We start from the raw sequence: 57671 nt of genomic DNA on the forward strand, positions 1-57671 counted from the left end.
TTAGGTAATTTTTTGCAGTTTCTAATCTGAAAATAGGAATAATACTATCTATAAATGATATATAAAAATTTTGTTTTGTATTTATCTAGTATTTAGCTTTGGGAGAGAAAAAAAGGGAAAATGAGAGAAATTTGGTTGATTTAACATGACTTTTTATGTTGTTTATAGGCGGATTTTAGCGCAAGGAAGTAGTTTAATATTTTTTTAAAATAATTCATTTACCTTTATAATGGGTTTTTTTCATATAAAATGGGGTGTGTTTTTTAATTAAAAATAGATTTTTGTTTTTGCGGGTTCTTCTTTTCGACAGAAATCAACAAAGTCAGCTATATTTTGTATAAAAATGATTTCATGTCAAAATATATCGCTTTTTCAATCAGTTTATCCAATTATTTCTAAAAAAATCATATAAAAAAACACTCTAGGATGAACGCTGTCTCGTTTTCAGCGTTTACCTAGAATGTTTACTTGTTGTTTTATAACTTAAATTGGTGAATCTGATTTTGCAACTCTAATGATTTCTCGCTTAATTCTGTGGCAACGAAGTTTACTTGTTGAATTGTAGCTGCTTGTTCTTTCATTGCTTCGGCAATAATCTTTGTATTATCCGCACTTGCTGAAGCGCCGTAAGCAATTTCAGCAACTGATGCGGCTACTTGTTCAGCGCTGGCAGATATTTCTTCTGATGTTGCTGAAATATCTTCAATTTGATCGGACATCGTCGTAATTGCTTGAACAATGGATTCGAAAGCAATGCCTGCTTCTCCAATCATTTTAACACCATCATTTACAGAGTGAAGACCGTCGACTACTGCTTTTTCTACATTTTTTGTATCTTGCTGAATATCTTGTGTTAAAACGACAATTTTATTAGCGGATTGTTTTGATTCTTCGGCTAGCTTGCGCACCTCATCTGCTACAACAGCAAAGCCTTTCCCGTGTTCACCTGCGCGTGCTGCTTCGATAGCGGCATTTAGAGCGAGCAGGTTGGTTTGATCTGTAATTGCTGTAATAACTTCCGTAATATTGCTGATTTCTACTGATTGTTTACTTAGTTTTTGAACGAGTGTGTTAATAAGTTGAGTAGAATCATTGATTACATTCATTTGCTGTTGGGCTTCTTCTATTATATTGTTGCCTGTATTGGCCGTTTCTGATGTGGCGATGGCGCTATGGTGAAGCTGTTGTGTTGCTTCTGCAATACGTTGTACACCTGTAGCTGTTTCATCCATGGCGGCAGCACTTTCCTTTGCAGCAATTGTTGCGGTTTCGGCCGCGGCGGCGGTTTCATTAATGCGTGAAGATACTTCTTCTGTTGTAGCAGAAACTTCTTCAGTAGAGGCCGTTAACTCCTCGGCTGCGCCTGTTAAATGTTCTGAGTTATTTTGAATATGTGTCATTAAACTACTTAAGTTACTTTTCATCGTATTAAAGGCTATCGCTAGTTGTCCAATTTCATCTTTGGAGTGATTGGTAATATCTTGATGATATAATTCACCGTTTGCAATGTTGTTGGCAGCGGCTACAACAGATTTTAAAGGGCTAGTAACTTTGCGATGTACATAAAGCATTAGGAATATGCCAAGTGCTACACCAATAATAATCGCTATAATCGAAATGATTTGTGAATTTTTTACTGCTTCTTTAGATTCTGCTGTAATATTCTCTAGCTGTGTTTTTTGGTAATCGACAACTTTATTTGATACTTCTAGTAGTCCTCGATTTGCTTGTTGTGCATCACTATTGACTATTTTTAATGCCTCATCTAATTTTCCCTCATCATGTAAAGCTAAAGCACGATCAGCTGCTTTGTTAAAAGCATCGTTATATGTAATAAGCTCTTTGGCATATTCAACCATTTCGGGCGAATCTGCTTTTTTTGCAATTTCGGCAACGTGCTCATCTAACAATCCAGCGTGTTTAATTAAACTATCCTTATTACTTGCTGTATCTTCTATAAACATTGCGCGAATAAAAAGACCTTGCATTGCCATTTCAAATTGAATACTATCTGACAGTTCTACTTGGGAAACGCGGTCTTCTAATGCAGCTTCAACTTTCTTCTCAATATTGGAAAATTGGTTGAACAAAATAAGCAAAGACATAAATAAGATCAAAATAATTGAGAAAAAACCGAAGCTTAATTTTTTGCCAACAGACATAGTAATACGCCCTTTCTAAATTGCTTTAAAATTTTTTATAGTTAAATTAAGACATCGTAGAAGCGAGAAGTCAATAACCGGAGATAGAAACAGTTCAGAATATTCATGCTAAAAATCTTTTTATTTTAGGATAGGGCACATTGCCTGTGAAAATTGAAATGGACACAAATTTTTATCGTTATATAGTACGGATTGCTGAGAATACTTTTGAATATGAAAGATGCTATGTGATGATGATAAGGGTAAATTTGACGAAAATAGAAAAAACATATATAAGGTGATTATATTTTAAATTAAAACTATTTTTCTCATTTTCCCGTAACAGATATGATACGGAAAAAATTATGCGTTGTACTAATCCCTAAAGAAAAAATCCCTGCTGTTTTAGAAAAATTTATGTTTGCCATGAAAGAACAGAAAGACAACAAATTATTTGTTCACTCTGAGTTATATATATATTATTTTCGGGCAAATTTTACTAAAAAATGTCGAATATACAGGTTTAAACTATATGCAACCAACGTATACATTTGGAAAGGGGATACACTCAAACAAGCTGTTTTCCTTAAAGAATTTGAACAGACGAAAAAACTAATCAATGGCAAATTGTTCGCATTTTATTTGAAGATGAGTAGATGTTCAGTGAATACCAAGACATTGGTAATACTTGGTTTCCAAAAAATCAACAAAAAATCATCCCACATATGGTTGAGATCAAAGTGTAAATTGGATTGACATTAGATTACGAAACAGGCGATGTATTTGGTTTGTAATAAGAACAATATACAGCGGTCGAATTTCTGAGGTTCTTAGAAAAAGTCGTTGCTAGTTATCCAAATAAGCTTTTCGTTATTGTATTTGATAATGCCCATATCCATCATGCAAAACTAATCCAACCATTTTTAGAAAAGATCAAGAACAGTTTGAATTTCTGTCCCTTCCGCCGTATAGCGCCAATTCAATTTAATTAAAGGACTATGGAAATACAGCATTTTTTTACTGACCAACTAACCGCACTAATTATTTTAATATTCAAAATAAACAAATATTTACTTTTTGTTATTTTCGTGTTATATTTAAATAGCACAAAAAATAACTTAGGAGGTATATTATACCATGTTCAAAAAAATTACTTTAAGTGTAGCAACACTAGTATTATCAGCAGGATTATTTAGCACTTCGGCAGGTGCTGAAGAGGTAGTACAACCTTCTTCACCAATTCAAAATCCAAACCAAGTGGAGTCATCTGTTACTGTTGAGCCATTTGCTGCACAAGTTTATGTTACAAGATATGCTTACTATATCAAATCTGAATACCCACTAGCTTCTGGTACTCCTAAATATTTATCTGTAACAGAAATGATAAACAACAGTCCTTATGGGGGAAATCTTAGTAAAGTTAATGTAGAACCATATGGTTTGGATTGGTGGAAAGTTGAATATTCTGGCTATCTAACTAAATTTGAAATGTAGATGAGATTAGTGAAAAACTTGTTTTCTATAACAGATTTGTTTTTCGATTAAAAATAGGTACATTCTATTCTTTGAATAGAAAGTGCCTTATTTTTTTGCTTAACTTTGTAAATCCATATAAATCTAGGTCTTTAAGACTTTTTAGAAATAAATGGAAATAATAGCTTTATTAAATTGGTTACTTTCAACGAATGGTAGATACGTACGGAATGACCTAAAGGATGTCACGTAAAGGGAACTGCTTAGATAATACGCTCATGGAGATCTTCTTTGGGCATTCTAAATAAATGTATTTATCAAACATTTTTTCAATCTGTTTAAGAATCAGAAAAAACCATCTAAGATTACAACGTTACTATAATAAAAAATGAATAAAAGAAAAACTGGACGGTTTAAGTCCAGTTGAGTACAGAAAAAATTCGTAAAACAGTACAACTTTATGAGGGAACTGACCCCAGCGGTATAGACAAATAAAAAAAGCATCTTCGATTGAAATTCGGGTATAGATACTTAAATTTCATTTGGAGGTGTTTTTTCTATGGGAACAAGAGTTATCCCTATGAAGTGAAAATGAAAGTCATTGAGAGGCGATTAGCGGGTGTACCTATCAAACAGATTCTATTGGAATTAAATATACGCCATAAAACACAGGTGGAAACTTGGATGCGAAATGGCGAAGTCAATCGTTTGAAACAACCTGTAGGCGAATAATATAGCTTTAGTAAAGGTCCTGAACAGGACAATGAACAATCGAAATTAGCATTTGGAAAATCGGTATTTAAAGCAACAAATTGAGGTGCTAAAAAGTACGCAGAGTTGGAGAGGAAGTGGTTGGAGAAGTAGCTGTACAGTTAGTTGTTACACTGTGAGACAGATGTCAATCAAGGTCAAAGACTATATAAATTATTAAAGCTTAACCGATACTAAACAACCAGTCGCCGGTTCAATACCGTCAACTGGTTGGATGATCTTTTTAGGAGCAATCCCATAATCAATCTTACACTTCTTCTCTAATGCTATTTTTAAGACTGTTTCTTTAATTGTAAAATAACCGTTTCATCTGGGTCTATAAACAATGTTTTTTGTTCGAAGTAAATAACGAATCCAGGTTTAGCACCATTAGGCTTTTTGACTTGTCGTATTTCTGTATAATCTACCGGAACAGAGGATGAGTCACGAGCTTTTGAGAAATATGCGGCAAGGGTTGCGGCTTCTCGCAATGTCGTATCATCTGGATTAGCATCGTGAATGACTACATGAGAGCCTGGTATATCTTTTGTATGAAGCCAAATATCTGTACGCTTTGCTATTTTAAATGTCAGCATATCATTTTGCTTGTTGTTTTTCCCTACAGAAATGGGCATTCCTGTAGATGATAGATAATGTTCGGGTTCAGGTTTAAGCTGTTTTTTCTTTTTCTTGGCGTGACGAAGTTTTAAATAGCCTTGTTCTGCTAATTCTTCACGAATCTCCTCGATATCACCAGGTGATGCTTGTTGCACTTGTTGTGCTAACATTTCGAAATAAGTAATTTCTTCTCTTGTTTTTTCGAGTTGCTCTTGCACCATAATAAGGGCATTTTTAGCCTTCGTATATTTCGTGTAATAACTTTGTGCATTTTCAATCGGTGTTTTGCGCTCGCTTACCGGAATCGTTACTTGTTCAGCAGATTCACTGTAATAGTTTGTGACGGTCACTTCCTTCACACCTTTTTCAAAAGCGTAAATATTGGCCATCAATAGTTCCCCATACAATTGGAACTGATCTAGTTTGGAGGCGCGTTCAAAGTCTTTCGTCAGTTTTTTGATTTTTAATGATAGTTTGTCGATTTCGTTTTGTAACCAGCGTTCTAAATCTCCTGCTTGTTGCTTCACACGATCTCGTTCCGCGCGAGCAAAGAATACACGGTCAAGAAGCTCATGGACATTTGGATAGACCGTTTTCTCTCCTTGTAAATGTGTTAAAGCAATTGGGGAGAAGTATGTTTTATTATGTGCGGATACATACATTGGTTCTTTGCCACCATCATTAAAATCTGCCATAAAGTCTTTGAAACATCCAACTTTGTTTGACGCAACTGTTAAACGAAATAGCAACTCCTCTGCATGTAAAGGAGAAAAGCCAATAAATTGCGACACAACTTCTTTAGCGGTTTTTGGCTCTGCGAAAAATGCAGCTACTTGCTCATCAGTGACCGTAAGAGGTTGCCATTTATTTTGTGCAGGTGGGGCGATATAAGGCTGTCCAGGTAATATTGTTCGGAAACTATTCATCGAAGGTGATAAATGTTTTAAACTGTCGATAATTTTATTTTGTTCTGTATCTATTAATAACAGGTTACTATGGCGACCCATAATTTCTGCATGTAATTCCCGTACAATGGGATCACCGATTTCATTTTTACTTTGGATTTCTACTATAATAATACGATCTAACTCATGCTGTTTAATAGAAGAAATAAAACCACCCTCTAGATGCTTACGTAAAAGCATACAAAACATAGGGGGTTCAGCAGGATTTTCGATTGTTTGCTCTGTAAGATGTACACGTGCATAGGAAGGGTGGATAGAAAATAATAATTTATGGTTCCCTCCATTTGCACGGATTTGTAAAACAACTTCCTGCGCGTTAGGTTGATGTATTTTCGTAATACGACCTGTTACTAATTTTTGTAGGTCTGTTGTCATTGAATAAGTAAATAAACCATCAAATGCCATTTTAATTCCTCTTTCCAACGATATATTGCATCATTGTGTTTTTCGTATTTGCGCTGAAAAGGTCTGCTGAAACGAACTACAATGGTGCAATTCATGATTTTATAAAGTGTTCCCAAAACAGCCATTTCAAGCACGAATGCTTTTTTAGTATGTTTATCATAGCATTTTTTAGGTGAATATTAAAATATAGCTACAGATGTGGTAGAATTAATTTTTGCTCTAGCGATTTTTTTGTGGAGAGACGTCATAAATGACAGAGCTTATGTTATAATTATCCCAGTATGCAAAGAAAGGTGTGACGAACCTTGGTGCGTAGTATGACTGGTTTTGGCAGAGGTGTCACAACAACAAGAGACTTTCAGTTAACCGTAGAAATACGCTCGGTCAACCATCGTTTTTTAGAAATTCATGCAAAATTTCCGAAAGAATGGCTTGAAGCAGAAGTTTTTGCTAAGAAATTAATTTCACAAGCTTTATCCCGAGGGAAAATTGATGTGATGGTATATGTAAAAGATTTAGAAAATGTCGAGCAATCTATTGAAATTAATTGGTCATTAATTGAAGCGTATCGTAAGGCAAAAGAACAATTAGCAAGTAAAGTACCGCTAGAAGAAAAATGGACGATGCAGGAGCTACTAGCGCTTGAGAAAGCATTAGTGCAAGAAAAGCCGCAACTAACGCCAGAAGATTTATTAGGTGCTGTGGAACATGCGGTAACAGAAGCCATTGGACAGTTGATTCAAATGCGTGAGCGTGAAGGGCAAGAATTGCAAGAGGTTGTTGTACAATATAAAGAACAGCTAAAGGAACAAGTGAATCAAATACGTTCATGTTCTTCACTTGCTGTTGAAAAATATCGTACACGTTTAGTAGAACGGATTGCTGAAATTGCAGAAGTAGCGCTTTTAGAAGATCGTTTACTCGCAGAAGTAGCGATATTTGCAGAACGAGTGGACATAACGGAAGAATTGGATCGATTAGATAGTCATTTTAACCAACTGGAAGAAACGTTACTAGAAACCGTTTCAATCGGGCGTAAATTAGACTTTTTAATGCAGGAAATCCATCGCGAAATCAATACGATAGGTTCTAAAAATCAATCGACAGAAGCAGCCGTTGCAGTAGTTCAGGCAAAAACAATTTTAGAAAAGATGCGTGAGCAAGTTCAAAATATCGAATAACATGCGTGCATCTGTTATAAATTAAGGGAGATATAGAGAATAAATGATAAAAGAACGTGGATTATTAATTGTTCTGTCTGGCCCGTCTGGTGTAGGAAAAGGGACAGTGCGAAAAGAATTATTTTCTCAACCGAATACGAATTATGAGTATTCCATCTCAATGACAACACGAAATCCTCGCGAAGGTGAAGTAGATGGTGTAGACTATTTTTTCAAGACACGTGAAGAGTTTGAAACGTTAATTGACCAAGGTGGCTTATTAGAACACGCTGAATTTGTAGGAAATTACTATGGCACGCCGTTAGCCTATGTAAATGAAACACTTGATGCTGGTCGTGATGTATTTTTGGAGATTGAAGTACAAGGAGCAGCGCAAATTCGTAAAAAAGCACCGGATGCCTTATTTATTTTCTTAGCCCCTCCAAGTTTAACGGAATTAAAAGATCGTTTAGTTGGCCGTGGGACAGAAACAGCGGATGTTATTGCAAAGCGCATTGCAACTGCAAGTGAAGAGCTTGAAATGATGAGCTTATACGATTATGTAGTTGAAAATGATGAAGTGACAAATGCCTGTGATCGTATAAATGCGATTATTAAAGCCGAGCATTGTCGAAGAGAACGTGTTGAAAAAAGATATTTGTCAATGTTGAGAGGAGAATAAACCAATGTTATACCCATCAGTAGATGCCTTAAAGAAAGAAATTGATTCAAAATATTCTTTAGTAAGTTTAGCATCAAAGCGCGCTCGTCAAATGCAAGAAGTAGAAGGTACTGAGCGCCTACACAAATATGTTTCCTATAAATATGTAGGAAAAGCACTTGAAGAGGTAGCAGCAGGTGTACTTACGAAAGTATCACAGGATGAGTCCGCTGTGTACGAAGACGAAATCTAACATTGATGGTATAAAGCTTTTGCCAGTTAATGTTAAAATCTGCAGTGATTTTTTGATTATACAAAAATGTCGAGAGCTCCCGAGGAATTGTCCTTTGGGAGCTTATCGTTTGAAAGGACGACATTGTAGATGAATAAAAATATTTTACTTTGTGTTTCAGGTGGTATTGCGGTTTATAAAGCTGTAGCGCTAGTGAGTAAGCTATCACAGGCGGGTGCTCGTGTAAAGGTCATCATGACAGCATCAGCTCGACAGTTTGTCAATCCATTAAGCTTTCAAGTCATGTCAAAAAATGATGTCTACTTCGATACATTTGATGAAAAAGATTCCAATGTCATTGCCCATATAGATTTAGCTGACTGGGCAGATTTAATATTAGTCGCACCTGCAACTGCCAATGTGATTGGCAAACTTGCAAACGGTATTGCAGATGATATGGTGACAACGACATTACTTGCCACTACTGTACCCGTTTGGATTGCACCTGCGATGAATGTCCATATGTATGATCATCCAGCGGTAAAGCGCAATTTGGCACAACTAGCAACAGATGGTTATCAATTTATCGAACCGTCAGAAGGCTTTTTAGCATGTGGCTATGTTGGGAAAGGTCGTTTAGAAGAGCCAGAGAAAATTACGGCACTTGTGCAACAGTATTTTTTTGCTCCAAAGCCATTAGTAGGACGAACGGTGCTTGTGACAGCAGGAGCAAGTTATATCCCTATGGATAATCAGCATGTGATTAGCACAAAGGCCAATGGTAAGATTGGGCAAGCGTTAGCGAGAGAAGCGCAAGCACTAGGGGCACATGTCATTCTGTTAGGTGAAGAAGCAACAAATGTGTATGACCTTATAACGCAAGTAGAGAACGTTAAAAAGCAAAACGCACAGCTTTTATTTATCCACGCAGCCAACATACCAACAATTGAAAGTGCCCCTATTCTATCCATTGAAGGTACAGAGGCAGTGACATTTGGACAAAAAGTACTAGGGAATCCGATGTTACAAGTAATAGCCGATGAATGGATTGATGATAGTCAAACAGCAACAATAAACGGACAAATTGTCAATATTTCAGATACGACACAATTTGCAAAGGTTTTATGGCAGCATATATTACAAGGTGAGTTGCAATGAGCGTTTTATATGCAGAAATCATAGTGGATGTTTCAACATACCATGTAGATCGCTCTTTTGACTATTCGGTTCCTGCAGAATGGGTAGCTGTTATAGAGAAAGGCTGTCGTGTAAAAGTACCATTTGGGCCGAGAAATGTACTAGGATTTGTTGTAGGTTTAAAACATGAAACAGAAGTTCCGACAAATAAACTAAAGCCGATTGCTCAAATTTTAGATATAGAGCCTGTTTTTACTGAAGAAATGTTGTTGATGGCAAAGTGGCTTAAAAATGAAACAATTTGCTATGAAATTGATGCATTGCAAGTAATGCTACCATCCGCATTAAGAGCTAAGTATGAAAAAATCGTCAAATTACTCAATCATCAAACGATTTTGCCAATGGCAGTTCAACAAATTTTCGGGAAGCGACAACAGGCAAACTTTAAGGAATTTGAACGGGCTGGATTATTGCCGCTCTTAAAAACGTTAATTGCCGATAAAATTGTAAAAATAGAAAATGTCGTAAAGCAACAAGGCAATGTAAAAGCAGTTCGTATGGTAAAGATTTCTGAAGACGAACAAGCATTAAGCAATGCTATGCAAGAGGCATCAAGAGCTGTGAAGCAACGTTCTTTAATTGAGTGGATGGCTTCGCATTTAGGTGAAGTTTTTACACCACAGCAAATTTATGAAGCAACTGCTGTCTCTGCTGCTGTATTGCAAGGGGTTATTGAAAAAGGCGCAGCAAGTTTTATACAGGAAGAAGTGTATCGCGATCCTTTTACAAAGGATGTTGCACGTACACAGTCCTTACAATTAACGGACGAACAAGCAGTTGCATTAAAGGCAATTACGCATGCTATTGATACACAATCTGCTTCCACCTTTTTATTGCAAGGTGTTACAGGTAGTGGCAAAACGGAAGTTTACTTGCAAGCAATCCAAAAGGTTTTAAATGAAGGCAAGGAAGCCATTATGCTAGTGCCTGAAATTTCGTTAACGCCCCAAATGACGGAGCGTTTTCGTAGTCGTTTTGGTGAGATGGTTGCCGTAATGCATAGTGGGTTATCTGTTGGAGAGAAGTATGATGAGTGGCGCAAAATTCAACAAGGGAAAGTAAGCGTCGTCGTAGGTGCTCGTTCAGCCATTTTCGCCCCCTTTACTAATTTAGGGTTAATTATCTTAGATGAAGAACATGAATCGACTTACAAGCAGGAAGATTCACCCCGTTACCATGCGAGAGATGTAGCCATTTGGCGAAGCCAATACTTCCGTTGTCCTGTTATTTTAGGGAGTGCGACACCCGCTCTTGAGTCATATGCTCGTGCAAAAAAAGGGGTCTATACATTATTAACGTTAAAACAGCGTGCGCTGCATCAAGCAATGCCAACTGTATATGTCGCAGATATGCGAGAGGAACTCCAAAAAGGAAATCGCTCAATGTTTTCTGAACTACTGATTGAAGGGATACGGACGCGACTTGAACGACAAGAACAGATGGTGTTGTTTTTAAATCGAAGAGGTTATTCGTCCTTTGTGCTATGTCGTGATTGTGGAACGGTTGTACAATGTCCGAACTGTGATATTTCATTAACCTATCATCGTACAACTGAAAAACTTAAATGTCATTACTGTGGTTATGAAGAACAGGTGCCACAAATTTGCCCGCAATGTCAAAGTGAGCATATTCGATATTTTGGTACAGGGACACAAAAGGTAGAAGAAGAAATCTATAAATTATTTCCAGAAGCAAGAGTACTACGAATGGATGTTGATACAACAAAGCACAAGGGGGCACATGAAGAGATTTTGCAAGCATTTGGTGAGGGGCAAGCTGATATTTTACTCGGTACGCAAATGATTGCAAAGGGACTTGATTTTCCTAATATTACACTTGTTGGTGTGCTTAGTGCCGATACATCCTTACATTTACCAGACTACCGTGCGGCGGAGCGAACTTTCCAATTACTTACACAGGTAAGTGGTAGAGCAGGCCGTCATGATAAAGCGGGCGAAGTCGTAATCCAAACCTATACGCCTGAGCATTATGCAATTGAATTAGCTAAAGTACAAGATTACGAGCCATTTTATGAACGAGAAATGTTTTTACGCCGTCGTTCTGGCTACCCACCTTATTATTTCGTAGCACTTATACAAGTATCCCATGAAGATGTCATGATGGCAGCAGAGTATGCGGGGCGCGCAGCAGATTGGCTTCGAGGGAATTTATCCAATCAAGTGTCCATTATTGGCCCAACGGTGGCGAGTATTAGCCGTCTCCAAAATAGATATCGCTATCAATGTTTGATAAAATATAAAATTGAACCAAATCTGATACCTGTCTTGCAACGTTTACTTGCGATGTATCGAGCAGATTGGATTAAACAGGGGATATTAATGACGGTTGATTTAGACCCGTCTACAATATAAAGAGGTGCAATAGCTGCTTTTTGAGCAAGCTTGAATACATCATAATTGATTCAAATGGCGATTTGCCTAATATTGAAATTAAGGCAAGAGAGCGCCTTATATAATAGAAATGAGGAACGAGAAATGGCGATTAAAAAAGTGATCGAACATCCAGCAAAAGTATTATCTACACCATGTGCTGAAGTAACAGAAATTAACGAAGAGATTATTGCATTACTTGATGATTTATATGACACGATGGTGGAATATGATGGTGTGGGGATTGCCGCACCACAAATTAATGTTGGACTACGCGTGGCAATTGTTGAACTAGGTGAAGAAAGAGATATTTTAGAAATGATTAACCCTACTGTTATTAAAACAGACGGAGCAGAAGTGGATATCGAAGGATGCTTAAGCTTCCCTGGATTATATGGAGAAGTTGAACGTCCTGATTATGTAAAAATTGAAGCTTGTGACCGAGAAGGGCGTGTCTATGAGCTTGAAGCTGGCGGCTTTGAAGCGCGAGCGATTTTACATGAAATCGACCATTTAGATGGCATTTTATTTGATTCCAAAATTAAACGCATTGTGACAGAAGAAGAGCTAGAAGAAATGTACGCAGAAGAGGAGGAATAATATGACGTCAATTATTTTTATGGGGACACCTGATTTCTCAGCGCCAATTTTGCGTATGCTACACAATGAGGGGTATGATATCAAGGCTGTTGTGACGCAACCAGATCGACCAGTTGGACGTAAGCGAGTGCTAACACCGCCACCTGTTAAAGCAGCGGCATTGGAATTAGGACTACCTGTTATTCAACCAGAAAAGCTGCGTGGCTCTGAGGAATTACAGCAAATACTAGATTTACAACCAGATATCGTTATTACAGCAGCTTTTGGACAAATTTTACCGAAAGAATTGCTTGATGCACCGCCACTTGGCTGCATTAATGTGCATGCCTCCCTTTTACCGAAATATCGTGGAGGAGCGCCAATTCACCAAGCCATTATGGATGGTGAAAAAGAAACAGGCGTAACTATTATGTATATGGCGGAGAAGTTAGATGCAGGCGACATCATATCTCAAAAGGCAATCGCTATTGAAGAAGATGACCATACAGGTGGTCTATTTAATAAATTAAGTGTTGTAGGGTGTGAGCTATTAAAAGAAACACTTCCTTCTATTATTAATAGAACAAATAGCCGGACAGTACAAGATGAAACACAAGTGACATTTGCCAGCAATATATCGCGTGAACAGGAGCGAATTGATTGGACAAAGGATGCCACGACTCTCTACAATCAAGTGCGAGGATTACACCCTTGGCCAGTAGCCTATACAACATTTGAAGAAGGCAACTTTAAAATTTGGTGGGCACAAGTTGGACAAGCGAAACATAACGTGACACCTGGTACAGTGGTAGCAATTGCAAAGGATCATTTTGAAGTTGCGGCTGGCAATGGGACAGCACTGGCATTATACGATATTCAACCAGCAGGAAAAAAACGAATGACGGCAGAGGATTATTTGCGAGGCACAGGTTCGAAATTACAGATCGGGGACCAATTTAAATGAGTAAAAAAAGCGTAGTAATTTGGGATGGCAATGTACGAGATGCCGCACTTTCTATCCTATTAGCAGTTGATAAAAACCAAGCGTATAGTAATTTACTTTTACACGAAACGATTAAACGCCATAAAATAGAAGCAAAGGATCGTGCACTTTTAACAGAAATTACGTATGGGACGCTTCAATATAAAATGACTCTTGACTACTATTTAGAGCCATTTATTCGTGGTAAACTAGATCATTGGGTGCGTTGGCTACTGCGTTTGTCGCTATATCAAATGCACTTTTTAACACGTATACCACCGCATGCAGCCGTAAATGAAGCGGTAGAAATTGCAAAACGTCGTGGGCACCAGGGGATTGCTTCGACAGTCAATGGTATTTTGCGTTCTATCTTGCGTCAAGGCGTAAGAGCGATAGAGGATATAACAGACCCTATCGAACGTCTTGCTATTGCAACGAGTCATCCACAATGGTTAGTTGAACGCTTTGTTCATAATTATGGTCTGGAAGTAGCGACAGCAATGCTTCACGAAAATAATGTTCCACCGGTGCAAACGGTGCGCGTCAATAGAACCGTGGCGACTCCAGAACAAGCGATTGCCAGTTTACAAGCGGAAGGCTTAACAGTACAGCAAAGTGACCTAATGCCAGAATGTCTTCATGTCACAAATGGGCAACCTGCTCGTACAAAGGCATTTCAAGATGGTGTGATTACCATTCAAGATGAAAGCTCCATGATTCCTGCAAATGTGTTGAATCCTTCTCCTGGTATGCGCGTCTTAGATATGTGTGCAGCACCAGGTGGTAAAACAACGCATCTAGCGGAGAAAATGGGCAATAAAGGTTCTATTTTGGCAACGGATTTACATCCACATAAATTAGATTTAATCGACCATAATACAGAACGTCTAGGACTTGATATTGTAGAAACGGCTCCGATTGATGGACGCAAGGCTCCAGACTTTTTACAATTGGAATCATTCGATGCGGTGTTAGTCGATGCACCTTGTAGTGGCTTAGGGGTTATGCGTCGTAAGCCAGATATTAAATATACGAAGCGTGAAGAGGATTTAGAAAATCTTCAAAAAATTCAACTGGCGCTCCTCGATGCGGCAACGAAAGTATTAAAACAAGATGGCAAGCTTGTCTATAGTACATGCACAGTCGATAAACAAGAAAACGAAGGCACTGTTGAGGCCTTTTTAACAGAGCATCCAGAAATGGAAGCTATACAACTAGAATCTTTACCAACAAAATTAGCGGAAAAGCAAGCAAATGGCATGCTTCAAGTCTTTCCACAAGACTTCGGCAGCGATGGTTTCTTCGTCGCGGCCTTTCGTAAAAAAGGAGAATCCAACTAATGGTGGATCAAGAGCAATTTAATGAACGTATTAACGATTTAGTCGAGGAAGCGGAAGATAAGCCTGTTCGACGAGCGAAAAAAGAAAAACCAAATTTAAAAGAATCCATTTATTCATTACAACCGCACCAATTAGAAGAATGGCTAATAGAAAATGGGGAAAAAGCATTCCGCGCGGCACAAATTTTTGATTGGCTATACAATAAACGAGTAAAAACATTTGAGGAAATGTCTAATCTATCTAAAGCATTACGTGACAAGTTAGAGGCAAGCTTTGCTTTAACAACGTTGTCAACGATTATTAAACAAGAATCAAAAGATGGTACGATTAAATTTTTATTCCAATTACAAGATGGCTATTCCATTGAAACAGTTTTAATGCGCCATGAATATGGCAACTCCGTTTGTGTCACAACGCAAGTTGGCTGTCGAATTGGTTGTACGTTCTGTGCATCAACGTTAGGTGGACTAAAACGTCATTTATTAGCGGGGGAAATTGTGGAGCAAGTTGTCAAAGTACAGCAAGCTTTAGATGAAGTAAACGAACGTGTATCTCATATCGTTATTATGGGCATAGGCGAACCTTTCGATAACTATGATGCCATGATGAACTTCCTAAAAGTAATCAATCATGAAAAGGGCTTAAACATTGGTGCCCGTCATATTACCGTTTCAACATCAGGTATTGTACCAAAAATTTATCAATTTGCTGATGAACAGCTGCAAATTAACTTTGCTGTTTCCTTGCACGCACCGAACCAAGAGGCTCGTCAAAAATTAATGCCTATTGCACGTGCCTACAAATTAGAGGAACTGATGGAAGCCGTTCGTTACTATACGAAAAAAACGGGACGTCGTGTTAGTTTTGAGTATGGTTTAATGTCTGGTGAAAATGATTCCGTTGAAGTGGCTGAAGAATTATCGGCTCTTATAAAAGGTATAAAATGCCATGTTAACTTAATTCCTGTAAACTACGTACCAGAACGTGATTATATTCGCACATCTCGCAGTAAAATTTTTGCTTTTGAAAAAACATTAAAGAAAAATGGTATCAATGTAACAATCCGTAGAGAGCAAGGTTCTGATATTGATGCGGCTTGCGGACAATTACGTGCGAAAGAGAGATCTGAAGAAACGAGGTGACCAGTGATGAAATACACAGTCGAAAGTGATATTGGTTTAAAACGAGCAATTAATGAAGACCGCGCTGCCTTTTTTAAACGTCCAGATGGGCTCGCACTCGCACTTGTGGCGGATGGCATGGGTGGTCATAATGCTGGCGATGTAGCGAGTGATATGGCAATGAAACAAATGGAAACTGTGTTTTTACAAGCAGAGGCACATCATTTTGCAACTATGACATCAAAAAAAGAATGGTTACGACAAGCAGTTAAGCTTTTAAATACAAATATATTCAACTATTCTTTATCACACGAAGACTGTAAAGGAATGGGGACGACGTTTATCGCCGTGTTAATTGAAGGGAATTATTGCTTCATTGCACATGTTGGTGATAGTCGCGTGTATTATTTCTTTGATGATGGCGCACAACAAATAACAAGAGATCACTCCTATGTTAATGTTCTGCTTGAAAATGGTGAAATTAGCGAAGAGGAAGCATTGACGCATCCAAAGAAAAATTTCATTTTAAAAGCTGTTGGAACAGAGGAAACTATTGAACCAGACTTTTATGAAGTAGAGCTAGCGCCAAAATCGTATTTACTCATTTGTTCTGACGGTTTAAGTAATAAACTATCAGTGTATGAAATGGCATCTATCATTACCTATCCAGATGTAATTGAAGAAAAAGGGCGAAAGCTTGTGGAACTAGCAAATGCAAGCGGGGGGGAAGACAATATCTCCCTCGTGTTACTCACAAGGCAAGATGAGGAGGTGTAAGTATGCTTGTAGGAAAACGAATTAGTGACCGCTATAAAATTATAGAACTCATTGGTGGCGGAGGCATGTCCAATGTATACTTGGCGCATGATATGATATTAAATAGGGACGTAGCGATAAAAATATTACGCTATGATTTTACCAATGAGGATGAATTACATCGACGTTTTCAACGTGAGGCACTTTCAGTTACAAGCCTTACACATCCGAATATTGTTAGTATTTATGATGTAGGTGATGATGGAGACTTACATTATATTGTCATGGAATATGTTCAAGGAAAGACGTTAAAGCAGTACATACAGGAATTTGCACCGATTTCTCCTGCTCGAAGTGTGCATATTATGAAGCAATTAACGTCAGCGATTGCCAATGCTCATGAAAATCATATTATTCACCGTGACATTAAACCGCAAAATATTTTAATGGATGCGGAAGGAAATGTGAAAATAACGGATTTTGGAATAGCTATGACGCTAAGTGCCACATCTTTCACCCAAACAAACTCTGTGTTGGGCACTGTCCATTATTTATCACCAGAGCAAGCACGTGGTGGAACGGCAACAAATAAATCAGATATTTATGCGCTTGGAATTGTCTTGTATGAATTACTTACTGGCGAATTGCCGTTTTCTGGTGAGTCCGCTGTTTCAATTGCTCTTAAACATTTGCAATCAGAGACACCATCTGTTCGAGCATTTGATGGTACCATTCCACAAAGTCTTGAAAATGTCGTTTTAAAGGCAACTGCAAAAGATGCATCTCATCGCTATGCTACGGTAGAAGAAATGCAAGAGGACTTGGAAACAGTATTATCATCAGCTCGTATCAATGAACCAAAATTTACAATTCCTATTGATAATGATGCGACAAGAGCCATCCCTATCATTAAGGAACAGTTCATACGAAAAGATGAAGATTTGACTAAAACAAGAGCAATGGAACCTATCGCACAAAAGAAGGTAGAGGCGAAAAAACCTGTTGAAAAAGTAGAGCCGGTCAAACAAAAGAAAAAGTGGCCAAAGTATGTGGCAGGGTTATTCATCGTCGTGATTGCAATGTTCCTTTTCTTTTTATTTGCAACAGATTTATTTAGTCCGAAAAAAATTGCCGTACCTGATGTGACCAATTTAACGGTCGAAGATGCGACAAAGAAATTACAAGAAGCTGGCTTTGTTGTTGCTGAACAACAAGAAGAGCGAAATTCTGAAGATGTTGAGAAGGGCAAAGTCATTGAAACTGATCCGGAAAAAGATGCAAAGCGTGTTAAAGGAACAGAAATAGAATTAATAGTTAGTCTTGGTGTCGAAACGGTTAAAATTGATGACTATACTGGACAACAAATTAGTCAAGTAGAGGCTTTGTTAAAGGATAAACTAATCATCCAAAAAAATTATGTGCATTCCAAACTGCCTGAAGGGCAAATTATTGAGCAAGATCCGCAAGAAGGAGCGGAAATAATCGCTAAAGATGCAACGATTACATTTACAATTAGCCAAGGTGTAAAAATGATTACAGTTGATAGTGTAGCGAATTATACGAAAGCTCAAATGGATGATTACGTAAAAAGAGTAGGGCTGAAATGGCGCACTGTTCGCGAAGAATATAGTGATACCGTTGCAGCAGGTAGTGTTATTTCGCAAACGCCAAAACCAGGTACCAGCTTAATGGAAGGCGATACAATTGCAGTTGTTTTAAGTAAAGGACCTGCAGAAAAACCAGTGAAAACACTTATTAAAAATGTTTTAATTCCATATGAACCGACAGAAGAAGGCGCTGAACAAGTAATACGCATTGAAATTCAAGATAAAAATCATACCATGGTGAAAGCTTTTGATGAATTCACCATTACTAGTGACCAACAATACAAAATACAACTTGTCATTGTAGAAGGCGAAGAAGCGGCTTATAAAATTATCCGTGATTCAGAAATTATTGAGTCGGATAGCTTTAATTATGATGATGTTAAATAAGGGGGAATTGGATGGCGCAAGGCCAAATCCGTAAAGCGTTAAGTGGTTATTATTATGTTTACGATGGGAAGGAACTTATACAGTGCCGAGGACGTGGCGTCTTTCGCAATCGGGGAGAATCGCCACTCGTCGGTGATCTTGTAGAGTATACACTTGAAACGGAAGGCTCGGATGGTACGATTCAAAAAATTATGGATCGTCAAAATGAACTAGTTCGTCCGCCCATCGCCAATATCGATCAAGGCATTTTAGTATTTTCAGTAAAAGAGCCGAACTTTAATACGATTTTATTGGATCGCTTTCTAGTTGTTTTAGAGTCATTTCATGTACACCCCATTATCTGTCTGACGAAGATGGACTTATTACAAGACGATGAGCGTGAGGAATTACAGGGCTATATCGCAGATTATGAAAACATAGGGTATACGGTGCTTCAAACTTATAAAGATGAAGAAGAATTAGTAGAACGTCTTCAGCCGATTTTAAAAGGAAAGACATCGGTGCTTGCGGGACAATCTGGTGTTGGGAAATCAACGCTTCTCAATACGCTAATACCTGATTTAAATTTAAAAACAGGCATTATTTCACAGAGCTTAGGACGAGGAAAGCATACGACCCGCCATGTTGAGCTGATAGAAGTATGTGATGGTTTATTGGCGGATACGCCTGGATTTAGTTCGTTTGATTTTGATGAAATTGAAAAAGAAGAGCTAGGGGCATGTTTCCCAGAGATAACGCGAATTGCTGAGAACTGTAAATTCAGAGGCTGTTTGCATTTAAAAGAACCAAAATGTGCGGTTAAAGTTGCAGTCGAAGCTGGCGAAATACGCGAGTACCGTTACAAACATTATGAACAATTTATGCAAGAAATTATGGATCGAAAGCCGAGGTATTAATCATGATACAAATAGCACCATCAATTTTAGCAGCAAACTTTGCTAAACTAGGAGAAGAAGTAAAAGATGTAGAACGAGCAGGTGCAAAGCTTATTCATATCGACGTAATGGACGGTCATTTTGTACCGAATATTTCATTTGGATCCATTGTGTTGGATGCGATTCGTCCTTTAACTGATTTACCATTAGATGTTCATTTAATGATTGAAAATCCCGATCAATATATTGAACAATTTGCCAAAGCAGGAGCGGATTATATTACGGTACATGTAGAAGCTTGTCGCCATTTACATCGTACGATTCAATTAATTCGTTCTTACGGTGTTAAGCCAGGTGTCGTTTTAAATCCGCATACACCGATTGAAACGATTCAGCACATATTAGAAGATATTGATATGGTGTTATTCATGACAGTGAATCCTGGATTTGGTGGTCAAAAATTCATTCATTCTGTTGTACCTAAAATTGAAGCATTATCCACAATTATTAAAGAGCGTAATTTAGACATTGCGATTGAAATTGATGGTGGTATTAATGCAGAAACAATTGTTCCATGTGCCAAAGCAGGTGCAACTATTTTTGTAGCAGGTTCAGCGATTTATAGTAAAGAGGATCGTACAGCGGCACTTCAAGAGATTTTAGCTGCTGGTGAGGCAGCGATTAAAGGATGACTACTGTTGTCGTTTGTGCAGGCGGTCCGAAAGAGGAGCTTTGTTCCTTAGAATCGTATAGTAAACAACATGATGTCCTATTTATTGGTGCGGACCGAGGTGCACTGTATTTAATTGAGCAAGGTATTACACCGCATGCCATTGTTGGCGACTTTGACTCGTTATCACAAGAGGAATATCAAAATGTTATGAAACATGCGCAGGATGCCCAACGCTTCCGTGAAGAAAAGAATGAAACCGACACAGATTTAGCGCTGTTAAAAGCGTTAACCTACGCTCCTAGAGAAATTGTGTTAACAGGGGTTACAGGTGGGCGTTTAGATCATTATGAGGCGGCTGTGCGTTCCATTTATCGATTACAGCTTGAACATCCTGATCTTGTGTTGAAAATTATCAACCATGCAAACACGATACAGTTTTTGGTGCCAGGCACCCACACAATTCAAGCGGATGAGCGTTATCGCTATTTGTCTTTTTTTGCCCATGAGCAAGCAATACAGGGCGTTACTTTAAGGCATGTAAAATATGAAACAACGAACGAAGAAATTTCGTTAGGTTCAACTCGATTTACAAGTAATGAAATAATAGGCACTTCAGGGTCTATATCCTTCACGCAAGGCATATGTTTAATGATAAGAAGCATAGATTAGCGTAAGGGGGAGAGAGTCCTGAAAGTATATACGTTCCAACTGCCGAAATTTGTTAGTAGCATTACGCGTACGTGTATTAATCTATTTAAAAAAGATAAGAAAGAAGCTAAAAAATCCGACTGATGCCAGTCGGATTTTTCCTGTTTAATAGCTATATAAAGGCGGTTGGTAGTGTGCCTTGAAAAATGAAAGAAAAAAATCGATTTACGCTTTATGCGAAATCGATTTTTTAGAAGCGGCTATTAAACGCGCTCGATTTTACCTGATTTTAAAGCACGAGCAGAAACCCATACACGTTTTGGTTTACCGTTAACTAGGATACGAACTTTTTGAAGGTTAGCGCCCCAAGTACGTTTGTTAGCGTTCATAGCGTGGGAACGGTTGTTACCAGTACGAGCTTTACGTCCAGTGATTACACATTGTTTTGGCATGTTGTATTCCCTCCTTACAGTTGATGCTGAAAGATTATTATTTCAGTTCGGTATTTCACATACCATAATAATTTAACATACCAAGTCGTTCAGTGCAACAGTTTTCACATAACCTTTCAAGAAAAAAACCTTTACAGGCAAAAACAGCTATAAAAAAAACACTGAACAATGGTTACTCGATTCATTGCGCAGTGGATTTTTTAATAGATTATTTTCCGCGATAGCCAAGTTTTGTAGACACGCGTTTCCCTGTTTCTACAAGACGTTGTGTAAGAAAGTTGATATGTTCATCGCTGACGTTAAAGCTAACAAAACCAATACTGACGGCACCGATAATTTCACCAAAGCCATTAAAAACGGCTACAGCGACTGAGGAAGTACCGGCTGTTCGCTCCCCGTGGCTAATGGCAAAGCCTTGTAATCGAATTTGTTCTAATTGCGCTTCTAATTCAGCCATTTCTTCCATAGGAACGAGTTGCTGCATAATTTTTTTTGCTTCTACGGGCGGTAAAGAGGCTAACAACGCTTTATTGGCTGCCCCAATATGCATTGGAATGCGAATACCTAGTTGATCATAAATACGAATCGGGTTTGCAGCACTATCAATACGTTCGATAATAATCGTATCTAACCCCGCAGGTTTGCTTAAATAAACACTTTCCTCAACTTCTCTAGCGAGTCTTTCTAATTCCGGTCTAATTTTGCTAATATAGTCCATCGTATCATACACTTGCAAACCTAACTCCATCCATATGGTGCCGAGACGATAATGCTTCGTTTGTGTGTCTTGTTCAATCATTCCTTGCGCAATCATCGCTTTTAAAATTCTATGTAATGTACTCAATGGTAAATCGCATTTGGTGGAAAGCTCTGAAATAGACAAACTGCCTTCGGATGCTTCTGAAGCTAACACTTTCGCAATTGTCATTGCACGTTCTAATAATTGCATAATGGTCCCACCTCCTCTAATCTTATTTTATTTTTATTCTTCCTGTTCGTCTAGTTCCTTCATTGTTGTCCATAGTTAGTTTTCTCTTTGGAAAAGATAATATTAAAATTTTTCTAAATATATTGACAGTATATCATAAAACACCTATATTTTTTATATAAACTTTCCTCTTAACGGAAACGTTTTCCACTACACGGAAAAGGGGTGAAGGTATGCATTATTGTTCATCCATGTATGCACCTTTAAAACATGTAATCATTAAACATCCAAAAGACGCTTTTAAAAGCCAAGAGCATCTTGCGGATGAATGGAAAACTTTCAACTATTTATCAGAACCTAATTATCAGGAGGCTCTTATAGAATATGCTGAGTTTATAGCCGTTCTAGAGAAGTATGTTGAACAAATTGATTATTTACCGGAGTCAAATGAAGTAGGATTAGATTCGCTCTATGCGCATGATCCTGTGAAATTCACACCACAGGGCGCAATTATTTTGAAATCTGGTAAAAAGTTAAGACAACATGAGGCAGTTGTTTATAAGGAATTTTTGCAAGACAAAGGGATTGCGATAATTGGAGAATTGTCGGGTGATGCTGTTTCAGATGGTGGGGATCTGGTTTGGCTTGATGACCGTACGCTTGCAGTAGGTCGAGGATACCGCACGAACGATGAAGCGATTCGTCAAATTAAGGAAATGACAGCTACTATGGTCGATGAATTTATCGTTGTGCAACTTCCTCATGATTTAGGTGAAGCAGAGTGCCTACATCTAATGTCGTTTATTAGTATGGTAGACAAGGATTTGGCTGTTGTACATTCGCGTTTAATGCCAGTATTTTTCCGTCAGCTTCTGATCGAAAGAGGAATTCAATTAGTGGAAGTACCAAAAGCTGAGTATGATAATTTGGGCTGTAACGTGTTAGCGTTAGCGCCGAGAGTATGTGTTATTCCTGAAGGTAATCCTTCTACTAAACAGCAGTTATTAGATGCGGGTGCAACGGTATATAAATATAAAGGTAACGAAATTACGGTAAAAGGCACAGGTGGACCTACATGTCTAACTTGCCCAGTAGTCAGAGGATAAAAAGGGGACGGATGATATGTTTAAAAATGTGATTGTAAAAACACCAGGCAATAGTTTTGTTAACGGATTAACAACAAGTGATCTAGGAAAACCTATTTTAGAAAAATTATTTGAACAGCACGAACGCTATGTAGAAGCATTAAAAAAATGTGGTGTAGAGGTTACTCAACTTGATGCAGATGAAGCTTTTCCAGATGCAACTTTTGTAGAAGATACAGCGGTACTAACTTCTGAATTTGCGATTATCACAAATCCAGGAGCAGAAGCACGCAATCGGGAAATTGAAGCAATCGAACCAGCAGTTAAAAATTTCTATGACAAGCTATATTATATTGAAGGACCTGGAACACTTGATGGCGGTGATGTTTTGCAAGCTGAAAAGAAATTTTATGTAGGGATTTCAGCGCGTACAAATGAAGAAGGCGCACGACAATTTAAAGAAATCGTTGAAAAGGAAGGCTATGAAGCAACGATTATTCCATTACAAGATTTCTTCCATTTAAAAACGGGCATCGCGTATGTTGGGCAAAATCGTATGGTTGTAGCTGGAGAGTTTATCGATCATCCAGCATTTGAATCTTATGAGAAAATTGTTATTCCACAACAAGATGAATACTCTGCAAACTGCATTCAAGTAAACGATGCTATCATTATTCCAGCAGGTTATCCTGATACCAATCGCAAACTAAATGACTTAGGCTATAAAACGATTGAACTTGAAATGTCTGAATTTAGAAAGCATGATGGCGGATTAAGCTGTTTGTCACTACGATTTTAAGTCAATAAAAAACATGCCCAATCAATTTGTAGGGGAAAAATTGATTGGGTGTTTTAGTACTTTAAATATCTGAAAATTGAATAATTTGATAAAATACGGAAATGGGGAAACGCGTTGAGCAAAGGGGAGCAACAGCATAATAATGTATTGAAGCGTTCTATGAAGAGTCGACATTTATTGATGTTATCACTTGGTGGTGTGATTGGCACAGGTTTATTTTTAAATGTAGGTTATACAATTAATCAAGCTGGCCCTGGTGGAGCACTAATTGGTTATTTATTTGGTGGTTTAATTTTATATATGGTGATGAACTGTCTTGGTGAATTGGCCGTGTATATGCCGGTCACAGGTTCTTTCCAAACATATGCAACACGATTTATCAGTCCGTCAGCAGGCTTTTCATTAGGTTGGATGTACTTTGTTGGATCTGCTGCCACCGCGGGGGTGGAGTTTACAGCAGCGGGCATATTAATGCAACATTGGTTCCCAAATGTGCCGATTTGGATATGGTGTGCGGTCTTCATGGTGCTTTTGTTTACATTAAATGCTTTAACAACGAAAGGTTTCGCAGAAGCGGAGTTCTGGTTTGCAAGCATTAAGGTAGTTGCTGTAATTGCCTTTATATTAATTGGTGTAGCTGCTATTTTTGGCTTGATTCCTTTGGCAGATCGGCCGACACCTCATTTAACGAATTTAGCACCGACAGGATTATTCCCAGCAGGTATTACGATTATTTTTGTCACGATGATGAATGTTATTTTCTCGTATCAAGGTTCCGAGCTTGTAGGAATTGCTGCTGGTGAAACAGAAAATCCAGAAAAAAACATTCCAAGAGCAATACGGACAATCTTGTTTAGAATTATCGTATTTTATATTGCTTCTATAATAGTACTGTCTGCCATTTTCCCATCATCTGAACTTGGGCTACTTGAAAGTCCTTTTGTTACATTGATGAAAATAGCGGGTGTTCCATATGCGGCGGGCATTATGAATTTCGTTATTTTAACAGCAATATTGTCTGTAGGGAACTCATGCTTATATGCGTCCACACGATTACTATGGTCGATGTCAAAAGAAGGCATGGCTCCAAAGTACTTTGGTCGATTAACAAAAAATAAAGTGCCATTAAATGCGCTTATTTTTACGATGCTATTTTCACTGCTATCGTTATTAACAAGTGTGATGGAAGCTGACGCAGTTTTTGTGTTGCTTATGTCTATAGCGGGAATTTCGGTGACTATTTCTTGGATGGGCATTGCAATGTCTCAATTAATGTTCCGATACCGTTATGTAAAAGGGGGAGGCAATGTGGCAGATTTGAAATTTAAAACGCCATTGTACCCGTTAATTCCAATATTTTGTATTGTTTTTTGTGTCATTATATTAGTGTTTTTAGCGTTTGATCCGACTCAAAGAATAGGGTTGTTATACGGCATAGGGTTCTTTGTAGCGTGTATGCTATTTTATAAAGTGAAATTGAGTAAAGTGAGCACCATCACTTCTGACAAAGAAGAGTCACTGAATGCTTAATGGATGTTTCATTTTTAGTGGATAAAGGAGATTTTAAATATGAACAATTATTTATGGAATACACCAGACAAACTGCGGGCATTATTATGTGAAATTGTAAGCTGGGAAAGCAGAACATTAACAGCAGGTGAAAATGAATTCGCCTTTAAATTAAGAGAGATGTTACAAACGCTTTCTTATTTTCAAGATAATCCTAACTTTATAGAACTGCATGATGCGGGACTTGGTCGCCATGCGGTTACAGCATTGTACAAGCATCCAACGGCTACTGAAACAGTAGTCTTAATTAGTCATTTCGATACGGTTCATACGGAGGAATATGGAGAGCTTGAGCCATTTGCTTGTCGACCAGAAGAGTTGACGAGTATGCTGATGGAACCTAAATATAAAAAAGATTTGCCAGAGGCGGCTAGAATTGATTTAGAGTCGGGAAATTATTTATTTGGTCGTGGCACAATGGATATGAAAATGGGGCTCGCTTTGCACATGCAATTGATTGAAAAAGCGAGTATTGAACAATGGCCAATCAATCTAATTTTAACAGCAGTACCGGATGAGGAAGTCAATTCTGCTGGTATGCGTGCAGCCGTAGTCGAGTTAGTAAGGTTACGTGAACAATACGATTTAACTTATAAGTTATATTTAAATAGTGAGCCTTCGTTTTCACAAGGACCTTCTGATATTAATGAATATATATATTCAGGTACAATCGGTAAGATTATGCCGGCTGCTTTATTTTATGGAAAAGAGACGCATGTAGGTGAGCCATTAAAAGGCATGACAGCCAATTATATTGCATCCTTTATGACACAGTATATGGAGTGGAATCCAGTTTTCCGCGAAACAGATCTCGGTGAAAGTACACCATTGCCAGTATCCTTACAATTAAAGGATTTAAAAATGGAGTATTCTACACAGACGCCATATCGCGCAGCCGCACTTTATAATGTATTTTTGTTAAAGCGGACGGCAACAGAGGTCATGGAAATTTTTGAACAAGTTGCATTGGAGGCAATGGCTGCTTGTAATATGCAATATAAGCAAATTTGTGAACGTGAACAAGTACAAGGTGTTGGGAAAGTAAATGTACTTCGCTATGAGGCAGTTTTAGAACATGCTATTCAAAAACTTGGCGCAGATGAAGTAAAGCATATTAAAAACCAAGTGCTAGCAAATACAGCGTGGGATGATCGGGAGAAGTCGATTCGTATTGTAGATCAATTGATGATTCGGTGTCAGGAGTTAACACCAGCAACGGTGCTGTTGTACGCACCTCCGTACTACCCAGCTATTAATTCTTCACAGCATCCGCTCGTCAAGCAATCAATTGAATTAATGAAGAAAACAGCCAAAACATTTGCTATTGAAGTCGAGCAAATACACTATTTCAATGGCATTTGTGATTTAAGTTATGTCAATTATACAGATGATTCCAATGGCTGGACGTCATTTGAGCGCAACACACCTGTTTATGGTGATACGTATAGTATTCCATTTGAAGCTATGTCTGCATTAAAGGGTCCAGTGTTAAATGTGGGGCCATTCGGCAAAGATGCACATCAAAAGACAGAGCGTTTACATGTAGATAGTGCATTTAAAGAAATGCCTGTGATGATTGAAACCCTGATAAAAAGCTTATATGCAGCAGAGAGTGAAATACCCGCGGAGTAGTGAAATACCCGCGAAAAGAAAGCAAATACCCGCGGAGTAGAGGGAAATACCCGCGAAAAGAAAGCGAATACCCGCGGAGTAGAGTGAAATACCCGCGAAAAGAAAGCAAATACCCGCGAAAAAGTAGCGAATATCCGCGAAGCAAAGTAAAATACCCGCGAAACAACTGAAACACCAGTAGTAAAGAGATCATCTTAGGTGTTAGCAGAATCCCGCAAAAAAGCTGATGTTTAAATACATCAGCTTTTTTGTCTACCAATACATTTAATGAAAATGTTTTGACCGTGACATTTAAGGAAATGCTGTTTAATAGGTCGTTCAGAACAGATTACCATAAATACTGCAAGCTAATTGGGTAGGAATGGAACGCTAAAAACGTTGACACAAAGCGCTTTCAAGGCAACTTAGGTTGCTTAATGTATACCCGAAGTGGTACAATATAATTTAGTCAAAAAGAGCCAAGGGGGCATTTCTATGTCAATTGAATTAAATAATGAATTCGGCCAAATTGATATTTCAACAGATGTACTTGCACAAATTGCTGGTGGCGCTGCTATAGAATGCTACGGTATTGTTGGCATGGCATCTAAACATCAAATTCGTGATGGTCTAACTGATATTTTACGTAAAGAGAACTTTGCAAAAGGTGTTGTAATTCGACAACAAGAAGAAGATTTACATATTGATATGTATATTATTGTTAGTTACGGGACTAAAATTTCGGAAGTTGCTTATCAAGTACAGTCGAAAGTGAAATATACAGTGGATAAAACATTAGGTATGAGCGTTAAATCTGTCAATATCTTTGTGCAGGGCGTTCGTGTAGCGAATGAGTAAGAGGAGGAACAAATTCGAATGCAGTCTTTAGACGGATTAAAATTTGCTGAAATGGTGCAAATGGGTGCTCATCACCTATTCCAAAATGCAAATTATGTAGATTCTTTAAATGTATTTCCAGTACCAGATGGAGATACAGGGACAAACATGAACTTATCGATGACATCTGGTGCTAAGGAAACAGAACTTCAAGCGTCAGAGCATATTGGGAAAACGGCACAAGCGTTATCAAAAGGGTTGCTTATGGGTGCACGTGGAAATTCAGGTGTAATCTTATCGCAACTATTCCGAGGTTTCGGTAAATTTGTAGAAAAAGAAACAACAATTAATGCAAAAGCATTTGCTGGTGCTTTCCAAGCAGGTGTAGATACAGCTTATAAAGCAGTAATGAAACCAGTTGAGGGAACAATCTTAACTGTTGCACGTGAAGCGGCCAAAAAAGGTGTAGAAGTTGCTGAAAGTGAAAACGATATCATTGCTGTTATGGAAGCATTTACGGCGGAAGCAAAGGCTTCACTAGAGCGCACACCTGACCTTTTACCGGTGTTAAAAGAAGTGGGCGTCGTGGATAGTGGTGGTCAAGGATTACTATTTGTCTACGAAGGTTTTTTAGCCTCTTTAAAAGGCGAGCCACTACCAAAGAAAAATGATGCAACATTAGATGATTTAATTAATGCCGAACATCATAGAGCCCAAGAATTTATGAATACTGCAGATATTGAATTTGGCTATTGTACGGAAATTATGGTTCGTTTTGAAGATGATAAAGAGCCGTTCAGTGAGGAACAATTCCGTAATGAATTAAGCCCATTAGGTGATTCGTTGCTTGTTATTTCAGATGAAGAAATTGCGAAAGTGCATATTCATTCTGAGCAACCGGGCACTGTTTTAGCGATGGGGCAAAAATATGGTAGTCTTATTAAAATCAAAGTTGATAATATGCGTGAGCAACATTCTGCTATCGTTGGCGAGGATCACAAAGCATCTGCACCAGCTCCAGCGAAAAAAGCTGAAAAGCATCCTTATGCAATTGTTACGATTGCAATGGGAGAAGGTGTGGCTGAATTACTACGCTCGATCGGTGCTTCTTATGTGATTGAGGGCGGACAAACGATGAACCCTTCAACTGAAGATATTGTGAAAGCTGTACAGGAAATTGGTGCTGAAAAAGTACTTATTTTACCAAACAACAAGAATATAGTAATGGCAGCAGAGCAAGCTGTAGAGTTATTGGGTATTGAAGCTGCAGTTGTGGCAACAAAAACAATTCCTCAAGGGATGGCAGCCATTCTATCATTTAATCCAGAAGCAACAGTGGAAACAAACCAAAAAGCGATGACAGAAGCATTTGCTCATGTAAAAACAGGGCAAGTCACTTATGCAGTGCGTGATACGTCGATTGATGGCGTAGAAATTCATAAAGACGATTTTATGGCGCTTGCAGAAGGGAAAATTGTGCTCTCTACACCAGCGTTAAAAGATGCTGCTGAGAAAGTTATAACAGATTTAGTAGATGCCGATACGGAAATCGTAACAATTATTTATGGCGAAGATACGTCTGAAGAAAAAGCCTCTGAATTAATCCAATTTATCGAAGAAAACTATCCAGATGTCGAAGTGGAGTTATTTAATGGTAAACAAGGATTATATCCATATATTATTTCGGTAGAATAATATTAGGTAGCAGAGTGAACGAGTAGACGAAGCAGTGCACAAGTTGTGTACTGCTTTTGTTTATGGTAAAAGGAATACCCGCATTGAAAACAAGAGGAAATAAGCAAAATAGATCGTTTTGTGTATTTCTTCAAAGGACAGTCAACTTGTAAATGCTGGAATAATAGCTCTTTAGTGTGCTTGTATTTGTAGGGAGTACAATAAAGAAACAATATAAATTGTTAAGAAATTATAGTCGTTTTAATTTTCTGAAAGTTGATAAAGTAGTGCTTTACTTTTATAGTAACTATCAAGCATGATATAAGTAAAAGAAAAATTATTATATGAATAGAATAGAGGGGTGCTTGTATGAAGTTTACATCGGTTTTTGATATTATTGGACCTGTTATGATTGGTCCATCTTCTTCTCATACAGCAGGTGCAGCGCGTATTGGCCGTGTTGCAAGAGATTTATTTGGCAGACAGCCGAAATGGGTGAAAATCCACCTATATGGTTCGTTTGCTGAAACATACAGAGGGCATGGGACAGATGTAGCAATAATTGGTGGTTTATTAGATTTTGATACATTTGATGAGCGAATTAAAACGGCTTTTGAGCATGCAGAAAAAGCTGGAATGCAATATGAATTTATTCCAGAAACAGCTAATACAGAGCATCCGAATACAGCGAGACTAGTATTTGGTGACGATGATGGTGAAATGTCAATTGTCGGTATTTCAATTGGCGGGGGAAAAATTGAAGTAAGCGAGGTCAATGGCTTCAAGCTTCGCTTAACGGGTGGCATGCCTGCCATTCTTGTTGTACATGATGACCGCGCGGGCTGTATTGCCAATGTGGCAAATTGCTTAGCAATGCATAATGTCAATATTGGCCATATGGAAGTTTCACGTATCGAACGTGGCTTAACGGCTTTAATGGTGATTGAGATAGATCAAAATATTGAGGACAAAGTACTTCAACAAATTTCATTAATACCACATATTACAAAAGTGTCAAAAATTAACAACTAAGGGGGTGTCGCAAAATGGATGTATTATTTCATAATGTCCGTGAGCTTGTAGAACGAGCGGAGCGTGAAGAAAAGCAAATTTCTGAGCTAATGATTGAACAAGAAATACTAATAAGTGGACGAACACGCGAAGAAATTATGCAACAAATGGATCAAAACTTAACAGTGATGGAGGAAGCAGTTGAACGAGGCTTACAAGGAGTAAAGTCTGTTACAGGTTTAACTGGTGGTGACGCTGTCCTGCTTCAAAATTATATTGCACAAGGCAAATCGCTTTCTGGAGATTTATTATTGGATGCGGTCAGTAAAGCAGTTGCTACGAATGAAGTAAATGCTGCCATGGGCACAATTTGTGCAACACCTACAGCAGGCTCTGCGGGAGTAGTGCCAGGCACTTTATTTGCAGTGAAAAATAAGCTAAACCCAACGCGTGAGCAAATGATTCGCTATTTATTTACTTCAGGCGCCTTTGGTTTTGTGGTAGCAAATAATGCTTCTATCTCGGGTGCTGCGGGTGGTTGTCAGGCTGAAGTTGGTTCGGCAGCCGGCATGGCGGCGGCAGCAATAGTGGAAATGGCAGGAGGGACACCTCAACAATGTGCAGAAGCATTTGCTATTACGCTGAAAAATATGCTAGGTCTCGTTTGTGATCCAGTAGCGGGCTTAGTCGAAGTGCCTTGTGTTAAACGTAATGCAATGGGTGCAGCGAATTCGCTTGTAGCAGCAGATATGGCATTAGCGGGTGTTACGAGTCGTATCCCATGTGATGAAGTCATTGGAGCGATGTATCGCATCGGTCAGTCAATGAGCCCGAACTTGAAAGAAACAGCGCGTGGTGGACTTGCAGCGACGCCGACAGGCAAAGCAATTAGCAATGCGATTCTTAATAATGGCGATTTACAAAGCATACTAAAAGCAAGAATCACAATAGAATAAATTGTAAAAGTGTTAGATTGACTGCAATCAATCTAACGCTTTTTTGTTATGTCTTTGCAATCCGCTACAGCGGGGGCCTGAAGGTTTCGTGGCGATAGTGACCGTTTTACCCTCGATGGCAATCTACCCTAATATTCAGTTGCTGTGTCGACACGAAAGAAAAGTTTTATGATACAGTTAAAAAGAGAACGGATGTATCTACGAATAACTATAAAACAATTGACATAGAAGGGAGGTAGGCTCTTGTGATTTGTGACACAATAAATCTCAAGAGCTGTTGTGACAGGTGACTGAATTAACCAGTCCTGTCTCCGAATTAAAAGGAGTCGGGAAAGAAACCGCAGCACACTTAGAAACACTGGGTATCGAGACGGTAAACGATATTTTATGGACCTTTCCACATCGGCATGAGGATTTCCGTTTAAAGGATTTAGCGCAAACACCACATAATGAACGTGTTACCGTTGAATGTAAAGTAGAACGTGAGCCGACTGTGTTGTTTTTAGGACGCAACAAATCTCGCTTGCAAGTAACCGTGCTTGCGGGGCGACATTTAGTAAAAGTCGTATTTTTCAATCAAAACTATTTAAAGCAAAAGCTTATACCAGGTACTATTGTGACAGTGACGGGCAAATGGGATAGAGGCAGACAAGTTATTAATGGCACCACTGTCACTTTTGGACCGAAAATCGACCAAGTAGACTTTGAACCTGTCTATAGTTTGAAAGGTTTAATTCCACAAAAACGGTTTCGTAAATATATGCGACAAGTGTTAGATGACTTTGGTGCAGTGCTACCAGATGCGATTCCACAGCATTTGCAGGATGCCTATAAGTTGGTCTCAATACGCGATGGGCTGGAAGGTATTCATTTTCCGCAAAATGCTGAACACGCGAAACAAGCAAGAAGGCGCTTTGCTTATGAAGAATTATTAAACTTTCAGCTTCGTATTCAAGCTTTACGTAAACTACGTAAGGATACTGAACACGGTACGGTTATACAATTTGACTTGCAAAAACTACGGGCATTTATTGCTTCATTACCATACGAGTTAACAGGTGCTCAAAAGCGTGTTGTCAATGAAATATGTAAGGATTTAAAAGCTCCGCATCGCATGAATCGTTTGCTACAAGGCGATGTTGGGTCGGGAAAAACGGTCGTAGCAGCTATTTGTTTATATGCTGCTGTGACAGCTGGATTTCAAGGGGCGTTAATGGCACCGACGGAAATATTAGCAGAGCAACATGCTGAAAACTTAGTCGCTTGGTTTGAGCCATTTGGTGTACGTGTCGCATTATTATCAGGCTCAACGAAAACGAAGGAGCGCCGTCTACTATTAGCTGCACTTGCTGATGGAGAAATTGATATTGTTATAGGCACCCACGCTCTTATCCAACCTGATGTTCTCTTCAAGAGACTGGGCTTTGTTATAACGGACGAACAGCATCGCTTTGGTGTGGAGCAACGTAGAATTTTGCGTGATAAAGGAGAAAACCCTGATGTGCTCTTTATGACGGCAACGCCTATCCCGCGAACACTGGCGATTACAGCATTCGGTGAAATGGACGTCTCGTTAATTGATGAAATGCCAGCAGGGCGTAAAGAAATTGAAACCCATTGGATGAAAAAAGAACAACTCGGTTCTGTATTAGCTAAACTAGAGTTAGAGCTGACAGCAGGTAGACAAGCATATGCCATTTGTCCTTTGATTGAAGAGTCGGATAAACTGGATGTACAAAATGCCGTAGAGATTTATGAGCAACTCGCATCGTATTTTACTGGACGCTTTAAAGTTGGATTAATGCATGGTCGCTTACCAGCAGATGAAAAAGATGCGATAATGCGAGGCTTTAGCGAGGGTGATATTCACGTCTTAGTATCTACGACTGTTGTTGAAGTCGGCGTAAATGTGCCCAATGCAACGTTTATGGTAGTCTACGATGCGGAACGTTTTGGCTTAGCGCAGCTACATCAGCTCCGCGGTCGTGTAGGACGTGGTGAGCATCAATCCTATTGTATATTAATTGCTGATCCAAAATCCGATGAGGGGAAAGAGCGAATGCAGTCTATGACCGAAACAAATGATGGTTTCCGTCTAGCTGAAAAAGATTTAGAGCTTCGTGGACCAGGAGACTTTTTCGGCCGTAAGCAAAGCGGCTTGCCTGATTTTAAAGTAGCTGATTTAGTACATGATTATAGAACCCTGGAGACGGCACGGAAAGATGCAACAGCAATGATTGAAACAGATGCATTTTGGCATGATGAGACGTATCGATATTTGCGTGAAATGCTACAAGAGTCTGGCGTCCTTCAAGGCGAACGATTTGATTAATGTAGCGTTGTGTAATAAGGAATGTGAGGGCTTGTTTTTGAAAACAAGTCTTGCATTCTTTTTTTATACTCTATATACTGATATTAGTACCAAGTGCTAATAACAACTCAAAAGGTGGCGAATGACGTTGAGACGAACGAAAAAAGAGCGACAGCGATTATTATCTGAAACGATTGCGGAAAATCCATTCGTCACAGATGAACAACTCGCGTCGGAGTTTCAGGTAAGTGTTCAAACAATACGATTGGATCGTATGGAATTAGCAATTCCCGAATTGCGTGAACGAATTAAAGATGTGGCTTCGAAAACTTATGAAAATGAAGTGAAATCGTTACCGATTGACGAAGTAATCGGTGAAATTATTGATATAGAATTAGACAATCGTGCATTATCAATTTTTGACGTAAAAGATGAGCACGTTTTTCAACGCAATGGCATTGCTCGTGGACATCATTTATTTGCACAAGCAAACTCATTAGCTGTAGCGGTAATTGATGATGAACTTGCATTAACAGTGCACTCCAATATTACATTTGTGAAACCTGTAAAAGCCGGAAATCGTGTTATTACTAAGGCGGTCGTTGTTGGAAGAGATGATGAACGCCATCGTACAAAAGTAGAAATAGTATCTACTGTAAATGGTGAAACAGTTTTGGTTGGTGAATTCGATATGTACCGCACGAAAGGTAAAGGTGAACAAGAATGAAATTAGCACTTGATGGAATGGGTGGCGACAATGCGCCAAAGTCAGTAGTGGAAGGTGCATTATTAGCATTAGAACAAATTCCTAATTTGGAAATTCAGTTATATGGACAGCAAGAAAAGCTTGATCCTTATTTGAAAATGCATGACCGTTTAACGGTTATTCATTGTGAAGAAGTGGTCGAGGGCACAGATGACCCTGCACGTGCTGTACGACGTAAAAAAGATTCATCGATGGCACGTATGATGGATGCAGTGGAAGAAGGGAAGGCAGACGCTTGTCTTTCGGCGGGAAATACAGGTGCATTAATGGCAGGTGGTTTGTTTAAGGTAGGACGTATTGAAGGTATTGCACGACCTGCACTAGCTACGACATTACCGACGCTTGATGGCAAAGGGTTTTTAATGCTTGATTTAGGAGCGAATGCAGATGCACGACCAGAGCATTTACTGCAATATGCGATTATGGGTGATATATACGCCAAAAAGGTAGGCGGTCTACAAAAGCCACGTATTGGTCTTTTAAATATCGGAACTGAAGATAAAAAAGGCAATGATTTAACGAAAGCCGCTTTTGCTTTACTAAAAGAAGCAGACTTGAATTTTATCGGCAACGTTGAGGCGCGTGATTTACTTGATGGGGTAGCAGACGTTGTTGTGACAGATGGATTTACAGGCAATATGGTACTGAAGTCAATAGAAGGAACAGCGGGTGCGTTATTTACAATGCTAAAAGAGGCATTTATGTCTTCTACCAAAACGAAAATTTCAGCAATGTTGATGAAAAATAATTTACGTGACTTAAAAAATAAAATGGACTACACAGAGTATGGCGGTGCAGGTTTGTTTGGTTTACAAGCACCTGTAATTAAAGCGCATGGATCATCCAATGCGAAAGCAATCTTTAGTGCAATCCGTCAAGCCAATACAATGGTTGAGCATACAGTGATATCAACGATTACTGATACAGTACGTCACTTAGAAATTGATTAACAAAGGGGATTAGTAAGACATGACGAAAATTGCATTTATTTTTCCAGGCCAAGGCTCACAGACGGTTGGTATGGGTCAAGAATTTATAAGCAATTCGCAAGAAAGCAAGGCTTTTTACGAAAGTGCTAACAAAACACTTGGTTTTGACTTATCTAAATTAATGCTAGAGGGACCTGCTGAAGAGTTAACACTAACATACCATGCGCAACCAGCATTATTAACGACAGGTGTTATGGTTGCTGAAAAATTGCGTGCTGCTGGCATTACGCCACATTATGCCGCTGGTCACTCTCTTGGAGAATACGGTGCATTAGTCATCGCAGGTGTGCTATCGTTTGAGGATGCTGTAGCTGTTGTTCATAAACGTGGTTTATACATGAACGAAGCTGTACCAGCAGGGCAAGGTGCAATGGCAGCTATTCTTGGCATGGAGCTTGAGGCGTTACATGCAGTTACTGCTAAAGTTACAGCTGAAGGTGATGTAGTTCAAGTTGCAAACGTCAACTGTCCAGGACAAATTGTCATTTCTGGTACTAAGGAAGGCGTTGATAAGGCCTCTGTAGCTGCAAAAGAAGCGGGTGCAAAACGTGCAATTCCGTTAGTAGTAAGTGGACCTTTCCATTCAGAATTAATGCGACCATCCTCAGAACAATTACAAGCTACGCTAGCCGAAATTACTTTATCTGAACCACAAATTCCGGTAATTAGCAACGTGAAGGCGAATGAATTACAAGATGTACCAGCTATTCAACAAGAGTTAGTTGAACAAGTGTATAGCGCTGTACAATGGGAAGCATCCGTGCGCGAAATGATTGCACAAGGCGTGGATGTATTTATCGAGTGTGGCCCTGGTAAAGTGTTAAGTGGCTTAGTTAAGAAAATAGATCGTTCAGTGGCAACGTATTGTGTATATGATGAAGCGTCATTAGAAGCAGTATTAGAAGCGTCGAAGGAGTGGTCAATCAATGCGTAAATTAGAAGGTAAAGTTGCAGTTGTAACAGGTGCTTCACGAGGAATTGGACGTGCGATTGCATTGAAGCTTGCGGATGAAGGTGCAAAGGTTGTTGTTAACTATAGCGGCTCACAGGCAAAAGCAGAGGAAGTCGTTGCGACAATTCAAGCAAATGGTGGCGAGGCGATTGCCGTTCAAGCAAGTGTCTCAAAAACAGAGGAAGTTACTGCATTAATGGATGCGGCAGTCAAAACATTTGGCGCGCTTGATATTTTAGTAAATAATGCAGGAATTACTCGCGATAATTTATTGATGCGCATGAAAGAAGAAGAATGGGACGATGTACTCGATACAAACTTAAAAGGTGTGTTCCTTTGTACAAAAGCAGTCACTCGTCAAATGATGAAGCAGCGTGCAGGGCGCATCATTAATATATCTTCTATCGTTGGTGTTGCTGGTAATGCAGGGCAAGCTAATTATGTAGCGGCAAAAGCGGGCGTTATTGGCTTAACAAAAACGACGGCAAAAGAACTTGCGTCACGTAATATTTTAGTGAATGCCATTGCACCAGGATTTATTGAAACTGAAATGACTGAACAGCTTCCAGAAGATTTAAAACAAGGCATGCTGACACAAATTCCTCTCGCTAAACTTGGGCAACCTGAGGATATTGCGAAAGCAGTTGCGTTTTTAGCTTCTGAAGATGCAAACTATATGACAGGCCAAACGCTACATATTGACGGCGGCATGGTGATGTAATAATATGCTATAGCATAATTTTTAATTTTTTGTATAATCATTTGAGGGGAGGTGAACGTTTTGACTACAGTATTAGAGCGCGTAACAAAAGTAATCGTAGACCGTTTAGGTGTTGAGGAAAGTGAAGTTACACTAGAAGCTTCTTTCCGTGATGATTTAGGTGCAGACTCATTAGACGTTGTTGAGCTTGTAATGGAGCTTGAAGACGAATTCGATATGGAAATTTCTGATGAAGATGCTGAAAAAATTTCAACAGTTGGTTCTGCTATTTCATACATCGAAGGTAAAATTAACTAATTTTCTGGTAGATGACACAGATTTTGATAATACAAAATCTGATACCATTGTAGACTTACATCAAAGCATAATGGCAAAAGCTTATATGCTTTGATGTATTTTAAAGGTACGAAATGGTTCGTTTTTCGAACGATGGACGTACCTTTTTTTATTTTTGTTAAAAAAATACGAAAAAACTTCCAAAACATTGTATTTATGCCGAAATACTTTTGCATAAATGCCTTGAAAAAGGTACACTAAGACGGTAGAAACTATTAGGAAGGCAGATTGTTCAATGGCTATGAGAAGAAAAGGAACTATGCAGAAATCAGGCGTACTTCCTGAAAAAGTACGCAATCAATTCGAGCTATTACAGCATGAATTAAACATCACATTTATTAATAAAAATTTATTGTATCAAGCATTCACGCATTCATCTTATGTGAATGAGCATCGCCGTAAATTGTTTACGGATAATGAGCGTCTCGAGTTTTTAGGCGACGCTGTACTTGAACTGTCTGTTTCTAAATACCTTTTTGAGAAATACCCGCATATGAGTGAGGGCGAATTAACAAAATTACGAGCATCAATCGTTTGTGAGCCATCCCTTGTTATTTTTGCAAATGAATTAGGATTTGGTCGCTTTGTATTGCTTGGAAAAGGTGAAGAATTAACAGGTGGACGGGAACGCCCAGCGCTACTTGCAGATGTTTTTGAATCATTTGTAGGTGCTCTTTATTTAGATCAGGATTTGCAAACGGTCGTGACATTTTTAGAACGAATCGTGTTCCCAAAGGTAGAAGTCGGTGCTTTTTCGCATGTGATGGATTTTAAAAGCCAGTTACAAGAAATGGTACAGCAAACAAACAACGGTTTACTTCATTATGAAATTATTGATGAAAAGGGCCCAGCGCATAACCGTACCTTTGTATCAAGCGTGTTATTAAATGGACAAGAGCTTGGTATTGGTCGAGGAAAATCAAAAAAAGAAGCCGAGCAACAAGCAGCACAATGTGCGATGCGCGCAATGCGTGAGCATACTGCTAAAGAGGAGGCTTAATAGATGTTCCTAAAACGACTCGAAGTGATTGGCTTTAAATCTTTTGCGGAGCGCATTGGTATTGACTTTGTACCAGGTGTTACAGCTGTTGTTGGACCTAATGGCAGTGGGAAAAGTAATGTAACTGATGCTATTCGTTGGGTACTCGGGGAGCAATCGGCAAAGTCGTTACGTGGGGCAAAGATGGAAGATGTTATTTTTGCTGGGAGTGACTCTCGAAAGCCACTAAACTTTGCAGAGGTAACATTAATTTTAGATAATACTGATGAACAGCTTGCTTTTTCGTATACAGAGGTCAGCGTAACAAGACGCGTATACCGTTCAGGTGATAGTGAATATTTATTAAATAACCAGCAGTGTCGCCTGAAGGATATTACGGACTTGTTTATGGATTCGGGACTTGGGAAAGAGGCTTTTTCAATTATTTCCCAAGGCCGTGTCGATGAAATTTTAAATAGCCGCCCGGACGATCGCCGCTCAATATTTGAAGAGGCGGCTGGTGTTTTAAAATACAAGCTACGAAAGAAAAAAGCAGAGCATAAACTAGTAGAAACAGATGAAAACCTTTACCGTGTTTTAGATATTTTACATGAGTTGGATAGCCGTTTGGAGCCTTTGCAAATACAAGCTTCTAGCGCAAGAGACTATGTACAAATGTCCACGGAACTAAAGGATTTTGATATTGCAATCCTTGTGCACGATTTGAAAAATTGTGCACAATCTTTGCATGCATTGAAAGCAGAGTATGCGCAGCTATCTGAAACAGAGCAAAAACAAGCTAGGGATATTCAAGAGCTAGAAACACAAACGACGGGTATTCGCAAACATTTAAAAGAATTGGATGTTTTATTGGATGCTGCCCAATCTGAGCTTGTAGATGCAACGATGGAAATGGAACGTTGGGATGGCCGTAAAGCCTTAATGGCTGAAAAACGCCAAAATGCCACGAACCAATTACAGCAGTTGAATACATCATTACTTGAAGCGCAAAATGAAGTAGAGGTATTAGTTGCACAAGAACTTGAGAAAAAACAATTGTTTGTAGAAAAACAACAAGAAGTTTTAAAGCTCAAGCAAATCATTAAGCAATTAGAGCAATCCTTAAATCGTTCAGTTACAGAAATTGAACAGGAAATGGAAGAGCATAAAAACCGCTATATCGACTCATTAAACGAAGAAGCTACAGTCAAAAATGAATTAAAAAATATCGAACAACAATTATCACAACAAAAAGCAATGGCAGCACGTATGACTGACCAAACGGATGAGATTGGTCAAGAGTTGATTGAAGTTGTGGCGGAGAAAGAAACACTTGTTGGCCTACATACGGCAACAACGACTGCATTGCAACAGAAGCTCGAACAATATGAAGCATTGCAAATGCAGTTTAAAAAAGTGAATCTTTCTTTTAATGATAAGCAAGAAATGCTGTATAAGGCTTATCAGCACCAGCAACAATTAAAAGCCAGAAAAGATACATTAGCAGAGCTAGAAGCTGATTTCTCTGGCTTCTTCCATGGTGTTAAAGAAGTATTGTTGGCACGTGATAAAGGTGAATTAGTTGGCATTGAAGGCGCAGTGGCTGAATTGATTCAGGTTAATGGCAAATATTCACAAGCGATAGAAACGGCTTTAGGTGCCGCCTCCCAACATATTGTGACGACGAACGAACAGAACGCCCAACAAGCTATCCGTTGGTTAAAGCAAAAAAGAGCAGGGCGTGCAACATTCTTACCAAAAACGGTTATGAAATCACGCAAAATCAATCCGTCAGCCATTCAGCTTGCTACGGAGCATCCAGCGTTCGTACAAATGGCAGATGCCCTTGTCACGTTCGATGAGGACAATCGTTCCATTGTTGAAAATTTGCTTGGCAATGTCATCGTCGCAGCGAATTTAGAAGGGGCAAGTCAAATTGCAAGATTATGTGGTTTCCGTTACCGTGTCGTAACGCTCGAAGGGGATATTGTCAATGCTGGAGGTTCTTTAACGGGTGGTGCAGCGAAACAGCAATCTTCCCTATTTACAAGAAAAGCCGAGCTCGATGGTCTTATTGCCAAACTAGAAGCATTAGAAACGTCGATTTATAGTGCAGAGCAGGCTGTAGCAACGGAAAAAGAGACATTGGCTACATTACGTGACAAAGTAGAACAATTAAAACTAGAGGGCGAACAATTGCGTAAAGATGAAATGCAACAGGCAAGTCGCCTTCGAGAATTAGAAGTTGTAGAAAAAAGTCTATCCGCCAGAGTGTCCTTTGCTTCAAATGAAACGCAAGATGTGAAGACACGTGAGGAAGCGCTGCTTGCTCAAAAGGAAGTAGCTACTGCACGTTTAGCAGCGCTTGCTGAAGAATTAGTAGCGATTAACGAGACGGTAGAGCAATTAGGTAAAGTTAAACTACAAAGTGAAACAGAAAAAGATGTTCTGCGCGAACAAACGGCAGAAAAACGTTCAGAGTTAGCGGTAATGCAGGAGCAAATGTCACAAGTACAAATTGCGACCGCACAACTTGCCCTACAATTAAACAAAGCTCGCCAAAAAGTCGACAATATTTCTCAGGAAATAATCTGGCTTCAATCTGATGAATCGACAAAATTATTGAGTGATGAAGAAGTAGAGGAGCAAGTCGCAACTTGGAAAGCTAGAAGAGAAACGTTACAAGTTACGATTACCCAGAAAAAGGAAGAGAAAGCGGCACAACAACAGGAATTAACAACGTTAGAAGAGCAGCTAAAGGAATTGCAACGTATACATAAAGGCTTCATTGAAGCAATACGTGCGAATGAATTAAAGCGCAATCGCGTAGAATTTGAGATGAGTAATTTTAAAAATCAGCTCGAAGAAAACTATCAACTAACGTTTGAAGAAGCATTGGAAGTCGCTTTAACCATTGAAGACGAAGAGCATATGCGACGTCGCGTCAAATTATTGAAAAAATCCATTGAAGAATTAGGTCTTGTAAACTTAAGTGCGATTGAGGAATTCGAGCGTGTTCAAGAAAGACATTCTTTTTTAACAGAGCAGCGTGAGGACTTACTCGAAGCGCAGGATACTTTACACGAAGCTATTAAAGAAATGGATGAAGAAATGACAATTCGTTTTAGTGAAACCTTTTTTGCCATTCGAGAGCAATTCAAACGGGTATTCCGTGAATTGTTTGGGGGCGGTCAGGCAGATTTAGTATTACTAGATCCAGACAATATGCTTGATACAGGCATTGAAATTGTTGCACAACCACCAGGGAAAAAGTTGCAAAATTTAAGTTTACTTTCTGGTGGTGAACGTGCACTTACTGCGATTGCTTTACTATTCTCCATTTTAAATATAAGACCTGTGCCGTTCTGTATACTCGACGAAGTAGAAGCGGCATTGGATGAGGCAAATGTTGTTCGATACAGCGAATACTTGAAAAAGTTTAGTCGCAATACCCAATTCATTGTTATTACACACCGTAAAGGTACAATGGAGGGAGCTGACGTACTGTATGGTATTACGATGCAGGAATCAGGTGTATCAAAACTTGTATCAGTAAAATTAGAAGATGAACCCGTACTTGCGGAGCAAAGGAGCGAACAAGCATGAGTTTTTTTAAACGTTTAAAAGATAAGCTAATTGGAAATCCAACAGAAGAAAAAGTAGAAAATTTAGTCGAAGAGCCATCTACCGTATTAAAGCTTGAAGAGACGGAAGAGCCAGTTCAACAGGAATCAAGTCATGAAGAGCTGCAAGAAAAAGTAGAAGAATCATCAGCAAGTGAGGACTTCATCGTTTCACAAGCTTCGAATGTTGTGGAAGAAGAAAAACAGGAAGAAGTGCAGGAAATTGCGATTGTAGAGGAGCCTGTAAAAGAAAAAAAACCTTCAGCCTGGTCTATTACACAAAAATTTAAAGCGGGTCTTGAAAAAACCCGTAATTCCTTTACTTCTAAGGTGAATGATTTAGTAGCACGTTACCGTAAAGTAGACGAAGACTTCTTTGAAGAACTAGAAGATCTATTATTACAAGCAGACGTTGGCTTTGAAACAGTTATGGAGTTAATGGATAAATTACGCTTTGAAGTACAGCGCAAAAATATTAAAGATACAAATGGTATCCAAGCGATTATTTCTGAAAAACTTGTGGAAATTTACGAGCAAGGGGAAGAAGATTTAATCGAACTAAATATGCAGCCTAATGGTGAGTTAACAGTTATTTTATTCGTAGGTGTAAACGGTGTTGGGAAAACAACAACAATTGGTAAGTTAGCACATCGTCTAAAATCAGAAGGAAAAACAGTTGTCTTAGCTGCAGGAGATACGTTCCGTGCAGGGGCAATTGACCAATTACAAGTTTGGGGAGACCGTGTTGGTTGTGAAGTAATTAAGCAATCAGAAGGTTCGGATCCAGCAGCTGTTATGTATGATGCAATACGTGCGGCGAAAAATCGTAGAGCGGACGTCTTAATTTGCGATACGGCGGGCCGTTTACAAAACAAAGTGAACTTAATGAATGAGCTTGAAAAAGTACACCGAGTTATTTCACGGGAAATACCGAATGCTCCTCATGAGGTATTATTAGCACTAGATGCAACGACTGGTCAAAATGCACTTGTGCAGGCACAAACATTTAAAGAAGTAACAAATGTAACAGGTATTGTTTTAACGAAACTCGATGGTACTGCAAAAGGTGGTATTGTGCTTGCCATTCGAAATAAATTACACATTCCTGTAAAATTTGTAGGTCTTGGTGAGAAAATGGATGATTTACAACCATTTGATGCAGAACGCTATGTATACGGCTTATTTGCTGAAGGCTTAGATAAAGAACTGCAAAATAGCGAAGAGTAAAAGATTGTAGTTGAAAGAATGGTCGCTCGACTGTTAAAAGGTGAAACACATTGTTTAAAAGAGAAATACTAGCGAATGGTGAAATAGCGTTATTCAGCTAATAGAATGCTTTTAGACAAGGAGATTACCTTGACACAGACGGGCGATTTTCGTTATGATACAAATGACTAACAACGGGGGGAGAAACTCGATGCTACTTGAAAAAACAACACGCATGAACTTTCTCTTCGACTTTTATCAAGCATTACTAACAGATAAGCAAAGAAGTTATATGGAACTGTATTATTTAGATGATCACTCACTTGGAGAAATCGCTGAATCATATGGAGTTTCACGTCAAGCTGTTTATGATAATATTCGTCGAACTGAAGCGATGCTTGAAGAATATGAAGAAAAACTATGTTTACTGGAAAAATTTCAACAACGTACGCAAATGCTTGCGCGCCTTACAGCTGGAATTACAGAAAAAAGTATGCCGGTTGAGGAGCAGTTGGCGCTTATTGAACAGTTGAAAGAATGGGATTAGGAGGCGAAAGCAGTGGCTTTTGAAGGATTAGCGGAACGACTCCAAGGAACGATCCAAAAGATTAAAGGTAAGGGTAAAGTATCGGAACAAGACGTTAAAGAAATGATGCGTGAAGTCCGATTTGCTTTAATCGAGGCGGATGTTAACTTAAAAGTAGTCAAGGAATTCGTTAAAAAAGTAAGTGAACGCGCTGTTGGTGTAGATGTTATGCAAAGCTTAACACCAGGTCAACAAGTTATTAAAATCGTTCAAGACGAATTAACGGAGCTGATGGGCGGCGAACAAAGCCCGATTAAATTTAATACAAAGCCACCAACTGTCATTATGATGGTCGGTTTGCAAGGTGCGGGTAAAACAACAACAACTGGGAAATTAGCAAATGTTTTACGTAAAAAATATAATCGTAAACCATTACTAGTGGCTGCGGACGTTTACCGCCCTGCTGCGGTTCAGCAATTACAAACATTAGGAAAGCAATTATCTTTACCTGTTTTTGCTTTAGGCACAGATGTATCACCAGTTGAAATTGCTCGTCAGGCAATTGAACTGGCGAAAGAAGAACATCATGATGTTGTCATTATCGATACAGCAGGTCGCTTGCATATTGATGAAGATTTAATGCAAGAATTAAAGGATATCCGTGCGTTAAAAGAGCCTGATGAAGTTTTCCTTGTGGTAGATGCCATGACGGGGCAAGATGCTGTAAACGTTGCAGAAAGTTTTAATGAGGCTGTCGGCATTACAGGGGTTGTTTTAACAAAACTGGATGGCGATACACGCGGTGGTGCAGCATTATCCATTCGTTCGGTGACACAGAAACCAATTAAATTTGTCGGTATGGGCGAAAAAATGGATGCGCTTGAACCGTTCCATCCGGAGCGTATGGCATCTCGTATTTTAGGCATGGGTGACGTGTTATCCCTAATTGAAAAGGCGCAGGCAAACGTCGATGAAGCAAAAGCGAAAGAACTGGAAGAAAAGTTCAAAACGCAAAGCTTTACACTCGATGATTTTGTTGAGCAATTACAACAAGTGAAAAAAATGGGTCCACTCGACGAAATATTAAAAATGCTACCAGGTGCAGGCAAAATTAAAGGCTTAGACAATGTCAAAGTAGACGATAAGCAAATGGGCCGTGTAGAAGCCATTATTTACTCTATGACAACTGCTGAAAAGACAAATCCTGAAATCATTAACGGTAGCCGTAAAAAGCGCATTGCCAAAGGTTCAGGTACGTCTATTCAAGAGGTCAACCGTTTGTTAAAACAATTTGATGAAATGAAAAAAATGATGAAGCAAATGACAGGTATGGCGACAGGTAAAGGCAAGAAAAAGATGAAATTACCAGGCTTTGATTCATTGTTTAAATAATATTTTATAGGTGTTAAGAAAAAACACTTTACAAACAACATAAACATTGATAATATACTATCTTGTGTGAAACTTATTCGGAGGTGCTATTAAAATGGCAGTTAAAATTCGCTTAAAACGTATGGGAGCTAAAAAATCTCCTTTCTATCGTATCGTAGTTGCAGACGCTCGTTCACCACGTGACGGTCGTTCAATCGAAACAGTTGGTACTTACAACCCACTAACTCAACCAGCTACTGTAAACATTGATGAAGAGAAAGCTCTTAAATGGTTAGCTGACGGTGCAAAACCATCAGATACAGTACGTAACTTGTTCTCAGAACAAGGTATCATGGAAAAATTCCATAACCAAAAATTCAGTAAATAATCGGGGGAGACGTCTTTGAAGCAGCTGATTGAAGCAATCGTTTTACCGTTAGTCGATTATCCAGAAGAAGTCCGTATTGAGACGGACGAAAATGCAAATCGAATTGTTTATAAACTTTTTGTTCATCCAGAGGATCGAGGGAAAGTCATAGGCAAACAAGGGCGAGTAGCGAAAGCGATTCGTACAATTGTTTATTCAGCGGCAGGTAGTCACCATCAAAAAAAGACTTACGTCGATATATTGGATTGATAAAAAGATTTTCACGCTCGTTTACGCGCAATAAGGTAACAATGTAGCAATTATGCAACCTGTCGCCATTTTGCACTGAACAATTTTAACGACTATGTTGTTGCTAGAATTCGAAGGAGCTGTAAATGTGTAGCGTAAAATCTGGATAGAAGAGGGGGGAGCTTGCTGGTTCCTTCCTTTTTTTATATAGTACGGATATATAACGGTATAGAGGTGAAATGAATGGAATGGTTTAATGTAGGTCGTATTGTAAACACGCACGGAATTCGTGGTGAAGTACGTATCTTATCGACGACAGATTTTGAAGAAGAACGCTTTGCGGTCGGGAATAAGCTTGCAGCGTTTAAAAAAGACGATAAAAAGCCAACGTGGGTAACAATTCAATCCGTACGCCGCCATAAAAACTTTATTTTATTAACATTTGAAGGTATGGATAATATCAACTTTGTCGAGCCGTTCAAAGAAGGAATGCTCAAAATCACGAAAGATCAAATGACCGATGATTTATTGCAAGAAAATGAATTTTTCTTCCATGAAATTATAGGCTGTACGGTTGTATCTGAAGAAGGTGCAACAATTGGCGAAGTCAAAGATATTTTGCAAACAGGTGCCAATGATGTATGGGTAGTGAAGGGTGCTAAAAAAGAGCATTACATTCCATACATTGAAGACATCGTCAAAAATATTGATGTGGAAGAAAAGAAAATTGTTATTCATGTGATGGAAGGCTTACTATGATGCATATTCACGTATTAAGCCTATTTCCTGATATGTTTTCGGGTGTATTTGGTGCATCGATACTAAAAAAAGCTCAAGAAAAAGGGGCTGTAAAGCTAGAAGTATCAGATATTCGTGCGTTTTCTGGCAACAAGCATAATCAGGTAGACGATTATCCGTATGGTGGCGGTGCAGGGATGGTGTTAAAGCCAGAGCCGATGTTTAGTGCTGTAGAGGCCATTACAGCGGGTAAAAAGCCACGTATTATCTTAATGTGTCCGCAGGGTGAACGTTTCACCCAAAAAAAAGCGGAAGAGCTAGCGCAAGAAAGTGAATTAGTGTTCTTATGTGGTCACTACGAAGGCTATGATGAACGCATTCGCCAGCACCTCGTTACCGATGAAATATCGATTGGTGATTTTGTGTTAACAGGTGGTGAGTTAGGCGCAATGACGGTTATAGATAGTGTCGTACGCCTTTTACCGGGCGTGTTAGGACAAGCAGATTCCCATATTCAAGATTCTTTTTCAACGGGTCTGTTAGAACATCCGCATTATACGCGTCCTGCTGAATTCCGAGGCATGCAAGTACCCGAAGTATTATTATCAGGCAATCACGCAAAAATCGAACAATGGCGCGAGGAACAATCGTTAAAAAGAACATTCGAGCGTCGACCTGATTTACTCGAGCATTATCCATTAACAGACAAGCAAAAATTGTATTTGGAAAAACTTAAAAAACAACAATAAAGATGCTTGCTTGCATGCCATATATGTGATAACATCTAATCTGTGCTTCTATGTGAAGTGCTGAATTACGGTGTTCCGCTGTGGCATAGATTGCGTGCAAGAGCATCTGTCTAAGGAGAGAAAACAATGTCAAACATTATTACAGAAATTACTAAAGCTCAGCTTCGCACTGATCTACCAGCTTTCCGTCCTGGTGATACTGTTAAGGTACACGTGAAAGTAGTAGAGGGTACTCGTGAACGTATCCAAGTATACGAAGGTGTAGTTATCAAACGTCGTGGTGGCGGTATTAGCGAAACTTTCACAGTTCGTAAAATTTCTTACGGTGTAGGTGTTGAACGTACATTCCCTGTACACACACCAAAAATCGCTAACTTAGAAGTTGTACGTCGTGGTAAAGTACGTCGTGCTAAACTTTACTACCTACGTAACCTACGTGGTAAAGCTGCTCGTATTAAAGAAATTCGATAATTATGACTTAAAAGTGAGGGGCTTGTATTGCAAGCTCCTTTTCTTTTTGCTTGTCATCTTAAATAATAATCATCTAAAATGAAGATAGACAAGGGGGCAATTCATAATGGAAAAACAAGTGAAAGAAAAGAATGAATTATGGGAATGGACAAAGGCTCTTTTAATTGCATTTGCGATTGCAGCAGTTATTCGTTATTTTTTATTTACACCAATTGCAGTTGACGGTGAGTCCATGATGCCAACCCTTGAAGATGGCGACCGAATGATTGTCAACAAAATTGGTTATAAAATTGGAGAGCCTAAGCGCTTTGATATCGTGGTGTTCCATGCACCAGAGCAAAAAAACTACATTAAACGTGTAATTGGCTTACCTGGTGAAACATTGGAATATAAAGACGATCAGTTATACATTAACGGAGAACCGATAGATGAGCCTTATTTAGATGCATACAAAGCTGAAATTACTGAAGGTACATTAACGGAAGATTTTACGTTAAATGACATTGATGCATCACTGCATGATGTAATTCCGGAAGGTTATGTGTTTGTGATGGGCGATAATCGTCGATATAGCAAAGATAGCCGTCACATAGGTATTGTCGATCAAAAAGAAATTATAGGTAATACGAGCCTGATTTTCTGGCCGTATAGTGATATTAAAATTGTGAAGTAATGTTTGAAAGGGGGCTAATACTCCCTTTCTTGACGTCTAAGAGCATACGTTTTCTTATTCGATTTGAAGGCATTCGCACTGAATTGGGCGAATGCGCTTTTCTTATTTAGGAGGTATAGAAATGACTATACAATGGTTTCCAGGGCATATGGCGAAGGCACGCCGAGAAGTAACAGAAAAATTAAAGCTAGTAGATATTATATTTGAATTAATCGATGCACGCTTACCATTATCTTCGAGAAATCCGATGATTGATGAGGTCATTAACCAAAAGCCGCGTCTACTTATTTTAAATAAATCAGATATGGCGGATGAGCACGAAACACGCAAATGGGTAGAATATTTTGCACAGCATGGCCATAAAGCAGTGGCAATCAATTCGCTTGAAGGAAAAGGACTACAACTTGTGACCAAGGCGGCACAAGAAATATTAAAAGAAAAATTTGACCGCATGAAGTCAAGAGGGATGAAGCCGAGAGCCATTAGAGCAATGATTGTTGGAATTCCAAACGTGGGAAAATCCACACTTATTAATCGCTTAGCAAAGAAAAATATTGCGAAAACAGGTAATATGCCTGGTGTGACAAAGGCGCAACAATGGATAAAAGTCGGCAAGGAACTAGAATTACTAGATACACCAGGAATTTTATGGCCTAAGTTTGAAGACCAAGAAGTAGGCTATAAGCTGGCTTTAACAGGTGCTATTAAAGATACCATTACTAACATGGAAGATTTGGCGGTATATGGGTTACGATTTTTATCGACACATTATCCAACACGTATGGAAGAACGCTATGGTTTTCAGTTTATGCATGACGACTTAGTGGAAACGTTTGACCATATTGGCAAGCTTCGTCGTGTTTTTGGAGCAGGTGGAGAAATCGACTACGATCAAGTAGCCCAGCTAATCGTACGAGATATTCGTGGATTACTATTAGGAAAGCTAACATTTGACTTTGTGGATGAGCAGCTTGAAAAAGAAGCGACACAGCAATAACGTGCGAAAAAGTAATAGGGACAAACCTTTAAAAGAGACAAAATTGCTCGTAACTTCTAGTGAACCCTGGAAGGTACACGTAGTGTAAGAGGTATCAGGTGAAAAGCAAACACCGTAACGAACATTCACAGCAATGCAAAAAAGTGTTAGATTGATTGCCGTCAATCTAACACTTTTTCCTTTTGTCCTAGCCTTTTTCTTTTAGGAACAGTAGATATTGCCGATAAATGATATAGAGTAAGAAAAGGGAGTAAAATGATGAAAACGATTAAAGAGATTACAGCAGCACTAAAAATAGCTGAAGAATGGCAAGAATGGATGGCGGAAATTGCAACCGACGAGCGTGCAGGTGTGCAGAAAGCGTGGCATAGTTGGAATAAACGCCAAGAAAAGAAACGACAGCTATTGGAAGAGCATCAAGCGAAGATAGATTTCGATCAGTGCTATGGTGGTGAAAATGCCTTCATCGCCGGTGTAGATGAAGCAGGGCGTGGGCCTTTAGCGGGACCTGTTGTAACAGCAGCTGTTATTTTGCCAAAAAACTGTGAAGCTCTTGTAGGATTAAATGATTCGAAGCAATTAACAAAGGAAAAACGCAATGTTTTTGCGGCATTGGTGAAAGAACATGCTATTAGCTATTTCATTCATTTCCAATCAGCGCAAACGATTGATGAACTGAACATCTATGAAGCGACAAAGCAATCGATGAAAACAAGTGTGGAATCCTTGTCCATTAAACCGGATTATGTGCTAGTGGATGCTATGACACTACCAATCACGATGCCACAGGATTCGATTATTAAAGGCGATGCAAAAAGTTTAGCCATTGCAGCGGCTTCTATTTTAGCGAAAACAGCTAGGGATGAATATATGGAACAATTGGACAAAGAATTTCCTATGTATGGCTTTGCACAACATGCGGGCTACGGTACAAAACAACATTTAGAGGCACTTGAAACATTCGGACCAACGATACATCATCGCAAGTCTTTTGAACCTATAAAATCAATGTAAGAAAGGAGTAATTAGATGACAGCAACATCGTTTAATCCAATACAAATGCAACAAACTACTTTAACTCCAGCAAATCAACCGCTGGCATTAAAGCAAGGACAAGTATTTCATGGCACGATTAAACAATTATATCCAGATCAAACGGCAGAGGTCCAAGTAGGCAATCAAAAACTGATTGCTAAACTGGAAGTACCGCTAAAAGCAGGGGACGCCCATTTCTTTCAAGTAACAGGGACAAGTCCTCAAACAGAGTTAAAAGTTGTTACAGGACCGATGGGGCAAGAGGTTTCTACAAACCAACAAATAAATCAGCTACTAGATTCGATGAATTTGCCCAAAACGTCAGAAATGCAACAGGTGTTAGCGCACTTTATCAAGGCTCAAATACCGATTTCTAAAGAGCAACTTATGCAAGCTGAAATGTGGATGAAGGTATTGCCTGAAGGTGTGACAAAGATAGATGCCTTACAAGCGCTTCAAAAAATGGTTGAGCTAAAAATGCCAATGACGCAAGATGTGTTTCAAGCACTTGTTAGTGGGCAAAAAACATCCGGTATGTCGGCAATAATGGATAATTTTACACAATTATTAGCGAAGGATACAGCATTACAAGCTAATGTGAAACAAAATTTGATGCAACAAGTGTTAGCCATTGCAAAACCTTTCGAGGCAGAAACAGGTACGTTACTGCTCGCAAAATCGATTCAACTTTTAACTAATAACGCAGCATCAGCAAGTGAACGATTACAAGCTTTAACTTTATTAAAAGAAGCGGGGATTTTACCGCAACAAGCAACTTTACAAAATTGGTCGTCTCTAAATGAAGCAAAACCTGTACAACAAGGTCAACTTCAGCAGGCGGGCCAAGTAATCCAAACAATTTTAGCGACAAAACCAGAACAGAAACAACAGCTTATTGAACAGCTAAAATCTTGGACAGCGAGTCAAAATTTATTGTCCAATGAGCAAAAGCAACAGCTGAACCAAATGATTGATCGATTTAATCAATTACCAACTAATAAACAAACATTGGAGATTTTTGCGAAGCAAATGCAAGAGCAGCTAGTCAAAGCGTTCGCTCACAATGCACCTGAACGGTTATTTACGCAAGATGGCAATGGGCTTTCTGTAAAAGAACATTTATTATCATTGTTTAAGCAAGAGTCGACAATTCCATTACAAAATGAAGCGCTGATGCGAAATCTTGTAAAACAAAGTACGGAGGCGCCACAACCAACTATTCAACAAATGCTTACAGAAGCTGATGCACATGTACGAAATTCAATGGATAGTAAAGCGATGGAGCATGCTCTTAAAACGGTATTGAAAAGTTTAGGCATTAGTTACGAGGCGACGCTTAGTAGTAAATCAGCGGATTTACAAGCAATTGCGCACCAATTAAAACCACAGCTTCATACATTGCTTCAAGAAGCTCAAATAACGCCACAACTAAGGGAAGCGGCTGAACTGTTAATGACACGCATGAATGGTATGCAACTTGTGTCAGGAGAAAATGGTCATCAACACCAGCTCGTGATGCAAGTGCCCCTTGAATTTTTTGGGAAGAAAATGGATGCCACATTACAATGGAATGGGCGTATGAAAGAAGACGGAAAGATTGATGCCAACTACGCACGTATATTGTTTTATTTACAAATGGAGTCAATGAAAGAAACCGTAATTGATATGCAAGTTCAAAATCGTGTCGTCACTGTCACAGTATTTAACGAAAATTCAGATATTGCTTTTCAGGCAGAATCTCTAAAAACAGCATTGAAATTAGGGCTTGCAAAAAAAAATTATCAGCTATCGGGAGTCTTTATTAAACAATTTGAAAAAGCCCAACTTGAAAAAACAACCCCTGTAGTACAACAGCAGGAGGAAATTAGTGGGGTGGATTTCCGCATATGAGTGAAGAAAAAAAGACGCGTAAAGAAGCGATTGCCCTCACTTATAAACAAGGACAATTTGATAGCCCATCTGTCGTAGCAAAAGGAAAAGGGAAAGTGGCAGAAAATATATTGGCACGTGCAAGTGAACATGATGTGCCGATATATGAGGATCCGAATCTTGTGCAATTACTGGGACAATTAGATTTAAATGAGTCAATACCTGAAGAATTATATCAAGCGGTGGCTGAAGTGTTTGCTTTTATTTATCATCTAGACCAACAACATAGCAAAAATATAGAAAAAATAAAGAATTCTGATTTCAAGAATTCTCTGTTTTAGTACACGAAGTAGAAGAAAACGTCATAATTTTAGATAAAATTCGAACAAAAGACAAAGTGTAGACTTTATCAGAATCTTTCGTTAGAATAGATTATGTTAGTAAAACAATTTTATGCAAATGTTTGATGGGAGGATGTATTATGAATATCCATGAATATCAAGGGAAAGAGATTCTGAGAAAATATGGTGTTGCAGTACCCAATGGAAAAGTTGCTTTTTCCCCTGATGAGGCAGTGAAGGTAGCGAAGGAACTTGGCTCAAATGTAACCGTGGTCAAGGCGCAAATTCATGCAGGTGGACGCGGTAAAGCTGGTGGTGTCAAAATCGCAAAAAACCTTGATGAGGTGCGTACATACGCAAAAGAGTTATTAGGTAAAATTTTAGTAACTCATCAAACAGGTCCAGAAGGTAAAGAAGTAAAACGCTTGTATATTGAAGAGGGCTCTGATATTCAAAAAGAGTATTATTTAAGTTTAGTATTAGACCGCGCTACTTCTCGTGTAACATTTATGGGTTCAGAAGAAGGCGGTATGGATATTGAAGAAGTAGCTGAAACAAATCCAGAAAAAATCTTCAAAGAAGTGGTTGATCCTGTAATTGGACTAACAAGCTTCCAAGCACGTCGTATGGCGTTTAATATGAATATTCCAGCAAACCTAGTAGGGAAAGCTGTTAAATTAATGTTAGGTTTATATCAAGCATTTATCGACAAAGATGCTTCAATAGTAGAAATTAATCCACTTGTTGTCACTGGACAAGGAGAGGTTGTAGCACTAGATGCTAAATTTAATTTTGATGCCAATGCGTTGTATCGTCATAAAGATATTGTCGAATTACGCGATTTTGATGAAGAAGATCCAAAAGAAATCGAAGCATCGAAATATGACCTTAGCTATATTTCACTAGATGGCAACATTGGCTGTATGGTAAATGGTGCGGGCCTAGCAATGGCAACAATGGATACAATTAGTTATTATGGCGGAAGTCCCGCTAACTTCCTTGATGTTGGGGGCGGCGCAACAGCCGAAAAAGTAACAGAAGCTTTCAAAATTATCCTTTCTGACTCAAATGTAAAAGGTATTTTCGTTAATATTTTCGGCGGCATTATGAAGTGTAACATTATCGCTGATGGTGTAGTAACAGCAGCCAAAGAAATCGGTTTATCTGTACCGTTAGTAGTACGTTTAGAAGGTACAAACGTAGAGCTTGGTAAAGAAATCTTAAATGCATCAGGTTTAAACATCGTGGCAGCAGACTCAATGGCTGACGGTGCACAAAAAATTGTGGGACTAGTAGGCTAAGGAAGGCAGGGAGAACAATGGCTGTATTTATTAATAAAGATACAAAGGTAATTGTACAAGGGATTACAGGCGAAACAGCGCTATTCCATACGAAGCAAATGCTTGATTATGGTACAAAAATCGTAGCAGGCGTAACACCTGGTAAGGGAGGTCTTGAAATTGAAGGCGTACCTGTGTTCAATACTGTAGCTGAGGCTGTAGCAGCAACAGGTGCAACAACATCGGTTATTTATGTACCAGCACCTTTTGCAGCAGATGCCATTTTAGAAGCTGTTGATGCTGAGCTAGAATTAACAATTTGTATTACAGAACATATTCCTGTCCTTGACATGGTGAAGGTTAAACGCTTTATGGAAGGCAAAAAAACACGCCTAGTTGGTCCGAACTGTCCAGGTGTTATTACGGCTGATGAGTGTAAGATTGGTATTATGCCTGGTTATATTCATACAAAAGGGCATGTTGGTGTAGTTTCACGTTCTGGCACATTAACGTATGAAGCGGTACACCAATTGACGCAAGCGGGTATTGGTCAAACAACGGCTGTAGGTATCGGAGGAGACCCTGTAAATGGGACTAACTTTATCGATGCCCTTGAAGCATTCAACAATGACCCTGAAACATATGCAGTTGTCATGATCGGGGAAATTGGTGGTACTGCTGAAGAGGAAGCAGCTGAGTGGATTAAAGCAAATATGACAAAGCCGGTTGTTGGCTTTATTGGTGGACAAACAGCACCTCCAGGGAAACGTATGGGACATGCGGGTGCCATTATTTCTGGCGGTAAAGGAACGGCTGCTGAAAAAATTAAAGCAATGAACGAAGCTGGTATTGAAGTCGCTGAAACACCATCTGTTATCGGCGAAACACTTATTAAGGTAATTAAAGAAAAAGGGCTATACGAAAAATGTAAAACCCATTAAAATGGAAGATGTAGCACATTGTGGCTACATCTTTTTCTCTGTCTCGGTAGATGGTAAACCTGTTCGTAGCTTTACAAACGGCGGTGTTTGGACAGTTACATGCGAAATGCACACAACAAAAGTCGACAAGGCGAAGCTACAGGACGGCTCATATTCTATTTTTTGTGCTGAAATAACAATTGCGGTCATTTAATTTCTTCTATTATAAAGGAGGTTTTTAAATGATTTTCTCAGTAGATACACAGAGATTACTAGCTATACATTATGTATATCCATTACCACTCCAAAAACTTCAACAATTATTGTCCCCGGTGGATGTATTGAATTATTTTGAAGAAGCGCACCCTGAAGAGATTGCGGGTGCATTGCAAATAACGTGGCAAAAAGCGCTGCTAATGATTCGGAATTTTCAACGTGTTCGAAATTTGCCATTTGAAGAGGCTTACGCACAAGCAAATATTTTCCCCATACCATTTAATCACCCATATTTCCCGGCGCAATTATTTGAAATACCTAGTCCACCTACTGTATTGTATGTGAAAGGTCAGTCTGCTCTGCTAGCAAGAGATAAACGGATAGCTATAATAGGCTCTCGAAAGGCTACAGCCTATACAAGAACGGCAATGGACTTAATCGTCCCTCCGCTTGTTGCGCACGAATATACGGTTGTCAGTGGGCTTGCACGAGGTGCTGATACAATGGCTCATGAAGCGACGATTAAATTTGGTGGACAAACAATTGCCGTGTTAGGTCATGGTTTTCATTATGTCTATCCTAAGGAAAACCAAGCACTTGCTCAGCACATGGCAGAAAACCATTTACTTGTTACAGAGTATCCACCTTATATGCGACCGGCAAAATGGCAATTTCCTATGCGTAACCGGTTAATAAGTGGTCTAACTCAAGCAATCGTTGTCACGGAGGCTGCACTAAAAAGTGGGACATTAATTACGACAGAATGCGCATTAGAGCAAGGTAAAGATGTATTTGTCGTTCCAGGACCGATTAATAAAGAGCAGTCAAAAGGAACAAATAAATTACTTATAGAAGGAGCCATACCCGTGTGCGATGGTCACCAAATCGTTGAAACACTTTCGCTCTTTTCTAGCAAAAATTGAAAAAAAGTTGCATTATCTTAAAATCTGTTATACATTTTGCAACAGGTAACTTAAAAAATTAGCAATAGACCTCGCTAAGGGGGAGACATAGATGGCGGATTATTTAGTGATTGTAGAATCACCAGCAAAAGCAAAAACAATTGAACGTTATTTAGGAAAAAAATATAAAGTAAAAGCATCTGTTGGGCATGTGAGGGACTTACCACGAAGTCAAATGGGTGTAGATACTGAAAATAATTACGAACCTAAATATATTACGATTCGCGGAAAAGGACCTGTTTTGCAGGAACTGAAGTCTGCGGCTAAAAAAGTGAAGAAAGTCTATCTAGCGGCCGATCCAGACCGCGAGGGAGAAGCGATTGCTTGGCACCTTGCGACTGCATTAAATATTGATATTAATTCAGACTGTCGAGTTGTTTTTAATGAAATTACAAAAGATGCGATTTTAGATTCCTTTAAAAACCCACGTGCCATTAATATGGACTTAGTGGATGCTCAACAAACACGTCGGATGTTAGATCGTCTAGTAGGCTATAATATAAGCCCAATTCTTTGGAAAAAGGTAAAGAAGGGCTTATCAGCAGGTCGCGTACAATCAGTTGCACTTCGTATGATCATTGATCGTGAAAATGAAATTAAAAACTTCCAACCAGAAGAGTATTGGACGATTGAAGGCTCTTTTGAAAAGGGCAAAAAGACATTCGATGCACTGTATTATGGTAACGGCAAAGATAAAATCAAATTATCGAATGAAGCGCAAGTAAAGTCGGTTTTAAAAAATGTCAAAGGTACAGCATTTGAAGTTGTCAATGTGACGAAAAAAGAACGTAAACGAAATGCCGCGCCTGCTTTTACGACATCTTCTTTACAACAAGAAGCAGCCCGAAAGTTAAATTTCCGTGCGAAGAAAACGATGATGCTTGCACAGCAATTGTATGAAGGTATTGATATTGGTAAAAAAGAAGGGACAGTCGGTTTAATCACGTACATGCGTACAGATTCAACACGTATATCTGAAACTGCCAAAGCGGAAGCGGTTTCTTATATTGAGACAAAGTATGGGAAAGAATATATCTCAACAGAAACGAAGCAGGCAAAAAAAGCATCGAATGCGCAAGATGCCCATGAAGCCATTCGTCCTACAAGTACGATGCGAACACCAGATGAGTTAAAAACAGTGC

General features: G+C 39.0%; 55 protein-coding genes (1 of these 55 only partly in view). 51 read left to right on the forward strand and 4 right to left on the reverse strand.

Translation table 11 applies throughout. The annotated features are described in order from the left end of the window. Window positions 1–476: 476 nt before the first annotated feature. Window positions 477–2162, reverse strand: coding sequence for a methyl-accepting chemotaxis protein (locus tag MKY08_RS04425; protein ID WP_069510202.1), 1686 nt, complete (start codon window positions 2160–2162; stop codon window positions 477–479). 1116 nt (window positions 2163–3278) lie between these two features. On the opposite strand from MKY08_RS04425, the gene MKY08_RS04430 reads away from it, so the two are divergent. Further along, entirely contained in the window at window positions 3279–3635 is a 357-nt protein-coding gene (locus MKY08_RS04430) for a hypothetical protein (protein WP_069510198.1), read from the forward strand. 564 nt (window positions 3636–4199) lie between these two features. Further along, the gene (locus MKY08_RS04435; RefSeq protein ID WP_342534767.1) at window positions 4200–4346 is read left to right on the forward strand and encodes a hypothetical protein; all 147 of its coding nucleotides are present in this window, start codon (window positions 4200–4202) and stop codon (window positions 4344–4346) included. A 311-nt stretch (window positions 4347–4657) separates the two neighbouring features. Here the strand turns inward: MKY08_RS04435 and MKY08_RS04440 are convergent, their stop codons facing one another. Beyond that, complete coding sequence (locus MKY08_RS04440; RefSeq protein WP_069510196.1) at window positions 4658–6352, reverse strand: NFACT RNA binding domain-containing protein; 1695 nt, start codon at window positions 6350–6352, stop codon at window positions 4658–4660. A 305-nt stretch (window positions 6353–6657) separates the two neighbouring features. Here MKY08_RS04440 and MKY08_RS04445 point away from each other — a divergent pair, with 305 nt between their 5' ends. The 15 genes from MKY08_RS04445 to spoVM all read left to right on the forward strand — a co-directional run bounded on the left by MKY08_RS04445 (window position 6658) and on the right by spoVM (window position 21104). Continuing rightward, window positions 6658–7533: a YicC/YloC family endoribonuclease gene (locus MKY08_RS04445; RefSeq protein ID WP_069510194.1), complete on the forward strand. Its 876-nt coding sequence runs from the start codon at window positions 6658–6660 to the stop codon at window positions 7531–7533. Between the two features lie 43 nt (window positions 7534–7576). Next, window positions 7577–8194 carry a guanylate kinase gene (gene gmk, locus MKY08_RS04450; protein ID WP_024362091.1) on the forward strand — a complete coding sequence of 206 codons (618 nt, stop codon included), beginning with the start codon at window positions 7577–7579 and terminating at the stop codon, window positions 8192–8194. 4 nt (window positions 8195–8198) lie between these two features. Then, window positions 8199–8426 carry a DNA-directed RNA polymerase subunit omega gene (gene rpoZ, locus MKY08_RS04455; RefSeq protein WP_024362090.1) on the forward strand — a complete coding sequence of 76 codons (228 nt, stop codon included), beginning with the start codon at window positions 8199–8201 and terminating at the stop codon, window positions 8424–8426. A gap of 129 nt (window positions 8427–8555) precedes the next feature. Then, complete coding sequence (gene coaBC, locus MKY08_RS04460; RefSeq protein WP_069510191.1) at window positions 8556–9563, forward strand: bifunctional phosphopantothenoylcysteine decarboxylase/phosphopantothenate--cysteine ligase CoaBC; 1008 nt, start codon at window positions 8556–8558, stop codon at window positions 9561–9563. After that, window positions 9560–11974, forward strand: coding sequence for a primosomal protein N' (gene priA / locus MKY08_RS04465; RefSeq protein ID WP_069510189.1), 2415 nt, complete (start codon window positions 9560–9562; stop codon window positions 11972–11974). The genes coaBC and priA overlap by 4 nt, the downstream gene beginning before the upstream one ends. Window positions 11975–12097: 123 nt before the next feature. Beyond that, window positions 12098–12592 (forward strand): peptide deformylase, encoded by a 495-nt coding sequence (gene def / locus MKY08_RS04470; protein WP_069510187.1) that lies wholly within the window; start codon window positions 12098–12100, stop codon window positions 12590–12592. A 1-nt stretch (window position 12593) separates the two neighbouring features. Then, complete coding sequence (fmt, locus tag MKY08_RS04475) at window positions 12594–13535, forward strand: methionyl-tRNA formyltransferase (protein ID WP_069510185.1); 942 nt, start codon at window positions 12594–12596, stop codon at window positions 13533–13535. Next, window positions 13532–14893 (forward strand): 16S rRNA (cytosine(967)-C(5))-methyltransferase RsmB, encoded by a 1362-nt coding sequence (gene rsmB, locus MKY08_RS04480; RefSeq protein WP_069510183.1) that lies wholly within the window; start codon window positions 13532–13534, stop codon window positions 14891–14893. Before fmt ends, rsmB begins: the two co-directional genes overlap by 4 nt. Beyond that, a complete protein-coding gene (gene rlmN, locus MKY08_RS04485; protein WP_069510181.1) occupies window positions 14893–16035 on the forward strand; it encodes a 23S rRNA (adenine(2503)-C(2))-methyltransferase RlmN in 1143 nt (380 codons plus the stop codon). The genes rsmB and rlmN overlap by 1 nt, the downstream gene beginning before the upstream one ends. 6 nt (window positions 16036–16041) lie before the next feature. Beyond that, window positions 16042–16791 carry a Stp1/IreP family PP2C-type Ser/Thr phosphatase gene (locus MKY08_RS04490; protein ID WP_024362083.1) on the forward strand — a complete coding sequence of 250 codons (750 nt, stop codon included), beginning with the start codon at window positions 16042–16044 and terminating at the stop codon, window positions 16789–16791. A gap of 2 nt (window positions 16792–16793) precedes the next feature. Further along, window positions 16794–18764: a Stk1 family PASTA domain-containing Ser/Thr kinase gene (pknB, locus tag MKY08_RS04495; protein ID WP_069510180.1), complete on the forward strand. Its 1971-nt coding sequence runs from the start codon at window positions 16794–16796 to the stop codon at window positions 18762–18764. A gap of 11 nt (window positions 18765–18775) precedes the next feature. After that, window positions 18776–19660 (forward strand): ribosome small subunit-dependent GTPase A, encoded by an 885-nt coding sequence (gene rsgA, locus MKY08_RS04500; RefSeq protein ID WP_069510178.1) that lies wholly within the window; start codon window positions 18776–18778, stop codon window positions 19658–19660. Between the two features lie 2 nt (window positions 19661–19662). Further along, the gene (rpe, locus tag MKY08_RS04505; protein ID WP_069510176.1) at window positions 19663–20331 is read left to right on the forward strand and encodes a ribulose-phosphate 3-epimerase; all 669 of its coding nucleotides are present in this window, start codon (window positions 19663–19665) and stop codon (window positions 20329–20331) included. Then, entirely contained in the window at window positions 20328–20981 is a 654-nt protein-coding gene (locus tag MKY08_RS04510) for a thiamine diphosphokinase (RefSeq protein WP_069510174.1), read from the forward strand. Before rpe ends, MKY08_RS04510 begins: the two co-directional genes overlap by 4 nt. 18 nt (window positions 20982–20999) lie before the next feature. Then, a complete protein-coding gene (gene spoVM, locus MKY08_RS04515; protein WP_103977638.1) occupies window positions 21000–21104 on the forward strand; it encodes a stage V sporulation protein SpoVM in 105 nt (34 codons plus the stop codon). 119 nt (window positions 21105–21223) lie between these two features. Here the strand turns inward: spoVM and rpmB are convergent, their stop codons facing one another. Further along, window positions 21224–21412: a 50S ribosomal protein L28 gene (gene rpmB, locus MKY08_RS04520; RefSeq protein WP_024362078.1), complete on the reverse strand. Its 189-nt coding sequence runs from the start codon at window positions 21410–21412 to the stop codon at window positions 21224–21226. Between the two features lie 208 nt (window positions 21413–21620). Next, on the reverse strand, window positions 21621–22361 hold the full coding sequence (locus MKY08_RS04525; protein WP_069510172.1) for an IclR family transcriptional regulator: 741 nt from the start codon (window positions 22359–22361) through the stop codon (window positions 21621–21623). 212 nt (window positions 22362–22573) lie between these two features. On the opposite strand from MKY08_RS04525, the gene MKY08_RS04530 reads away from it, so the two are divergent. The 34 genes from MKY08_RS04530 to topA form a co-directional block, all read left to right on the forward strand. Continuing rightward, window positions 22574–23446 carry an arginine deiminase family protein gene (locus MKY08_RS04530; RefSeq protein ID WP_069510171.1) on the forward strand — a complete coding sequence of 291 codons (873 nt, stop codon included), beginning with the start codon at window positions 22574–22576 and terminating at the stop codon, window positions 23444–23446. Between the two features lie 16 nt (window positions 23447–23462). Continuing rightward, window positions 23463–24224, forward strand: coding sequence for an arginine deiminase family protein (locus MKY08_RS04535; protein WP_069510169.1), 762 nt, complete (start codon window positions 23463–23465; stop codon window positions 24222–24224). Between the two features lie 159 nt (window positions 24225–24383). Further along, the gene (locus MKY08_RS04540; protein ID WP_069510778.1) at window positions 24384–25754 is read left to right on the forward strand and encodes an amino acid permease; all 1371 of its coding nucleotides are present in this window, start codon (window positions 24384–24386) and stop codon (window positions 25752–25754) included. Window positions 25755–25793: 39 nt separating this feature from the next. After that, window positions 25794–27425, forward strand: a complete 1632-nt coding sequence (locus tag MKY08_RS04545) for a M20/M25/M40 family metallo-hydrolase (RefSeq protein WP_069510166.1) — start codon at window positions 25794–25796, stop codon at window positions 27423–27425. Window positions 27426–27899: 474 nt separating this feature from the next. Continuing rightward, a complete protein-coding gene (locus MKY08_RS04550; RefSeq protein ID WP_024362072.1) occupies window positions 27900–28262 on the forward strand; it encodes an Asp23/Gls24 family envelope stress response protein in 363 nt (120 codons plus the stop codon). Between the two features lie 18 nt (window positions 28263–28280). Then, a complete protein-coding gene (locus tag MKY08_RS04555) occupies window positions 28281–29936 on the forward strand; it encodes a DAK2 domain-containing protein (protein WP_069510164.1) in 1656 nt (551 codons plus the stop codon). A gap of 348 nt (window positions 29937–30284) precedes the next feature. Then, window positions 30285–30947, forward strand: a complete 663-nt coding sequence (gene sdaAB, locus MKY08_RS04560) for an L-serine ammonia-lyase, iron-sulfur-dependent subunit beta (RefSeq protein WP_024362070.1) — start codon at window positions 30285–30287, stop codon at window positions 30945–30947. Window positions 30948–30961: 14 nt separating this feature from the next. Next, complete coding sequence (sdaAA, locus tag MKY08_RS04565; RefSeq protein WP_024362069.1) at window positions 30962–31882, forward strand: L-serine ammonia-lyase, iron-sulfur-dependent, subunit alpha; 921 nt, start codon at window positions 30962–30964, stop codon at window positions 31880–31882. 286 nt (window positions 31883–32168) lie between these two features. Beyond that, window positions 32169–34214: an ATP-dependent DNA helicase RecG gene (recG, locus tag MKY08_RS04570; RefSeq protein ID WP_069510163.1), complete on the forward strand. Its 2046-nt coding sequence runs from the start codon at window positions 32169–32171 to the stop codon at window positions 34212–34214. Window positions 34215–34341: 127 nt separating this feature from the next. Then, on the forward strand, window positions 34342–34920 hold the full coding sequence (gene fapR / locus MKY08_RS04575) for a transcription factor FapR (protein WP_024362067.1): 579 nt from the start codon (window positions 34342–34344) through the stop codon (window positions 34918–34920). Then, window positions 34917–35909 (forward strand): phosphate acyltransferase PlsX, encoded by a 993-nt coding sequence (plsX, locus tag MKY08_RS04580; protein ID WP_069510161.1) that lies wholly within the window; start codon window positions 34917–34919, stop codon window positions 35907–35909. Before fapR ends, plsX begins: the two co-directional genes overlap by 4 nt. Window positions 35910–35928: 19 nt before the next feature. Beyond that, window positions 35929–36882 (forward strand): ACP S-malonyltransferase, encoded by a 954-nt coding sequence (gene fabD, locus MKY08_RS04585; RefSeq protein WP_069510158.1) that lies wholly within the window; start codon window positions 35929–35931, stop codon window positions 36880–36882. Continuing rightward, window positions 36875–37621 (forward strand): 3-oxoacyl-[acyl-carrier-protein] reductase, encoded by a 747-nt coding sequence (gene fabG, locus MKY08_RS04590; RefSeq protein ID WP_024362064.1) that lies wholly within the window; start codon window positions 36875–36877, stop codon window positions 37619–37621. The genes fabD and fabG overlap by 8 nt, the downstream gene beginning before the upstream one ends. 60 nt (window positions 37622–37681) lie before the next feature. Then, a complete protein-coding gene (gene acpP, locus MKY08_RS04595) occupies window positions 37682–37918 on the forward strand; it encodes an acyl carrier protein (RefSeq protein ID WP_024362063.1) in 237 nt (78 codons plus the stop codon). Window positions 37919–38198: 280 nt separating this feature from the next. Then, window positions 38199–38957: a ribonuclease III gene (rnc, locus tag MKY08_RS04600; RefSeq protein ID WP_172583037.1), complete on the forward strand. Its 759-nt coding sequence runs from the start codon at window positions 38199–38201 to the stop codon at window positions 38955–38957. Window positions 38958–38960: 3 nt separating this feature from the next. Continuing rightward, window positions 38961–42542 (forward strand): chromosome segregation protein SMC, encoded by a 3582-nt coding sequence (gene smc / locus MKY08_RS04605; RefSeq protein ID WP_069510156.1) that lies wholly within the window; start codon window positions 38961–38963, stop codon window positions 42540–42542. Further along, window positions 42539–43786 (forward strand): signal recognition particle-docking protein FtsY, encoded by a 1248-nt coding sequence (gene ftsY / locus MKY08_RS04610; RefSeq protein ID WP_069510154.1) that lies wholly within the window; start codon window positions 42539–42541, stop codon window positions 43784–43786. Before smc ends, ftsY begins: the two co-directional genes overlap by 4 nt. A 190-nt stretch (window positions 43787–43976) precedes the next feature. After that, window positions 43977–44312 (forward strand): putative DNA-binding protein, encoded by a 336-nt coding sequence (locus MKY08_RS04615; protein WP_024362059.1) that lies wholly within the window; start codon window positions 43977–43979, stop codon window positions 44310–44312. A 12-nt stretch (window positions 44313–44324) separates the two neighbouring features. Next, a complete protein-coding gene (gene ffh / locus MKY08_RS04620) occupies window positions 44325–45683 on the forward strand; it encodes a signal recognition particle protein (RefSeq protein WP_069510152.1) in 1359 nt (452 codons plus the stop codon). A 94-nt stretch (window positions 45684–45777) separates the two neighbouring features. After that, window positions 45778–46050 carry a 30S ribosomal protein S16 gene (gene rpsP, locus MKY08_RS04625; RefSeq protein ID WP_024362057.1) on the forward strand — a complete coding sequence of 91 codons (273 nt, stop codon included), beginning with the start codon at window positions 45778–45780 and terminating at the stop codon, window positions 46048–46050. Window positions 46051–46065: 15 nt separating this feature from the next. Further along, window positions 46066–46299 carry a KH domain-containing protein gene (locus MKY08_RS04630; RefSeq protein WP_004269410.1) on the forward strand — a complete coding sequence of 78 codons (234 nt, stop codon included), beginning with the start codon at window positions 46066–46068 and terminating at the stop codon, window positions 46297–46299. Between the two features lie 222 nt (window positions 46300–46521). Then, entirely contained in the window at window positions 46522–47037 is a 516-nt protein-coding gene (rimM, locus tag MKY08_RS04635) for a ribosome maturation factor RimM (protein WP_024362056.1), read from the forward strand. Then, window positions 47037–47765, forward strand: coding sequence for a tRNA (guanosine(37)-N1)-methyltransferase TrmD (gene trmD / locus MKY08_RS04640; RefSeq protein WP_024362055.1), 729 nt, complete (start codon window positions 47037–47039; stop codon window positions 47763–47765). The genes rimM and trmD overlap by 1 nt, the downstream gene beginning before the upstream one ends. 126 nt (window positions 47766–47891) lie before the next feature. After that, the gene (rplS, locus tag MKY08_RS04645; RefSeq protein ID WP_024362054.1) at window positions 47892–48236 is read left to right on the forward strand and encodes a 50S ribosomal protein L19; all 345 of its coding nucleotides are present in this window, start codon (window positions 47892–47894) and stop codon (window positions 48234–48236) included. A gap of 106 nt (window positions 48237–48342) precedes the next feature. Further along, a complete protein-coding gene (gene lepB, locus MKY08_RS04650; RefSeq protein WP_024362053.1) occupies window positions 48343–48909 on the forward strand; it encodes a signal peptidase I in 567 nt (188 codons plus the stop codon). Between the two features lie 121 nt (window positions 48910–49030). Beyond that, window positions 49031–49906: a ribosome biogenesis GTPase YlqF gene (gene ylqF / locus MKY08_RS04655; protein ID WP_069510151.1), complete on the forward strand. Its 876-nt coding sequence runs from the start codon at window positions 49031–49033 to the stop codon at window positions 49904–49906. 258 nt (window positions 49907–50164) lie between these two features. Then, complete coding sequence (locus MKY08_RS04660) at window positions 50165–50920, forward strand: ribonuclease HII (protein ID WP_069510150.1); 756 nt, start codon at window positions 50165–50167, stop codon at window positions 50918–50920. A gap of 15 nt (window positions 50921–50935) precedes the next feature. Further along, complete coding sequence (locus tag MKY08_RS04665; protein WP_069510149.1) at window positions 50936–52831, forward strand: hypothetical protein; 1896 nt, start codon at window positions 50936–50938, stop codon at window positions 52829–52831. Then, on the forward strand, window positions 52828–53151 hold the full coding sequence (locus MKY08_RS04670; RefSeq protein WP_024362049.1) for an EscU/YscU/HrcU family type III secretion system export apparatus switch protein: 324 nt from the start codon (window positions 52828–52830) through the stop codon (window positions 53149–53151). Before MKY08_RS04665 ends, MKY08_RS04670 begins: the two co-directional genes overlap by 4 nt. 140 nt (window positions 53152–53291) lie before the next feature. Continuing rightward, the gene (gene sucC, locus MKY08_RS04675; protein WP_024362048.1) at window positions 53292–54452 is read left to right on the forward strand and encodes an ADP-forming succinate--CoA ligase subunit beta; all 1161 of its coding nucleotides are present in this window, start codon (window positions 53292–53294) and stop codon (window positions 54450–54452) included. 17 nt (window positions 54453–54469) lie between these two features. Continuing rightward, window positions 54470–55372 (forward strand): succinate--CoA ligase subunit alpha, encoded by a 903-nt coding sequence (sucD, locus tag MKY08_RS04680; RefSeq protein ID WP_024362047.1) that lies wholly within the window; start codon window positions 54470–54472, stop codon window positions 55370–55372. Window position 55373: 1 nt separating this feature from the next. Then, complete coding sequence (locus MKY08_RS04685; RefSeq protein ID WP_069510148.1) at window positions 55374–55565, forward strand: hypothetical protein; 192 nt, start codon at window positions 55374–55376, stop codon at window positions 55563–55565. Between the two features lie 28 nt (window positions 55566–55593). After that, window positions 55594–56490, forward strand: a complete 897-nt coding sequence (gene dprA / locus MKY08_RS04690) for a DNA-processing protein DprA (RefSeq protein WP_069510147.1) — start codon at window positions 55594–55596, stop codon at window positions 56488–56490. A gap of 91 nt (window positions 56491–56581) precedes the next feature. Further along, on the forward strand, window positions 56582–57671 hold the 5' portion of the coding sequence (gene topA / locus MKY08_RS04695; RefSeq protein ID WP_069510146.1) for a type I DNA topoisomerase. The gene runs 989 nt beyond the window's last position; only the first 1090 of its 2079 coding nucleotides appear in the window; it begins with the start codon at window positions 56582–56584; the stop codon falls past the right edge of the window.

It is taken from the genome of Lysinibacillus sp. FSL M8-0337 (assembly GCF_038593855.1).
Taxonomy (GTDB): Bacteria; Bacillota; Bacilli; order Bacillales_A; family Planococcaceae; genus Lysinibacillus; species Lysinibacillus sphaericus_D.

Excerpts from the sequence above, each read along its gene's own strand:
- rplS (WP_024362054.1), top strand. The coding sequence starts at position 47,892 with ATGTCAAACATTATTACAGAAATTACTAAAGCTCAGCTTCGCACTGAT.
- rnc (WP_172583037.1), top strand. The coding sequence starts at position 38,199 with ATGAGAAGAAAAGGAACTATGCAGAAATCAGGCGTACTTCCTGAAAAA.
- MKY08_RS04685 (WP_069510148.1), top strand. The coding sequence starts at position 55,374 with ATGGAAGATGTAGCACATTGTGGCTACATCTTTTTCTCTGTCTCGGTA.
- rlmN (WP_069510181.1), top strand. The coding sequence starts at position 14,893 with ATGGTGGATCAAGAGCAATTTAATGAACGTATTAACGATTTAGTCGAG.
- rpsP (WP_024362057.1), top strand. The coding sequence starts at position 45,778 with ATGGCAGTTAAAATTCGCTTAAAACGTATGGGAGCTAAAAAATCTCCT.
- MKY08_RS04550 (WP_024362072.1), top strand. The coding sequence starts at position 27,900 with ATGTCAATTGAATTAAATAATGAATTCGGCCAAATTGATATTTCAACA.
- MKY08_RS04660 (WP_069510150.1), top strand. The coding sequence starts at position 50,165 with ATGAAAACGATTAAAGAGATTACAGCAGCACTAAAAATAGCTGAAGAA.
- fmt (WP_069510185.1), top strand. The coding sequence starts at position 12,594 with ATGACGTCAATTATTTTTATGGGGACACCTGATTTCTCAGCGCCAATT.
- MKY08_RS04530 (WP_069510171.1), top strand. The coding sequence starts at position 22,574 with ATGCATTATTGTTCATCCATGTATGCACCTTTAAAACATGTAATCATT.
- MKY08_RS04545 (WP_069510166.1), top strand. The coding sequence starts at position 25,794 with ATGAACAATTATTTATGGAATACACCAGACAAACTGCGGGCATTATTA.
- ftsY (WP_069510154.1), top strand. The coding sequence starts at position 42,539 with ATGAGTTTTTTTAAACGTTTAAAAGATAAGCTAATTGGAAATCCAACA.
- MKY08_RS04440 (WP_069510196.1), bottom strand. The coding sequence starts at position 6,352 with ATGGCATTTGATGGTTTATTTACTTATTCAATGACAACAGACCTACAA.
- ylqF (WP_069510151.1), top strand. The coding sequence starts at position 49,031 with ATGACTATACAATGGTTTCCAGGGCATATGGCGAAGGCACGCCGAGAA.
- rpe (WP_069510176.1), top strand. The coding sequence starts at position 19,663 with ATGATACAAATAGCACCATCAATTTTAGCAGCAAACTTTGCTAAACTA.
- MKY08_RS04555 (WP_069510164.1), top strand. The coding sequence starts at position 28,281 with ATGCAGTCTTTAGACGGATTAAAATTTGCTGAAATGGTGCAAATGGGT.
- MKY08_RS04510 (WP_069510174.1), top strand. The coding sequence starts at position 20,328 with ATGACTACTGTTGTCGTTTGTGCAGGCGGTCCGAAAGAGGAGCTTTGT.
- sucD (WP_024362047.1), top strand. The coding sequence starts at position 54,470 with ATGGCTGTATTTATTAATAAAGATACAAAGGTAATTGTACAAGGGATT.
- dprA (WP_069510147.1), top strand. The coding sequence starts at position 55,594 with ATGATTTTCTCAGTAGATACACAGAGATTACTAGCTATACATTATGTA.
- rpoZ (WP_024362090.1), top strand. The coding sequence starts at position 8,199 with ATGTTATACCCATCAGTAGATGCCTTAAAGAAAGAAATTGATTCAAAA.
- plsX (WP_069510161.1), top strand. The coding sequence starts at position 34,917 with ATGAAATTAGCACTTGATGGAATGGGTGGCGACAATGCGCCAAAGTCA.
- MKY08_RS04615 (WP_024362059.1), top strand. The coding sequence starts at position 43,977 with ATGCTACTTGAAAAAACAACACGCATGAACTTTCTCTTCGACTTTTAT.
- rsmB (WP_069510183.1), top strand. The coding sequence starts at position 13,532 with ATGAGTAAAAAAAGCGTAGTAATTTGGGATGGCAATGTACGAGATGCC.
- rpmB (WP_024362078.1), bottom strand. The coding sequence starts at position 21,412 with ATGCCAAAACAATGTGTAATCACTGGACGTAAAGCTCGTACTGGTAAC.
- rsgA (WP_069510178.1), top strand. The coding sequence starts at position 18,776 with ATGGCGCAAGGCCAAATCCGTAAAGCGTTAAGTGGTTATTATTATGTT.
- pknB (WP_069510180.1), top strand. The coding sequence starts at position 16,794 with ATGCTTGTAGGAAAACGAATTAGTGACCGCTATAAAATTATAGAACTC.
- lepB (WP_024362053.1), top strand. The coding sequence starts at position 48,343 with ATGGAAAAACAAGTGAAAGAAAAGAATGAATTATGGGAATGGACAAAG.
- rimM (WP_024362056.1), top strand. The coding sequence starts at position 46,522 with ATGGAATGGTTTAATGTAGGTCGTATTGTAAACACGCACGGAATTCGT.
- def (WP_069510187.1), top strand. The coding sequence starts at position 12,098 with ATGGCGATTAAAAAAGTGATCGAACATCCAGCAAAAGTATTATCTACA.
- sucC (WP_024362048.1), top strand. The coding sequence starts at position 53,292 with ATGAATATCCATGAATATCAAGGGAAAGAGATTCTGAGAAAATATGGT.
- sdaAB (WP_024362070.1), top strand. The coding sequence starts at position 30,285 with ATGAAGTTTACATCGGTTTTTGATATTATTGGACCTGTTATGATTGGT.
- MKY08_RS04665 (WP_069510149.1), top strand. The coding sequence starts at position 50,936 with ATGACAGCAACATCGTTTAATCCAATACAAATGCAACAAACTACTTTA.
- MKY08_RS04540 (WP_069510778.1), top strand. The coding sequence starts at position 24,384 with ATGAAGAGTCGACATTTATTGATGTTATCACTTGGTGGTGTGATTGGC.
- fabD (WP_069510158.1), top strand. The coding sequence starts at position 35,929 with ATGACGAAAATTGCATTTATTTTTCCAGGCCAAGGCTCACAGACGGTT.
- MKY08_RS04425 (WP_069510202.1), bottom strand. The coding sequence starts at position 2,162 with ATGTCTGTTGGCAAAAAATTAAGCTTCGGTTTTTTCTCAATTATTTTG.
- priA (WP_069510189.1), top strand. The coding sequence starts at position 9,560 with ATGAGCGTTTTATATGCAGAAATCATAGTGGATGTTTCAACATACCAT.
- sdaAA (WP_024362069.1), top strand. The coding sequence starts at position 30,962 with ATGGATGTATTATTTCATAATGTCCGTGAGCTTGTAGAACGAGCGGAG.
- MKY08_RS04525 (WP_069510172.1), bottom strand. The coding sequence starts at position 22,361 with ATGCAATTATTAGAACGTGCAATGACAATTGCGAAAGTGTTAGCTTCA.
- coaBC (WP_069510191.1), top strand. The coding sequence starts at position 8,556 with ATGAATAAAAATATTTTACTTTGTGTTTCAGGTGGTATTGCGGTTTAT.
- smc (WP_069510156.1), top strand. The coding sequence starts at position 38,961 with ATGTTCCTAAAACGACTCGAAGTGATTGGCTTTAAATCTTTTGCGGAG.
- MKY08_RS04430 (WP_069510198.1), top strand. The coding sequence starts at position 3,279 with ATGTTCAAAAAAATTACTTTAAGTGTAGCAACACTAGTATTATCAGCA.
- MKY08_RS04535 (WP_069510169.1), top strand. The coding sequence starts at position 23,463 with ATGTTTAAAAATGTGATTGTAAAAACACCAGGCAATAGTTTTGTTAAC.
- gmk (WP_024362091.1), top strand. The coding sequence starts at position 7,577 with ATGATAAAAGAACGTGGATTATTAATTGTTCTGTCTGGCCCGTCTGGT.
- MKY08_RS04490 (WP_024362083.1), top strand. The coding sequence starts at position 16,042 with ATGAAATACACAGTCGAAAGTGATATTGGTTTAAAACGAGCAATTAAT.
- fabG (WP_024362064.1), top strand. The coding sequence starts at position 36,875 with ATGCGTAAATTAGAAGGTAAAGTTGCAGTTGTAACAGGTGCTTCACGA.
- MKY08_RS04670 (WP_024362049.1), top strand. The coding sequence starts at position 52,828 with ATGAGTGAAGAAAAAAAGACGCGTAAAGAAGCGATTGCCCTCACTTAT.
- trmD (WP_024362055.1), top strand. The coding sequence starts at position 47,037 with ATGCATATTCACGTATTAAGCCTATTTCCTGATATGTTTTCGGGTGTA.